Here is a 50,733-nt window from a genome sequence, read left to right on the forward strand (position 1 = left end):
ATCCCGGCAAGGTGGCCTTCATAACCCGTCAGCGCATTCTTATCGTCGATCAAGCTGGCTCCGAAGTTGAACTGCACGGAGAAGACGTTATCCCAGAAACTCTTGTCGATCGACATGAGCGCATCGGCATAGAGATTACTGTGGCGCGAAGTGTGGTTGAGGTAGTTACCGTATTCCGATGCGAACAGCCTATTGGACGATGCGGAGATCTTGCGCGTGTAGTTCATGACCATGTTGTCCGAACGCACGCGGCCCGTGAGACTCAGCCAGTCGGTAACGTCCCATTTCAGGGTCGCATTGAACGTGTAGCGGTGCGAAGTATTTTCGAAAATCTCGCGGTTGGTGATCCAGTAGGGATTCTCAACGCCGTTGATGAATTCGAGCCCCCAGAACTGCTCGCTGTAACCCAAGCTGGGATTGTAGCGTTCGTAAACCTGGTATTTGGAGATATCGTCACCGCGCGGAAACAGGTACGCGCCGATCAGCGGGTTGTGGTAAATACCCTGAATCAGCGGATTGCGGCTGTACTGCTTCATGTAGGAGGCTCCCAAATCGAGCGTCAGTTTATCCTCGATCAGCGCGGTCGTGTTGCGCACCGAGAAATTATAGCGGTTGTAGACGTTATTGGGAATAATACCCCGCGTATTGACCGATGAGGCCGAAAAATAGGTCTGATTACGTTTCGTGCCGGCCGTGACGCCGATGGCGTTGGTTTCGTCGAAGCCGGTCTGGAAGAAATCCTTCGGATCATACGACGAAGGTTTGGCCAGTTTCTCGCCCCAACTCATCGACGGAGAATTGAGGTCTGTGCCGTAGGTATTTTGGAATTCGGGCATCACGAACGGCGACGAGAAAGTAGTGCTGTTGGAATAGTTCACTCGGACCCGCCCCTCTTCGCCTCTCCGGGTCGTGATGAGGATCACACCGTTGGCACCCTGCGAACCGTAGAGCGCCGCGGCCGTAGCGCCCGTCAGTACCGACATCGATTCGATGTCCTCCGGGTTAATATTGGCGATACCCTCGTAATCGCCGCCGTCGGGCGTTTCATAGATGCCCTCGGTCTGTCTCGAACGCAAGCTCGGCAGCGGAATACCGTCAACCACATAGAGGGCATTGTTGTCGCCATTGAGCGACTTGACGCCGCGCATCACCACGCGGGTCGAACCGCCTGCTCCCGAAGCACTGGCATTAATCTGCAGACCGGCGACCTTACCCGAGAGCGAGTTCATGAAATTAGCATCCTTGACCGAGTTGACGATGTCACCGGCAACCTCCTGCACGTTGTAGGTCAGAGCCTTCTCCTTCTTCTTGATACCGAGGGCAGTTACGACCACCGCGTCAAGCACTTCGTTGTCTTCGCGCATGACGATTTGCAGCGGAGCGGTCCCTTTCACGGGAATCTCCTGTTTGGTATAGCCGATCAGCGAAACTTCAAGCACATCGCCCGGCTTGGCCTGCGGCAGCAGGAAATTGCCATCAAGGTCGACGGCGGTTCCGACCGTCGTTCCCTTGATAAGTACCGTAGCGCCGACCAGGGCCATGCCCTTGTCATCCTTTACGGTTCCGCCGATACCGCTGCGGACACTGTGGGGGGGGGAATTCGGGGCTTTTTTAGAGAGTACAATGTGTTTCTCCCGAAGGGTATAGGAAATATCTAACCCCGCAAAAAGTTTGTCCAATACGGTTCCCAGCGATTCATCCTGCACCGCAATAGTCATTTTGTGACTGGTGTCGATATCGGACGTATTATAGACGAACGAATAGCCAGTCTGCTGCTGAATGGACTGAAAAACCGTGATGATCGCGGCATTCCGGACATCGAGGCTCACACGCGGAGCAACTTGCGGCGTCTGTGTCGCGGCGCTGGCGCCGAAATACCCCGATAGCAGCATCGGGATGATGAGCAGGCAGCGAAAACATGTCGAGACAACACGCCCTCCCTTGCCCGCAACAAGGTAATTTTTTTTCATAGATCAGAATAGGTTAGTTTAAAAACAAGTTGTCAAAATCGCCGCGGTTATACCACGGGTCCGAAGAGAAGGAGTCTTATGCTTTCATAGGCCGGCAAATGAAATTTTCAGGTTAGGTATTCGGTTAAGGTTTAGGATTGGCATGGATTTCAATATCTTTTCCGACGATCGTATAGTTGAATTTATAGGTCAACTGCAGCATGGACATGATGTGGTAAATGCCGTCTTCGACCCGGAAATCGCCGGAAAACCGCATCTGGCGGAGTTTTTCGTCCATGAAGCGGATGTTAACGTTGTAATAGCGATTCAGTTCGGTGACGATCTCTTCGAACGTATTGTGTTCGAAACAGAAACGGCCGTCAATCCAATTGATCGACCGTTCGGCGGACGAAACATCCGTCAACTGCATAGTTTTCGTTTTTGTGTCGAATATCAGTTGCTGGGAGGGATGCAGGCGTACGGAAGCGTCTTCCTGCTCCCAAGCATAGGCCTTGACCGCACCTTCGAGCAAGACGGTGGTGACCCGGTGTTTGTCTTCATCGTTACGGACGTTGAAACGCGTGCCGAGCACCTTAATGTCGAGTCCGTTGGTCGAGACCACGAAAGGAGCCCGCTTGTCGTGCGAGACTTCGAAATAGACTTCGCCGTTTATCTTCACACTGCGCCTGCGGGAAAAGAGTGAGGCGGCATATTCCACGCTGCTCGACGAGTTGAGCCACACCTTCGTGCCGTCGGGCAGGACCGCCTGCGAGCGTTCGCCCAACTGGGTATATATCGTTACGGGGCGTGTCAGGCGCTTCGAGACCGACACGGTCGTCAATCCACCGGCCAGCAGAATCACGGCTATTGCAGCCGCAGCAGCGATACGCAGGAGATTGCGACGCAGAGTCGTGCGACGCCCTTTGTGCATACGGCGCTTGAACTGACGGAGTGCATGTTCCACATCGATAGCGGCCGTATCGTTGATCCGATCATTGACATACAATATATAATAGATTTCGCCGAGCAGTTTGCGGTTCGAACCCGAGGCATCATACCATGCCTCCACGGCAGCGGCCTCCGCTGCATTCAATCCGCCGCTCAGATAGGCGGTCAATACCTCTTCGTTAATCTGAAAATCTGCCATTTCGGTTTGCTTATCTATATAGTAATACAATCCGTCAGCACAGGATGCTAACGGAAAATCTATTTTTTCGGAAAATTTTCAAGAAAAGTCCGGCCAGAGGAGCAGGACGATCAACGGCCAGTAGTCTTTCAACTCCTCACGCAGCAGGCGCACGGTCTGCCCGATGCGGTAGTTGACCGTCTGGGGAGAGACGTTCAGTGTCGCGGCTATCTCCTTATGGGTCATGCCCTCCAGCCGATGCATGCGGAATGTCTGCTGGAACTCCGGCGGCATCTTCCGCAGCGCGGCTGTCAGCCGCTGCACCAATTCACCTTCGAGGTAGAAATCGGGATCGTCGAACTGATCCTCATAAGATTCGGCCAACTGGCGAATCACGCGAGTTTTGATCGAATCATGCGAAGCACTGTTGATCGACTTGTTTTTCACAATCGTGAACAGCAGCGATTTGAGCGGCATTTCGGGGAGCAGCGACATGCGGTTCTCCCAAACCCACATGAGGGTATCCTGAACCAGTTCCTCGGCCCGGACAGGGGTTACAAAGCGTGTAGCGTATGTACAGAGGGGTTTGTAATAGCGCCGGAAGAGCGCGTCGAAACACTTTTCATCGCCCGCGCGGAGCAGCCCGACAACCGTGCGGTTATCCTGCATGCTGACAGTATGTATGTCTTCTGCTGCGGTTCCCATTTATCATGTTCCCGGCCTTTGCCAAAAAGCCCCGGGTAAAACAAAAGTACAATTTTATATCATATCTGCAAAAAATAACACGCCGCAGAAATCATTACGCTCCATAAATCCGGTCAGACGATCCCGTCTTAAAACATTACATTTCGGTTAAATATCGCACGGGGAACATGCAACATCGGCAATGTTACGTAAATTTGTCACGGATTCAAACCCGCATTTATGGCAAAACACAAAATCCTGGTAGTCGACGACGAAGAGTCGCTGTGTGAAATCCTGCAGTTCAACCTCGAAGTCGAAGGTTATGAGGCCGACGTGGCGTACAGCGCCGAACAGGCCCTGCGGATGCACCCCGAACGTTATTCGCTGATCCTGCTGGATGTCATGATGGGCGAAATGAGCGGTTTTCGGATGGCGCAGATACTGAAAGCCGACCCTGAAACGGCCAAGGTCCCCGTGATCTTCTGCACGGCGAAGGACACAGAGGACGACACGGTGGCAGGGCTGAACATCGGCGCCGACGACTACATTACGAAGCCCTTTTCAGTCCGCGAAGTGCTGGCCCGCGTACGCAGCGTACTGCGCCGCACGGCCGTTACACAGGTCGAATCGGAAAACATCCGCTTCGAAGGGTTGGAGATGGACCTCCGGCGCAAAGTCTGCACGCTCGACGGGCAGGAACTCCAGCTCACCAAAAAGGAGTTCGAAATCCTCGCCCTGCTGCTCTCGAACCGGGGTGTGATCTTTTCACGCGAGGAGATGCTGCGCCGCATCTGGAGCGACGAGGTAATTGTCCTCGACCGCACCATCGACGTCAACATCACGCGCCTGCGCCGCAAAGTCGGCCCCTACGGGGAACACATCGTAACGCGTCTGGGCTATGGTTACGGCTTCGAAGAGTAGGCTCTCCTACCACCGGCGGCTGTTCCTGCTGCTCATCGTCTTTTCGTGGACGCTGGTGGGATGTTTCATCCTCTTCCAGTACGGCCGCGAAAAGCACTTCAAGGCCGAACAGCTCGACGCGCAACTGCAACTCTTCAACCTGCGGCTGCTCGACGCCGCAGGCGAAGGCACACCGCCCGACGCTTTCATCGCCCGTCACGGCAACCCGTACAAAGACCTGCGCGTGACGCTGATCGACCGCGCCGGACGTGTCATCTTCGACAATTCGCTCGACACACTGCCGGACGCCAACCACCTCGACCGCCCCGAGGTCGCCGAAGCATTGGCCCACGGCAAAGGTTACACCATCCGCCGCCATTCCGAGAGTACCGACCGCAACTATTTCTATTCGGCGATGCAGGGCGACAGCTGCATCGTCCGTTCGGCCGTGCCCTACTCCGTACCGCTGGGCGAAATCCTAGCCGCCGACCGCGAATTCCTCTGGGTCATGCTGGGCATAACACTGCTGATGAGCGTTGCGGGCTACTTCGCGACACGCCGCCTGGGACAGAACATCACGCGGCTGAACGAATTCGCCCAACGGGCAGAGCGGGGCGAGCCGATCGACAATCTCCAGGCATTCCCCCACGACGAACTGGGCGAAATATCGAGCCACATCATCCGCCTCTACGCCCGCCTGCAGAAGACCACCGCCGACCGCAACCGCGAGCACGCCCTCGCGCTGCATGAACAGCAGGAGAAAATCCGCATCAAGAAACAGCTTACCAACAACATCAACCACGAGCTGAAAACCCCCGTCGCGGCGATCCAGGGCTACCTGGAAACCCTGCTGGCCAACCCCTCGCTCGATGTGCAGAAACGCACGGATTTCCTGGAAAAAAGCGCAGCGCAAACCGAACGGCTGCGCCGCCTGCTGGCCGACATCTCGACCATCACACGCATGGACGAAGCGAGCCAGCTGATCCAGAAGGAGCGCGTCGTACTGAACGACCTGGTGGACGAAATCGCCGCCGATATGCTCCTGAAACCCGCCGACGAACGGCTGCGGGTGAATATCGACTTCCCGGAACAGGTCGAGATCGTCGGCAGCCCGTCGCTGCTGGCGTCGATATTCCGCAACCTCGCGGACAACGCCACGGCCTATTCCGGCGGACGCGACATCTTCATCCGGCTGGTTTCCAATACCCCCGAAGCGTGCACGATATGTTTTTCGGACAATGGTATCGGCATCGGCGAGGAACACCTGCCGCACATCTTCGAACGCTTTTACCGCATCGACAAAGGCCGTTCGCGCAAGCAGGGCGGGACGGGGCTGGGGCTGGCTATCGTCAAAAACGCCGTCGTGATCCACGGAGGTATGATCACGGCCCGAGACCGCGAGCGCGGCGGACTGGAATTCGAATTTACGCTGAAAAAACACAGTTAGCCATCCCCCGTACGGCAACCCGGCTTATCGCCCGTGGCCGGACTTCAACCCTTTTACAGCCGTCTCCGGAAGTTTCACCGCTCCGCAACTGCGCCTTAACAGCTTTGTAACATCCGTTTCTGACCTTTGTACCGGAAAAAACCGATACGAATTATGTCCCCACTTTTCACCGCAATCGTTGTCATCCTGGCTCTGCTGGCCGTGATGGGCATCGTCGTGGGCGTCGCGAACGACGCCGTCAACTTCCTCAACTCGGCCCTGGGCTCGAAAGTCGCACCCCGCCGCGTGATCCTCTGGGTTGCGGCGGCAGGCATCCTGATCGGCACGCTCACGTCGAGCGGCATGATGGAAGTTGCCCGCAGCGGCGTTTTCTACCCCGGGCAATTCTCTTTCCGGGAGATCATGATGCTCTTCCTGGGCATGATGCTGGGCAACGTATTGTTGCTGGATATCTACAACACACTGGGGCTGCCCACCTCGACTACCGTGTCGATGGTCTTCGGCCTGCTCGGAGCCGCCGTCGCCGCCGCACTTTTCCGCATCGCCGGCGACCCGGGGACTTCGCTGCAGGACCTCTCGCAATTCATCAATACGGGCAAAGCCATGGTCATCATCGCGGCAATCCTTTTGTCGGTGGCGCTGGCCTTCGCGGCGGGAACGCTTTTCATGTACATTTCGCGCCTGATCTTTTCGTTCCGCTACGCTGCGGTCTTCCGCCGCTGGGGAGCCGTCTGGTGCGGCATTTCGCTGGCCGGAATCCTCTATTTCGCATTGTTCAAGGGACTGAACAACTCGGGGCTGATTCCGACCCATATCTCGGAGTACGTCGGCGGACACGTCGTGCTGACGCTCCTCGCATTCTGGTCTGCGGCATCGCTCCTCCTCTACCTCTTCCAGCGCATGCGTTTCAACATCATGCGCATCACGATCCTTTCGGGAACCTTCGCGCTGGCGCTGGCCTTCGCGGGCAACGACCTGGTAAACTTCATCGGCGTGCCGCTGGCAGGTTACGACGCCTGGCAGATCGCCCGCGAAGCAGGCAGCGAAACGATGATGATGGGAGCGCTCGAAGGTCCCGCACGCGCAAACTTCCTCCTGCTGGGCATCTCGGGCATCGTCATGGTGCTGACGCTCTTCTTTTCGAAAAAATCGCAGCATGTCACCGAAACCGAACTGTCGCTCGCCTCGCAGCACGAAGGCGACGAACGCTTCGGCTCGACGCTCGTTTCGCGCAGCCTCGTGCGCGCGACACTGGTGATGAACACGATGTGGACCGGGCTGATTCCGGCACGGATGCAGAAAGCCATCAACCGGAGGTTCGAACCGCTGCCCGTCGAAGAGCGTTCGTCGGCCCCCTACGACATGGTGCGCGCCGTGGTGAACCTTACCGCCGCGTCGATCCTCATCGCCATTGCCACTTCGTACAAACTCCCGCTCTCGACGACCTACGTGGTCTTCATGGTAGCCATGGGCTCGTCGCTCGCCGACCGTTCGTGGGGCCGCGAAAGCGCCGTCTACCGCATCACGGGCGTAATGGCCGTGATCTCGGGCTGGTTTATCACGGCGCTCGGCGGATTCCTCATCGCGCTGGCCGTCACGGCTCTGCTGCTGTGGGGCGGCTGGATCGCCGTGGTTGCACTCACGGCAATCTGCGCCTGGCTGCTCATCCGCAGCCACCGCAAAACGCCCGAATTGAAAGCGGCGGACGAGAAAATCCAGCTGCCGCTCGAAACCGCCGAAACCCCGGACGAAGTCCTGTGCGCCTGCATCGGCGAAGTTTGCAGCACGATGCAGGAGGTCACGCGCATCTACAACCGCACGCTGGTCGCCGTTTTCAAGGAGAACCGCAAGGTGCTGAAGGAGATGGTACGCGATTCGAACAAGCTCTTCGAGGATGCCCGCATCCGCAAATACAACATCATGCCCACGCTGCGGCGCCTGCAGCAGTGCGACATCGACACGGGGCATTTTTACGTACAAGTTACGGATTACCTCTCGGAAGTGACCAAGGCGCTGATCCACATTACGCGACCGTCGCTGGAGCACATCGACAACAACCACGAGGGCATGTCGAAGGAGCAGATCGTCGACCTGATGCGGGTCAACGACCAGGTGGAAACGATCTTCGACAAGATCAACGACATGCTCGCCTCGAAAGACTTCTCGGACCTCGACCTGGTACTCGAAATGCGCGACAAACTTTTCGACACGATAGTCGGGGCGATCAAGAGCCAGCTAAGGCGTATCAACGGCAACCCTTCGGGCAGCACCCGCGCCAGCGTACTCTACCTCACGATTCTCAACGAGACCAAGACGATGATGCTCCAGTCGCGCAACCTGCTGAAATCGCAGCACTATTTCCTGGAAGCCCAAAATAATGCCGATACCCCATCATGCAGACAATCCACCCAAACCCTCCTTTGAAAAAGAGGGTTTCAAAAAGCACCGCGTAACGAAAACGTAACAGGGCCGTCATTTCGCTGAAACGACGGCCCCGTATCTTTGCAATGTGAAAACCGGAGAACCGGATTCACAAGTTGGTTTTAGGTTACATAAGTAGGTTAGTGGGAGATGCAGTGACGGGATGTCGCGGCATCTTCGTTTTTCAGGAGTATGCCTGAAAAACGAAGATGCCGCAGGCAACATACAGACAATCCCTCTAAATCTCCCTTTGAAAAGGGAGACTTTTATTTCTCCATGTCCTTCAAGTGAATTTCGAGCGCCCGGACCGAAATCTGTATTTCCCAGAGCGAAACGCCCAGCGAGGCAATCAGCAGCAACAGCGCAGCGCCGAAAACATAGGCCGAAAGCAGGACCAGCCCTACATAAAGCAAGAACATCGTCACCACACACAGGAACAGGCTCGACACGCCCAGCGCCTGCATCGTACGCGTGAGGTGGAGCCGCCGGCGCAGGTTGTCGATCTGTGCACGCGTCACCTTCGAGGGGTGCTGCAAATGCTGCTCCTTGAGCGTGCGCACCAACTGGGCATAAGAGAGGAACCGGTTCGTATAAGCCAACAGGATCAACGATACGGCCGAGAACAGGAGAGCGGGTGTTGTCAAAGTCAATTCTTCCATCATGCGCGGATTTTATACGGCAAAGGTAGGCAAATATCCCGGTCTTCGCCTCCCGGAATCCGGTTTTCACAGAAAACGCGGGCCGCAGCGGCAGATTAAGCCCCTGTTTACTGCCTTTGCAACCAAACAAATACCGACCAAGCTTACAACCTATCCCGGCGAACGCCCGACAACCTGCAGAAACTGGCCGAACCGACGGCCCGCAATACTCCGGCTGATCCAGGGATTCGGTTATAAGATCGAAAAGGAATAATCCGAAAAAAGCGGCGGGACCCGAGGGCCGGATGCGCAACTCAAACCCCCGGGCCGTAATCCGTCGCATCAATCGTCAATGGTCGGTTTCGACCAGCCGGAACTTGCGGTTGAATTTCAGTTCCAGGCCATTGCCGAGGGTGACCTCATGGGTGCGGCTGTCGCGTTCGATACCGCGGACATGCTGTCCCGGGTAGTTCGCAGCCACGAATTTCTGGATCGGCTGCGGTATCAGCCCGTCAGGAACCGCACCGCCGGGCCGTTCGATATCGGTCCATTCGCCGCGGGCATCGAAGTCCAGCTTCGTGCCGTCGGCCAGCTTCACTTCGTAACTCGGGGCAACCCCCTTCTCCATTAGGGCCGAAACCACTTCGACATCGCCGAAATACTTTTTCACCAGCGTCCGCGCCGCATCGGGCAGTTCGTGCATCTTAACGGGAACTTCATCGCCCTCGGCAAATACCGCCGTCGCAAAAAGGCCCGCTCCCAGCAGGGCCAACAGAATTTTTTTCATCGTTTATCGTGTTTCTCTACACCACCTGCCTGCAAAAGCAGGGCCACAAACGTCACAATGCCGTCTTGTAACTATTCCATCGCCCCGACAGCCCTGTCAATACCTGATCGTAGGTATTTTTTAAATTTTTATAAAAATTTGTAAGCGCTCCTTGGTTAGTGTGAAAAAAATAACGTATCTTTGCGGGCCGAAATAGGACAATTATAATCGCAAAACGAACAATATCATCATTTATGGAACTGAACAAAACCTTCTTCATCGACGGGCTTTGGAGCAAAGAGATCAACGTGACGAGCTTCGTACAGACCAACATCACCCCTTACCTAGGCGACGCATCGTTCCTCGCAGGACCGACCGAACGTACGAAACACATCTGGAACCTCTGCCTGAAGGCCCTCGAAGAGGAGCGTCAGAATAACGGCGTCCGTTCGCTGGACAACAAGACCGTTTCGACCATTACCTCGCACAAAGCCGGTTACATCGACCGTGAAAACGAACTGATCGTGGGCCTGCAGACCGACGAACTGCTCAAGCGCGCCATCAAGCCCTTCGGCGGCATCAACGTCGTATCGCGCGCCTGCAAGGAGAACGGCGTGGAGGTCGACGAAAAGGTAAAGGATATCTTCACCCACTACCGCAAGACGCATAACGACGGCGTGTTCGACGTTTACACCGAGGAGATCCGCTCGTTCCGCTCGCTGGGCTTCCTGACGGGTCTTCCGGACAACTACGCCCGCGGCCGCATCATCGGCGACTACCGCCGCCTGGCCCTCTACGGAACCGACCGCCTGATCGAGGCCAAGACCGAAGACCTGCGCAACCTCACCGGCCCGATGACCGACGACCGCATCCGCCTGCGCGAAGAGGTCGCCGAGCAGATCAAGGCCCTGAAGGACATCCGCACGATGGGCGAATACTACGGCCTGGACCTCAGCCGCCCGGCGCATTCGGCGCAGGAGGCCGTGCAGTGGGTCTATATGGCTTACCTGGCCGCTGTCAAGGAGCAGGACGGAGCCGCCATGTCGCTGGGTAACGTATCGTCGTTCCTCGACATCTTCATCGAATACGATCTCTCGCACGGGGTGATCGACGAAACCTTCGCCCAGGAGCTGATCGACCAGTTCGTCATCAAACTGCGTATGGTGCGCCACCTCAGGATGCAGTCCTACAACGACATCTTCGCCGGCGACCCGACGTGGGTGACCGAAGCCCTCGGAGGACGTTTCAACGACGGCCGCACGAAGGTTACGAAGACCTCGTTCCGTTTCCTGCAGACGCTCTATAACCTCGGCCCTTCGCCCGAGCCGAACCTCACGGTACTCTGGAGCCCCGAACTGCCCGAGGGATTCAAGGACTTCTGCGCCAAGGTTTCCGCCGACACCAGTTCGATCCAGTATGAGAACGACGACCTGATGCGCGAAGTCCGCCACTCGGACGACTACGGCATCGCCTGCTGCGTATCCTACCAGGACATCGGCCGCCAAATTCAGTTCTTCGGCGCCCGGACCAACCTGGCCAAGGCCCTGCTGCTGGCTATCAACGGCGGCCGCTGCGAGAACACCGGCACGCTGATGGTCAAAGGCATTCCGGCCCTTTCGGAGGGTCCGCTGCGCTTCGAGGAGGTGATGCGCAACTACAAGATGGTGCTCACGGAGATCGCCCGCATCTACAACGAGGCGATGAACATCATCCACTACATGCACGACAAATACTATTACGAGAAGGCCCAGATGGCATTCGTCGACACCGATCCCCGCATCAACCTCGCCTATGGCGTGGCCGGTCTTTCGATCGCCCTCGACTCGCTGTCGGCCATCAAATACGCCCGTGTGACCGCCCGTCGCAACGCCGAAGGACTCACCGAAGGATTCGACATCGACGGTGAATTCCCCTGCTACGGCAACAACGACGACCGCGTCGACCACCTGGGCGTCGACCTCGTCTACTACTTCAGCGAGGAACTCAAGAAACTGCCCGTCTACAAAGGCGCCCGCCCGACGCTGTCGCTGCTCACGATCACTTCGAACGTGATGTACGGCAAGAAGACCGGCGCAACGCCCGACGGACGCCTCAAGGGCGTGGCCTTCGCCCCGGGAGCCAACCCGATGCACGGACGCGACAAGAGCGGCGCCATCGCTTCGCTCGCCTCGGTGGCCAAGATGCGCTACCGCGACGCGCAGGACGGCGTTTCGAACACCTTCTCGATCGTGCCCAAATCGCTCGGCCCGACGGCTGAAGACCGTGTCGAGAACCTCGTGACGATGCTCGACGGTTACTTCACCAAAGGCGCCCACCACCTGAACGTCAACGTACTCAACCGCGAGATGCTGGAGGACGCCATGGTGCACCCCGAGAACTATCCGCAGTTGACGATCCGCGTGTCGGGCTACGCTGTAAACTTCACGAAGCTGAGCCGCGAGCACCAGTTGGAAGTCATCAGCCGCAGTTTCCACGAACGCATGTAACGGTTTAAGGAGCCGCTTTTAGGGGCGGGGCCGGATTCGCATACCGGAATCCTGTTTGCGCCCGAAACCCCTTATTCAAAAACAAGGAACAATCATGATTCGCGTGCATTCTTACGAATCCATGGGAACATTCGACGGGCCGGGACTCCGGCTCGTCGTTTTCCTGCAAGGCTGCAATTTCCGCTGCCTCTACTGCGCCAATCCCGACACGATCGAGGCCGGGGAAGGCAAGTTGACCGACCCCGCCGAAATCCTGCGCATGGCCGTCGACCAGAAGCCCTTCTTCGGAAGGCGCGGCGGCGTGACCTTCTCGGGCGGCGAGCCCACCTTCCAGGCCGCGGAACTCGTGCCGCTGGTCAAGGCGCTGAAAGAAGCGGGCATCCACGTCTGCATCGACACCAACGGCGGCGTGTGGAATCCGGCAGTCGAAGAACTGTTAGGGCTGGCCGACCTGGTACTGCTCGATATCAAGCAGGCCGACCCGGAGCGCCACCGCGCCCTCACCGGACGGGAAAACGCCCAGACGCTCCGTACCGCCGAATGGCTCGAAACCCACGGGAAACCGTTCTGGCTGCGTTACGTACTGGTTCCGGGTTACAGCGACGCCGAAGCGGACATCCGCACGATGGGCGAACGCCTCGGCGGCTGCAAGTCGGTCGAACGGGTCGAACTGCTCCCCTACCACACCCTCGGGGTCCACAAATACGAGGCGATGGGACTCGAATACAAGCTCCGCGACGTACGGGAAAACACGCCCGAACAGCTCGACCGCGCGGCGGCCCTGCTGCGGGAATACTTCCCGACGGTGGTGGTCAACTGACCCCGCCCCGAAAACACGGAAACGCCCCGGATGTCGACATCCGGGGCGTTTCTCGTCTATATGCTTCGGGTCAGAACAGCACCGTCAGCAGGATCGGGTAGTGGTCGGAAACATACGTCACGCCGTAATTGTCGGTCAGCGTGCGGAACGACATGGCCATCTTCGTATTGCGGTAGAAGATGTGGTCGAGGTTCCGGGTCGCAGACGGTGTTCCCGAACCGAAGTTATTGAAACTGTAAGCATCTCCCGCAGGAGCGATATCGCGGCCCACTTTCATCCAGTCCCGATAAGGCTTCAGCGCCTTCTTGCCGTCGTCGTTGGCCTCCGCGCAGTTCATGTCGCCGACGATGAAACACATTCCCGAATCGCCCGCAAGTTTCTTCATCCGCTCGACATTGAGATTCGCACTGTTGACGCGCGCCTGGATGTACGGTTCGTTGGGATAGGTAGAGTTGGTCCGCACGGGCATGTGCGTCGAGAGAAACCAGAACTCCTTGCCGGTCTCCTTCTCTTTCAGGTGAACCCAGACTGAAGTCCGCCATTGCGTATCGCCCACGTCCCAGCAGTTGGAGGGTTTTTCGGGCGTCGGGCTGAGGAAGAAATAGCCGTTGTCCACCAGCGTGAAGCGGTCCTGACGATAGATCAGGCAAGTGTTGCCGCCCTTTCCGTCGCCCGTTCCCGGAACCTCCATGTAGGCATAGTTCGGAAGGTTGGTCTTCAGGTAGGTCCGCTGCGCCGTGCGCGGTTCCTGAAGGCCGACCACATCGGGCTGAACGGTGTTGATCATCTTCACGACGGCCGCCTTGCGCACATCCCAGTTCGTATCGCCCTCGTCGCCGGCACTGTTGTAACGGACATTGAACGACATCACTTTCAGCGTGTTCGACGCGCCTCCGCCGGGTCCTTCTCCCTCATCCTTATTCGACGAGCACGCCAGGGCGCACATTGTAATTCCACAAAGCAGATACTTCAGTGTTTTCATAGCTTTTTTTATAGTTGTTTAGGTTAGTCCTTGGTAATCACGATGTCGTCGAAAAAGTGACGGCCGGTACCTCCAAATGTGATCTTGGTGTCTTTAGTGGCTCCCGTGACTTTAACCGAGCAATCATACCAGCGGATATAGTCGGCACACATCTGATCCGAAGTCGCCTGATCAACCGTCGTAGCAGCCGTGCCTGTCAGCGATTCGGGGAAATAATTTTCCGAACCCACCGTACCAGCGCCTGAAGCCGTGATCTTGATCGTCATGTTGTCAGGTGCGAGACTTGTAGCACCCACCAACAGCACTGCAGCCTTGAAGCTGACCGTAATATTGGTCGGCGTATCGCCCAGCAACTCCAAAGCGGGGGTTGTCAAACTGCTGGCGGCATCCGTATTACCCGTTCCGATTCGGACATATCCGGGCATTTCGATAACTCCGCTTCCGGCAACTGTCCATCCCATAGGAGGCGTATATTTTACACGCCAACCGGCAAACATCTGCCACGAAGGAGCGAAATAGTCGGGACCCCAGAAACCATCATCGAAACCTTCGGTCAGCACTACGTTCTCACCCGACGGCAACTGCGAGTAATGATAAGCACGCCGCTCGTGAGTCTGAAGGTAGAAGCCGTTGATAAAGAGTTGTTCATGCTTAGGATCAATCGCCACACCGGCATTCTGGCATTCATTATCGGCCTGTACGATCTTCATATAGAGATAACCGCCTTCGGACACAGCGTTACTCTCCGGCAAATTGAAGTAAGCGGTACGATAGCCGAGCGTACCCGCACTCCCGGCATTCGGAAAGATCACCGTTCCCGGATCTTCATCAGGCCCGATGGGCGTTGTCACTCCGGTACCCGGAATACTGTATACCTTCACCCCATCATGCCACGTGGTTTCGTCGGTACTCCAAAGCAGCTTCCAGTTTTTCGGCAGGTTATCAGCCGCACGACCGAACCAGCCGAAGCCGAAGCGCAAATTACCTACAATACGTGACGTAGCCTTAATTTTGAATACCAAACCGTTCTCCTGCCAGTTATCTCCGCCCCAACCCGTCGTGTAAAGACGAGCGTCGTACATATTGGGTGCAGGGGCTTTATTAGTTCCGTAGCAGCCCCAGGTAAAGTCGGTCGAGGTGTCGCCGACCTTGTAGATCGAATGACCATCGGTATAGGTAACGGTCTTGGATGCCTGGTCAAAAGTCGCATTGCCGATGGTAAATTCCTTCGTTTTGCCGAGCGGATAAAGGTGTCCGTCGATCGGCGTGATGGCATAGACCGCCTGTCCGAAGCGGGTTCCGGTCATGGCTGCAAGGTCCCCGACGGAGGTCGGCAGCAGGAACGAAGCTCCGGCAAGGCCCTTCACCGCGCCGCGCTTCTGCGGAACGGCCGCCGAAGCGAACGACGCCGAAGCATAGGTCTTCATCGTATAGACGGTATGGTCTTCCAGTTCGAGCGAGACGCTCCCGCCCATGGTCTTCGCCAGGTCGGCATCGACCACCTGCGATTCGGGCAGCGCGACGAGCATCGCCTCACAGGCCCCGGCATTCAGCTCGGCCACCGAAACCGCTTTGTAAGCGGGGATTTCGGAAGGAGCAGCGGTCTTGGTCACCTTGTCGGCGGCCTTCGGAGTCACCACCAGCAATCCGTCGGCATCGGTTGCAAGCTGGGCGTCTTTCACGACCACCTCAACCTGGTCGCCTGCTGCGAAACCGTGGTTCGCCAGCTTGACGAAGATACCGGCATCGGCATCCTGCACGGCGAAACAGTCGGCCGGAACATTGTCCACAGCCACCACGCGGGCCTGTATATAATAGTTGTCGCTGATCGTCACCGTTCCGGCGCCCTTCATGGCGCGAACGACCGAAACATCGGTCTTCACGGGATCGTCGGCGCTCGGACGCTGCGGCTCGCCCTCGACCTCGAGCACGATATCGTCGAGGAAGAAGCGCACGTCATCCGTGCTGGAAGCCATGTCGGCGGAAGTGATGGTGATCTCCGTCTCGGGCGTCGCATTGCGAACATATACCGTGAAGGGCTTGAACTCGTTGTTGGCCACACCCTCGAGCGTGCCGCCTTCAACCGTCGCGCCGCTCACGACGTCGGCCTTCACGACCACACCGGGATCGGTCGGCACGCCATAGGCGTCGACCATCGCCGAAGCGAGGAACGTGAGTTTAAGATCGCTCTTCGAAATGCGCATCGTCTCGAAACGCGACGCCAGTTTGATCGTGTAGGCCCCCTGCGTATAACGGGTGACGAGCGCCTCGTCGCCGCGGCCCACCTGCAGGAAGCCGGGACGGGTCCAGCAGGAGACCACGTTCACGATACCGGACTGTTCACGCGGGAGCGCATAGGTTCCGTCGTTCCACGACGACATGAAGTCGAGCGGAATGTCGATATAGGCGGCTTTGGCGTCGATCACATCGTCGAAACCGGTCGAGAAGACCACGGTTTCGTCATTCATGTCCGGAACCGAGGTCGGTTCGGCCTTGGCCTTCGTGACGCAGAACGCACTCTGGTAAGCCACGGTCTTGTTTGTTGCCGAGGTGCTCGCCTTGGAGCCGTCGGTGCAGCGGTGGCGAATCCAAAGTTTGCCGCCGGCCGGAATTTTCTTGCCCGCCGGAATGGTGAAGTCGATCGTCTTCCAGGTGGCGTCCGAAGCTCCGCCGGAGCTGGCCCCGTCGAACGCCGTCCAGTTCTCACCGTCGGCGCTCCACTCGAAGGCCCACGCATGTCCGGCACTCTGGGTTCCGTCGCGGCGGCTGCCGTAGGAGTAACGCAGGTCGCCCGACAGTTCGTCCTTCACCGGAATTTCGAGTTGGAGGGCATCGCCTGTCTCCCACTCCCCGAGGACAACGCCCCGCTGGAAATACCAGTTCGTCGTAGGATTGGTGTGGGTCTTGGTGCTGAACTCCATCACGGTCGGAGTGCCCGTCCGGCGCAGGATCATGCCGTCGTCGAAGTAGCAGGCGGCTCCCTCGATAAAGGCATTGTCCAACGCGAGGTTGGCATCGATACTGAACGTCTGGGAAATCGGGAAGTCGTAGCCGTCGCCGCCGCCGATCGTGCCGGCGCCCTGCGACAGCAGGATCGAAGCCGCGGAGGACTCCGATTCGGTGATTACATTAACATAGGTAGTACGCCCGCTGGTCGAACGGTTGCGCGCGACTTTGAGCGTCACGGCGGTATTACCCATGCCGCTGGTCTCGCTGGCCGTGACCCAACGGATCGACTCGCCGGTCGCGGGATCGGTAAAGTTGATGCGCCAATAGGCGTTGCTGGTCACATTGAGGGTTACATCCTCGCCCGCTCCGTCAGCGGTCAGGTTCTCCTGCTGAATGCCCACCCGGCCGACGCTGTCGACTTCCGGGTCGTCGGAACAGGAAGTCCCGGCAGCCAGTAAAGCCGCTGCCGTGCATATCCATAACAAATACTTTTTCATAGCTGTGAGATAAAGGTTCATTTTGGGTTTCAACAATCCGGTCCGAAGTACGGGATCATTCCCGGCCCCGGCCCGGTGGTACATGTTACATTTTCATGATATTCAATGAAAAAATTCAAAAAAAATCCGCTTTTCTTTGGAATATCAAATATTACATCTATTTTTGTACCACACCAAACCACACTAATCCGTTCATCCTATCTGTTGTGTGGTGTGGTGTACTGCGCAAATATACTACTAATTCTAAAAAGATGAAAAAAAGTTACGATGAATTTCAAAGAAAGTGTGATTTTCGGATGATCATGGCTTTCTGTGCGCTTCTGGCAGCGATCGTTTTTTCGCCATCGTACGCTTCGGCCCAGAACTTCACCCTCCAGGGAAGCGTAAAGACCGAGAAAGGGGAGCCGGTTCCCGGCGCCACCGTTATCGTCTCGGGGACCCAACTGGGCGCGACAACCGACGCCCAGGGCAACTTCTCCCTGCGCATGGCTAAAAAGCCCGCCGCAGACGCATCGATCGTTATCTCCTACCTGGGCTATACATCCCAGACAATCCCTATCGGCAACCGAACCACCTTCGAGGTCGTGCTCCAGGAAGAGAGTACCGCAATGGATGAAGTGGTCGTCGTAGGATATGGTACAGTCCGGAAAAAAGACCTTACGGGCGCACTTTCGACGGTCGGCGGCGAAGCGATCCTCAACCGGCAGACCCCGACCATCTCGCAGGCCCTCCAGGGCGCGATGCCGGGCGTAACGGTCACCCGGACCAACTCCGCGCCGGGCGGCTCGGCCACGATCCGCATCCGCGGCATCACGTCGATGACCGAAGGCGCATCCGACCCCTACGTGCTGATCGACGGCGTTGCCGGTTCGATCGACGATGTCAACCCCAACGACATCGAGAACATCACGGTGCTGAAGGACGCGGCGTCGGCGTCGATCTACGGATCGCAGGCAGCGGCGGGCGTCATCCTCATCACCACCAAGCGTGCCGGCAAATCGGGCGCGAGCGTCACCTATAATTATTCGCTCGGCCTCGACTTTCAGTCCCAAAAGCCCAAGTACATGAACGCCAACGACTACATGACGGCGATCAACGAACTGCGCTACAACGACATGCCTTCCGGAGGCTGGTATCAGGAGTACTCCCGCGATTATATCGAGAACTACACGCTGCTCAACCGCGAGAATCCGGACATCTACGCCAATGTAAACTGGATGGACCTGATGCTCAAAGACGTGGGCGTGCGTCATTCGCACAGCCTGACAATCCAGTCGGGCGGCGACAAACGCAGCTCGGTGCTGAGTCTGGGTTTCGACGACGTCGACGGCCTGTTCCGCAAGAACCTCTCGTGGAAGCGTTACACAGCCCGTCTGAACAACGACATGCAGGTGTTCAAGTGGATGAAGGCTTCGGCCGACATCTCGCTGCGTTACACCGACCAGGTCAATCCCCACGCTTCGCCCTCGAGCATCATGCGCTACATTCCGCCCATCTACCAGGCTGTCTGGAGCGACGGACGCTACGCCCCGGGCAAGGACGGCGTCAACAAGTATGCAGCCCTGATGTCGGGCGGCGAGAAGGACACCGACAAGTACCTGGCCAATGCCAAGTTCCAGTTGGACATCACTCCTGTCAAGGGGCTGACCGTCACGGGTATCTTCTCGCCCCAGTTTTCCTACACCAAAATCAAGGATTTCCAGCGCCAGACCTCCTATTTCAGCTATCAGGAAGCGAGCGACACCAGTTCGAAATACATCAGCGACGCCCTGACCACGGAGATCGAAGAGAGCCGCGGCGACACGTTCGCCCACACCACGCAGTTCTACGCCAACTACCAGCACACCTTCGGACAGGACCACAACCTCAGCGCCATGATCGGCTACGAGAACTACTGGTATCAGGAGGGAACGATCCTGGCCGGGAATACGTCGTTCTCCCACTCGCTGATCCCCGACCTGGACGCCGGCAACTCCGACGGCACTACAGCCAAATCGAAGGATGTCAACGAGCTGGCACGCCGCTCTTATTTCGCCCGACTGATGTACAATTACAGGTCTAAATACTACATCCAGGGCAATATCCGCCGCGACGGCTCCTCGCGTTTCGCACCCGACTGCCGCTGGGGTACGTTCCTCTCGGCGTCGGCCGGCTGGGTCTTCACCGAGGAGAAATTCATGGAAGGCGCCCGCAAGGTCCTCGACCACGGTAAACTGCGCCTCTCCTACGGCGAACTGGGCAACGAGCGCATCAAGGGCTACTATCCCTACCAGGCCGTGCTGGCCAACAACAACGTGGTGGGTTACAACGGCTCGACGCTGACGGCCCTGTCGGGTTACGCGCAGGCCGCCGCCGTCGTTACCGACATCACGTGGGAGACCACCTCGACCATCGATATAGGCGTAGACCTCTCGATGCTCCGCAACCGCCTGTCGGTCACGGCCGACTGGTACTACAAGAAGACGCGCGACATGCTCCTGCAAGTCCCCATCGCCCCGATCATGGGACTTTCGGACCCCTATGACAACATCGGCGACATGAACACCAAAGGCTGGGAGATCACCCTCGGCTGGAGGGACCACATCGGCGACTTCAGCTACGGGCTCTCGTTCAACCTTTCGGACGACGTTTCGAAGATGGGCTACATCGGCAACAAGGAGGTTATCTCGGGCGGCAAGATCATCCGCGAAGGGGTCGAATACAATTCGTGGTACGGCTACGTCAACGAAGGACTGTACCAGAGTTCCGAAGAGGTGAGGAATTCGGCAACCTTGGGTGAATACGTCTCTCCGGGCGACATCCGTTACCGGAACTTCGGCGACGGCGACCCGGACAATCCGCTCATCACGACGAACTACGACCGCCGGGTGCTCGCCTCGTCCCTCCCGCACTTCAACTACGGCGGTTCGATCGACCTGGCCTGGCGCGGCATCGACTTCAACCTCACGTTCCAGGGCGTCGGCAAGCGCAACTCCTACCTGACGGACGAGATGGTCCAGCCGCTTCGCTCGCAGTGGTATAACTTTGCGACTTATATCGGGGGGGGGAACTCCTGGAGCCGTAAAAACACCATCGAACAGAACCAGCGCGCCAAATACCCGCGTTATTCGTGGAACAGCGCGAATAACAACTACGCCATCTCCGACTACTGGCTCTTCGACGGCTCGTACTTCCGCGTGAAGAACATCTCGCTGGGCTATACCCTGCCCCAGAAATGGATGAGCAAAATCCACGTCAAGAGCCTGCGCCTCTCCGCGACGCTCACCGACTTCTTCACCCACAGCCACTTTCCCGAAGGCTGGGACCCCGAGGTCGGCACTACCGGCTACCCCATCACCAAATCGGTGCTCTTCTCCGCACAGCTTAAATTCTAACGTCGTATCAAAGAACGAAAAGATATGAAAACCATTAAAATCGCATTATTCGCCCTGGCCGGAAGCCTTGTGGTTTCGTGCAGCGACCTGGACCTTTCGCCCAACGACAAGGCAGCCAGCGGCTCCTGGTATCAGACGGCCGAGCAGTTCGAGCTGAACCTCAACGCCCTGCTCCACCACACCTACTGGCCCATGGAGCGCAACGAATGGGGGACCAACGAACAGACCGAACTGGATATGCTGACGGACGACGGACAGAACCGCAGCGCCCCGGGCCGTTTCCTCATCGACGGCGTAAACTCCGACTTCCCGCTCTCGGTCCGCATGTGGGACATCACCTACACGGGTATCAACCGCTGCAACAAAATTCTCACCGAGATCAAGAAACTCGAAGGAGTGATGGACGAGGACCGCTACGAGCGTATCGTGGCCAACGCCCGCTTCTACCGCGCCTGCTTCTACGCCCGCATCATGATCCACTTCGGCGACCCCGTCATGGTTCCCGAAGATATGGACATGGATTCCGAACAGGGCCGCGAAAGCGCCTACCTGCTGGCCCGCACCGATATGTGGACCGTCCTGCCCGACATCCTCAAGGAGTTCGACGACGTTGCTCCCCTGCTGCCCGTATCCTACACGGGCGGTGAGATCGAGCGCGCCACGCGCGGCGCAGCCTACGGCATGAAAGCCCGCTTCGCCCTCTATTTCGCGTCGATCCGCAAATGGGACACACTCGAAAACAACGGGTTCGGCGACGCCGACGCCGCGGAGGCCGAGAAGCTCTTCAAGGAGGCCCGCGACGCCGCCTGGAACTGCATGGAACTGGGCGTTTACACCCTTCATTCGGATTTCGGGCAACTGTTCCGCATGTCGACGAAACATTCGCCCGAGGGCATCTTCAACATTCCCCGCTCGAAGGCCCTGTCGAACGAATCGAAATACCAGTACCTCTACGGCGGAGCCACAAGGGCCAAACTCCCCCGCCTGTCGGGCGCTCCGACCTGTACGACCTGCCTGCCTTCGTGGTATCTCCTCTGCGCATTCCTCGACGACCAGGGCAAGCCCATCGACGAATCGACGGTCTACGATCCCCACAAACCGTTCGAGCACCGCGACCCGCGCTGCACCTACACCATCGTCGAGTTCGGCACGCAGCACGTAGGCGTGATTTTCGATCCGCATTTCGATGTCACCGAGGTATACAACTCCCGCGAAGGGACCATGGTGACCAACAACGATTCACGTTCCTACCTGATATCGGGAAACTCGAACCAATACGCCTCCTACAACGGCCTCGTGCTGAAGAAACACGTCGACGACGACTGGCTGGCTCCGTTCGAAGCCGAGAACGACAAACTCATCCTGCGCTATGCCGACGTGCTGCTGATGTACGCCGAGGCGAAGATCGAACTGAACGAGATCGACGACACGGTGCTCGACGCCATGAACCGGGTCCGCGCCCGCGCCTACAAAGCAGCCGTGACGGCCACCTCCGACTACCCGGCCATCACCGAGCGGTCGCAGGACAAGCTCCGTTCGATCCTCCGCATCGAACGCCGCATGGAGTTCGCCTTCGAAAACCTGCGCCTGTACGACATCTGGCGCTGGCGCATCGCCGAAAAGGTGCTCAACCGCCCCTGGATCGGCCTGCCCAAGAAAGACAAAACCCTCCAGCGCGCCTATATCGACAACGGCATGTGGTTCCACGGAGCCGTGCCCCAGGTCGACGAAGACGGATGCGTCGATTTCATGGCTCCCGTGGCCAAAGGCGCCACCGACTTTTTCAACAGCAATATTTACGCGCAGGTCCTCGCAGAGTGTAAGTTCGTAGCCCCGAAGAGCTACCTGTGGCCCATCCCGACCACCACGATGCAGGTGATGAAGAACATCAAGGAAAACAACCCGGGTTATTAACCCGCAGGTACGGCCCGCCGGGCGTCCGAAAAAGGGCGTCCGGCGCGCGTGCCGCAATACAACGAAGAGACTATGAATAAAATGGTGAAATTTCTGCTCGCATGCACGGGCATCCTGCTGTTCCCGGCCGCCGGGGCAGCCCCGAAAGAGAACACGCTCCGCAACGACAAACTACAGGTCACGGTCGACGACAACGGCCGCCTGACCAGCATCAAAAACCTCCGAACCGGGCAGGACTACGCCGGGGGCGACTACCTCTGGCGCCTCTATTACGACACACAGAAAGCCAAAGAGATCGAGGTGCTGCCCGGCGAACAGACGCCCCGCATCACCCGCAAGGGCGACACGATCACGCTGACCTACGACCACCTGAAGGCCAACGACTTCAGCATCGACAAAGAGGTCGACCTCGACATGCGCCTCACGCTCGGCATCACGCTCGAAGGCGACCAGGTGCGTTTCTCGTCGACGATCGAAAACAACGAACCCCACACGATCGTCCGCGAACTGCACTACCCGCTCGTGGGCAGCATGCCGCTTCCCGGGGACCACAAACTGCTGCTCACCCACACCGGGGGCCAGCTTTACGACGATCCCAAAGCGATGATCTTCCGCCACAGCAACACTGCGCCCTACAAGACCCCGGCGCAGAAGTTCCGCCAGATGGACGCCAAATACCCCATGCGCACCGTTACGGCCGGTTCGGGCGGCTGCATGGCCTCCAACTGCTTCGCCTACGTCGGCGAAAAGGAGGGTCTCTACTTCGGCAGCCACGACACCACGTTCCAGGACACGAACCACGGGCTTCGCCTCTACCCCGACGCCGAAGGCAATTTCACACGGCTGGAATCGGGTTTCTACAAGTTCCCGCAGTGCTTCGCCGGTGAGACGTGGACGTGCGACGCCAACGTGATAGCCCCTTACTCGGGCACGTGGCACGAAACGTCGAAACTTTACCGCCGCTGGGCCGACACGTGGTGGGACCACCGCGACGCGCCGATGTGGGTCAAACACATGCGCAGTTGGCAGCGGATCATCTTCCGCCACCAATACGGCGAACTGCTTTTCAAATACACCGACCTGCCGGGCCGCATCAAGAGCGTCGGCGAGAGCGTCGGAGCCGATGCCGTCTTCACGTTCGGATGGTGGGAAACGGGCATGGACCACGGAAATCCCCACTACAACGCCGATCCCGCCCAGGGCGGCGACGCGGGCTGGAAGAAGGCCATCGCCGACTACAAGAAAGACGGCGGCAAGGTCCTGCTCTACTTCAACGGCAAACTGATCGACCGCGAGAGCGAGTTCTACAAAAACGGCCCGGGCAAGGAAATCTGCTACCGCGACAATACGGGCGCCGAGCTTTTCGAGCAGTATAAATTCACGGGACAGGGCACGTTCCTGGGCGACTACAACGCCCGCACGTTCGTCGTGGCCGACACGCGCGCGCCGATCTGGCGCAAGATGTTGCTCGACTGGGCCGACCGTGCCCGCGAATACGGCGCCAACAGCGTCTTCTACGACCAGTTAGGATACGGCGAACGCGCCACCAACTGGGACCTGAGCCGGGAATTTCCCGTGCCCAACATGCACGTTATCGCCGACAAGGCCGAAGTGCTGAAGCTGGTCCGCGACCGCAACGTCAGCTTCGACCCCGAGTTCGCACTCGGCACGGAGTGGCTGACCGACGTTACGGCGCAGTACTGCGACTACATCCACATCTACCAGACCACCGCCGGACCGAACAGCTTTATCGACTGGTTCCGCTACACATTCCCCGAGATCATCATCTCCGACCGCGAAGTGCGCGACGACACCGACATCGAACGCCGTGTGAACAACACGCTGCTGAAGGGCCTGCGCAACGACATCGAAATCTACCGCTGCCGCGATTTGATCGACAAGACGCCGCACTACCAGGCTTATCTGGCCAAAGCGAACGCTATCAAGGGCCGCTACGCCGACCTGCTACTGGCCGGAACCTACCGCGACACGGAGGGATTCGCCCTGTCGAACCCCGGCATCGAGGCCCGCGCCTACGTCAACGGTGACGGCATGGCCATCGTGGCCACGCGGACACAGCAGGGCGAAGCCGCAAAGGGCGCGATCGAGGTTCCGGGCTACCGGTTCGTGGAGTCTTCGACGCTGGGCGACGCCCGGGTGTCGGCCGACGGCCGCGAGGTAACGCTGGGGCAGTATGACCTTGCCGTATTGGTTTACGAAAAAACAAAATAACATGCGTGCGCTGCAAACAGGCGCACCGATCGGAAATTCCGGCGCCCGGGCGTCGGAATTTCCCGTCCTGCGCATCACCAACCGCCATGTTTCGGCCCAGATCTGCCTGCCCGACACCGAATGCGGCTACTACCGGGGCACACGCTTCGACTGGAGCGGCATCGTGCGCGACCTGCGCAGCCGGGGACACCGCTACGTCTCCGAATGGCAGTCCCGGCACGATCCCCTGCGGCACGACGGACTCACGGGCCCGGCCGACGAGTTCACCCAGATCGGCTACGAGCAGGCGCGCCCCGGAGAGGAGTTCCTCAAAATCGGGGTCGGCACGCTCCGCAAGCCCTACGACCAGCCCTACGACCGGTTCCGGCTCTACGAAATCGTCGATCCCGGCATCCGCGACCTGATCGCGGGCCGCGACCGCGTCGAGTTCCGCCACCGGATGCTTAACGACTACTATGGCTACGACTACCGCAAAACCCTGGTACTGACCGACGCCCCGGGCCTGCGGCTCGAATACACGCTCAAGAACCTCGGTCCCGCACCGCTCACGGGTTACGTCTACAACCATAATTTCTTCACGCTCGACCGCATGGCCACGGGTCCCGACACGTCGATCCACTTCCCGTTCGAGCCCGAAGGCACGTGGCGCGAGGCGTACGACAGCGTGGCGCTGACGCCCGACGGAGTCGTCTTCAGGCGCAACCTGCGTACGGGCGAGTCGGTCTTCATGGGTGACCTCCACAGCCAGGACCCCGCGACCCGGGAGTATGGATTCAGCCTCCGCAACCTCGCGACGGGAGCAGGCATCCAGGCCTCGGGCAGCGGGCAACTGTCGCACATGGTCCTCTGGGCCTGCCCGACAGTTGCGTGCCTCGAACCCTACACCCCGTTCCGGGTCTTTCCCGGCGAGACGGGCGTGTGGCACATCGACTACGAACTGCTGGGATAAGAAAACCCCGGTCTTCCGACCGGGGTTTTCTTATCGTTTCGCCACTGTACAGGCGTCCACCAGGTAGACGATCGAGACATAAGGCACGCCGGCATGGGCCGTGAGCCCGATTTCACACGTGCGGCTGTTTGAATACCCGACACGGACGCCTGCGCGTTCGACGACGGGCCGCAGTTTGCGCAGAGCATAGGCGTTCACCTCGGGGTGCGTGAATCCGCGGTCGCCGGCAAATCCGCAACACCCCACCTCCTCGGGAATAACCACCTCGCGGGCGCACAACTGCGCCAACGAGACGATCACCCCGGCCAGCCCCATGCGCCGCATCGAGCAGGTAACGTGTACGGCGACAGGCCCGGGCTGGGGCCGGAACTCCAGCCGCTCCCGCAGAAAAGTCCAGATAAACTCCGCCGGCTCGTACAATTTCATGCGCCCGATCTTCTCGCGCATGCGGTGCAGACAGGGGCTCTGGTCGCACAATACGGGCCAGCGGCCTCCTTCGCTCGCACGCCACAGCGCCTCCTCCAACTCCGCCGTCTTGCGGTCGGCAATGTCGGCCATGCCTTTGCTCTCCCAGATCGTTCCGCAGCAAAGACGCTCCATATTTTCCGGGAAAATCACCTCATAGCCCGCTTTCCGGAGCAGGGCGGCCATTTTTTCAGCCAGCGGCTCCGCAACCGGCGTCTCGCGGGGCAGGCCCATCGTCTGGTTAATGCAACTCGGGAAATAGACGACCTTATCGGACTCCTGCACCGGAGCGGTTTTCAACACACCGGTAATGCGGTACGCCCGCGGCATCGAGGCGAGCCATCGGGGTATCCCCAGCGCATGCAACCCCTTCGCCACGGCCGTCATCGCCGGCGTTCCGAGCACCCGGTGCGTCGCATCGGCCATCGTCAGCACAGGGCGCAGGGTGTCTTTCAATCCCGCGAAATGGCGGGCTGCAAATTCCCCTGCGGCATGGCCGGCACTGCCGGGCGGCATCCGGAGCGCGCGCAGCGCATGTGTCAGTTCCCCTGTATTGATCCCCACCGGACAACTCGTCGAGCAAAGCCCGTCCCCGGCACAGGTCTGCTCGCCGGGGTAACGGTAGCCGCGTTCGAGTTCCTTCAGCCGGCGCGGGTTCTCGCCGGAGGCTTTCAGCCGGGCGATCTCCCGGCGCACGACAATGCGCTGGCGCGACGAGAGCGTCAGCCCGCACGTCAGGCAGTTTACTTCGCAGAAACCGCACTCGATACAGCGGTCGACCAGCGGATCGGTCAGCGGCAGGGGTTTGAAGTGGGAGAGGTGGCAACGGGGATCGTCGTTGAAAATCACCCCGGGGTTCAGCACTCCCGCCGGGTCGAACAGTTCCTTGACAGCCCGCATCACAGCAAACGCATCGTCACCCCACTCCCGGCGCACGAAAGGCGCCATGTTGCGGCCCGTGCCGTGCTCGGCCTTGAGCGAGCCGTCGTATTTGCCGACGACCAGTTCCACCACGTCGTCCATCAGCGCTTCGTAGCGCGCCGCCTCGGCCGGATCCGAAAACGACTGGTTGATAATGAAATGGTAGTTGCCTTCGAGCGCATGCCCGTAGATACAGGCGTCGTCGTAACCGTGGCGGGCGATCAGCGCCTGCAGTTCGGCGGTGGCCCGGGGCAGGTCTTCGATGTGGAACGCCACATCCTCGATCAGGCAGGTAGTCCCGGGGCGGCGGCCGCCGCCCACCGCGGGAAAAATACCCGACCGAACGGCCCAGTACTTCGCCTGCTCGGCGGGATCGCCGGTAAACCGCGCGGGAACATAAAGTGCAAACCGCCCCAGCAACGCTTCGATCCGGGCCACGTTGGCGGCCAGCTCATCCGCCGTGTGCGCCTTGGTCTCGGTCAGCACGGCCGTAAGACCCTCCCCCGTCGTGTCGCCGACCGAAGCCAGCGATTTGCGGTCGAGCATCTCGGCGCTATGCACGATCCGCTCCCCGGCGGCGTCCTGCAATTTGTTCATCTCCACGACGGCGCGGCTCGCCTCGCCGATGTCGCTGAAATAGACCATTGCGCTGGCCTTGTGTTCGTATTCGCGCTCGGTGCGCATCGTGACCCCGGCCAGAAACGCCAGCGTTCCCTCGGAGCCGACCAGAAGATGGGCGATGATGTCGAACGGATCGTCGAAACGCACCAGCGGCAGCAGGTTGAGCCCCATGACGTTCTTGATCGAATATTTATGCAGGATGCGCTCCGTCAGGGACTTGTTGCCGCGAACCCGGCCGCGCAGCGCTTCGACGGCGCGGAGGAATCCGCCGTGGCTCTGCGAAAAGGCCCGGCGGCTCGCATCGTCGCCCGTGTCGAGCAGCGTGCCGTCGGCCAGCACCAGACGCGCCGAGAGCAGCACCCTGTCGCTGTTGGCATGGGTTCCGCAGTTCATACCCGAGGCGTTGTTCATCACGATACCGCCCACCATCGCGCTTTTGATCGAAGCGGGGTCGGGCGAAAAGCGATACCCGTAGGGTTTGAGCACCTCGTTGACCCGTGCACCCACGACGCCGGGCTGGAGCCGCACGGCACGGCCGCCGTCGAGGACCTCGCAACCCTCCCAGTGTTTACCCGCCACAACGAGCACCGAATCGCTGACGGCCTGCCCCGAAAGGCTCGTTCCCGCGGCGCGGAACGTCAGCGGCACGCCCGACTCACCCGCCGCCTGCATAAGGCGGACGACCTCCCGCTCGTCGGCAACGCGCACGACGATCTGCGGGACAAGACGGTAAAACCCGGCGTCGGTTCCCCACGCCAGGCGGCGCAGGTAGTCCGTATAAACCCGCTCACGGGGTATGAAAGCGCGCACGGCGCGCAGGAATCTGCGATGTTTGTCGGTCATATGTTTTTGCATTCAAAAACAGGAGAGGCTACGCCTCTCCTGACAAATATACGAAATCGGTCGGTTCGACGCAAACTTTACCGGTCGGCATCGAGTTGTGCCAGCAGCCCGTAGAACGCCGCATGCCCGATATGCGCCGCAGGAGCAATCGTCCGAAGGCTCCCGACTCCCTGCAACCCCTCGCGGAGCGCAGGTTCCAGCAGGGCGAACGAACGCGAAATCTGGCCGCCCATCAACAGGCATTCGATCTTCTGTTCTTCGAGCAGGCCGCGGATGCCTCCGGCGAGGATACGGCCCGCTTCGGCGAAGGTCGCTTTCGCCGCAGGGTCCCCTTCGGAGGCCATGCGGCCCAGGTCGGCCACCGTCAGCGCCGGGTCCGCAGAACCTGCGAGTTCGGCGTAGATGCGCAGGAAACCCCGCTTCGAGACATAGTCTTCGAGGATGCCGTCGCGGTAGGGACAGTTGTAAATCGCCAGCCGCGGCGACCCCGTGGGTGAATACTGCACTTCGCGCCCGAGGCAGCAGGCAAAGCCGAGTCCGGTCCCGAGCGTCACGAGCGCGGCGTTTGCCGCATCCCGGGCACTGCCCCAGGTCATCTCGCCCAGCATCGCCGCATTGACATCGTGCATAAAGCGGACCGGCATGCCGGGTCCCGTCTCCGGAAGCCCGTGCAGCAAATCGGCAAGCGAAAGCCCGTAAATACTCCGAAACTTATGCTCCATGCGGGGGATGCCGTTGGCATAGTCGAACGGCCCGGGAAAGGCGATGCCGATGCCCGCCAGCACGAGCCCGTTGCGCGCGGCGAAGGCGGCTCCCCGGGCCACCGAAGCGGCCAGAGCTCCCGTAATCGCTTCGCGCGTGCCGTCCGAAGGCATCGGGCAGGAGAACTCCGACCCGGGGATCAGTCCCCCGGCGGAATCCGCTGCGACAGCTTTGAGGAACGTTCCCCCGACATCGAACAGCAGCCGGCAGCTATTCGTTTTCAAATCCATCCTTAAGCATCGTCTTGTGGACACAGATCGGCTCCGTGCGCAGGTTCTCGATCACGTAACGCCCCATGTCCGCGGGAACCACGACCATATCCATATACTCGGCGTCGAAGAAGCGTTCGGGCTCATCGACGGAGCGGATGCGCACGCGCTCGCCGTCGACCAGCACCAACACGTGGAACTTGCCGTTGGTATTGTCCTCAATCGACTTCTCGAACTCCAGGCGGCGCAGTGAGAAGTAGAGCATATCGCACTCGCCCACGATCTTCTCGGCCCAGCCTTCGCCCTGGCGCACGACGCGGGGCTGCTGAACGATATTGCCCCGCAGCCAGCTCGTACGGCAGTCGTAGTTGAGCGTGCGCTCGCCGTGCCACGTGTGGATGGGACGGGGTTTGCCGTCGAGGTCGGCGCGCAGGTAGTCGTAGAGTTTGTAGGTGTACGACCCGATCGTGAGGCTGCCGATCTCCAGGATCACCTGGTTGCGGCCCGAAGAGTGGATCGTACCGGCGGGAAGCATCACCTGGAGGCCGGGTTTCGACTCCTCGTAGTGGACGTATTTCAGGTAGTCGACAGGCTTATGCTCCGTATCGGCCAGCTTGATGTCCCGGATAAACTGGTCCGTATCGGCATCGTCGCGGAACCCGACGAAGGTCTTGGCGTCGTGAGCCGCCACAATGACGTAGTAGCTCTCATCCTGACGCCCCAGCTCTCCGAAATTCTCTTCGTTGTACTTGGCTCCCGAATGCACCTGGATCGACATGTTGCCGTTGCTGTGGTAGGTGTCGTCGTAGTTGAAACGGACAGGGAAGTAACCGCCGAACTTCTCGACGCACTTGTCGCCCATGATGGCATGGCCCTCCTTCTGTACGAACGAGAAGTAGGGGAAGTCGATCTTTTCGCCGCCCACCTCCACGACGATCGACACCTCCATCGGAATCAGGTCGAATACCCAGGCGCAGTTGCGCATCGAGTCGGGCAGGTTGCGGAGCTTCTTGACGTAGGTTCCGCCCCAGACGCCTTCCAGGTAGACCGGCTTGCACCGGAACGGATAGGACGCCAGCGACCTGAATATCTCGGTCAGCGCAGCCATCGGGATCATCTGGATGTTTTCGGGCTTGTCCGACGCCATGTAGTAATCAATCAGCGCGCCGCGCAGCAACTCGCCGCGGTGGTGAACGCCGATTTCGAAGTCGGCATAGTAGCAGCGGCGGATCACCTGATTGGCCGGGCGTGCGACCTTGTCGCCCATATTGGCATACTGTCCGCGGCGGATACGCAGGATCGACTCCTTGGGGGTTACGTCGAAGTAGCACTTCACATCGTACAGGCCGAGCAGTTCCTTGGTCAGGCATCCGTTTCCGAAGACGATCAGCACGCGGCCTTTCGCCGCGGGCGCTTTCAGCTCCTCGAGCCGGGACTTGAACGCGGCAAACTTCCGGGTATCGAAGAAATCTTCGAAACTGCGCTTAATCAGCCGGCCGAACAGCAGCGAAGGGTCTTTGCGGGTGTCCCACTCCAGATTGGGATTGATCATATCGGCAATTTCCTGCTCCGATTTGAGCACCTCGGCAAACGGGAAAGCCTCGACTTCGACGCCTTTTCCGATGAGTTGCTGCGAAAGCAGGTTGACCATGCGCGTCCAGTCGGCGGTAGCATAGCCGTCGAATGCCACGACGACATTCTTTCCGGGTGCGGCGCCGAGCCGCCCCATGACATCGGCAGCCAATGCCGAAGCGGCTTTCGGGGTTCCCGCGACGACCGCCTCGACGGCTTTTTTCGGAAGTTGCGGACGGTTGACGGCACGCGGGTCGTCATACGGGAAGGGGTTGTACATGAAACTCATGACAAATACATTTTTATAGGGTTAATTAGCTTATTTCGTGATATTCGAAGTCCATGATCTCGGACAACATGCCCAGTTCGCGCAGGTAGTCGCCGTCGACGATGGCGAAGTGCTGCGTGGTCCCGATCTTCAGTATCTCCTCGAAGAGCCGCTCGACGGGAACCACCGGACGGAAGATGCTGTGCGAATAGGTAGCCAGGATATGGTCGCCTTCGAGCGAATCGACCAGCGTGGCGACCAGTTTATAGCGGCCGTCGCACTCGACCAACTGGGCCATGGTCTTGCGGCCCGGAGAGATGCGGTACCAGGCGAACGGCGCCCCGGCATACTTGTACGAAGTCTTGGCGAAACGTACGTCGCGGGCGATGACGACGTTTTGCTGCCAGGCGGGGTCGTTGTGGTCGTTGGGACCTGCATGGCCGCCCGCGAAAGTGCCGTAGTCGGACTCGATATGGAAAGGTTCGAGGAAGTTGACGTTCTTACCCGAAATCAGTTTCAGCAGGTAGGTGACGAGGCCCGCGCCGATGTCGGCTTCGGGAACCAGCACCGAGCAGTTGTCGTTGAACCACGGGTGGTAGAATCCGGCGCGCAGGCCTACCAGTTCGAACATGGCCCGGTCGATGTCGTTGAATACCATCACGTCGATGTCCGAAGATTGGGCCATCTTCTGGAGGCCGATCGAAGCGCGTACCGAGGCTTCGAACTTGTCGCGCGCCACGTCGTCCATCATCTTGTAGCGGGAAGTCAGTTCGTCGCAGTAGGCCTTCAGCTCCTTGTCGCTCACCGCGTCGATCACATCGCCGTAGACCGAATAGGGCAGGAAACGGATTTCGGGGCCCAGTTTGGTGAACAGGTCGTAGGGGTCGATGTAGGTGGACCACATGGCCTCGTTGTAGTTGGCCAAAAGGCCCACGTTCGACTGGCGGAGGATGGCGCGGGCACGGGCCGCCGAAGCGAAGAGGCGAACCTGTTCGGTGACCTCCTCACGCGAACCCATCACGACCTTCACGTGTTTGCGCCCGGTACGGGGAACCGACCCCGAGGCTTCGAGCGAACCGACGAGCGTGCCGGCGCAGAGGTAGTCGATAAAGTCATCTTCGTCGAGCGTATCCTTGAACGAAACGTGGTCTTTGGCGACGTTGACAAAGAGGATCGGCACATCGGGCATGTCCCGCAGGAAACGAATCCACGCAAAATCCTCGGACCAGGAGAGGAACTCGGCGATCACGAAATCGACCTTCTCCATGTAAAAATGGTCCATGGCGTCCATGGCCTCCTGCTTGTCGTAGACGATTCCGGGGAATACGACATCGAGGAAATCCATCGTCCCGAGTATTTTTTTCACATCGGCATCCTTGCGCTCGGCGTAAGTGCCTCGTTTCAATCCTTCGCCCAGCATCTTGAAGCGCGGCGACGCGATCAGCAGCAAACCTGCCTTCGCTTTTCTGGTTTTCAGGTTACTATTCATGTCTGATTTTGTTATAGTCCTTCATGTAGAAATATTTGGCGCCCAGCAGCATGATCACGCCGCACACGAGCCACACGACAGCCAGCATCGAGATGCCGAACGACAGTCCGGCGGCCTGCTTCACCATACCCAGCACCAGGGGAGCGAGCGCTCCGATGGCGAAGCCGGTCATGATCATCACGCCCGAAGCTGAAGAGTGGTAACGGGGCGGAATAACGTCGTAGAGTACCGTGTAGGTGTTGGCGTCGAAGAATGCGCGGGCGAACCCGAAGCCGGCGAACCCGATATAGATCATCCACAGCGCGGCGGAATTGCCCATCAGGACGATGAACGGCACGGCGGCCAGCAAGCCGAAGCCCTGCATGGCCATGCGCCACGCGGGATGCAGGCTGCCCAGTTTGTCCGAGAGGCGTCCGGCCAGCAGCACGCCGATAAAGGCGAACAGGTGGGTGTAGAACATCGAGTGGAATCCGGCGCCTGCGAGGTCCATGCCGAAGTTTTCGTAGAGGTAGGTCGGCATCCACGTGAGGTAGCCCGTCAGCACGAAGATCAGTCCCGCGAAACAGACCGTGAGGATCAGGGCCGTCGGCGTGGTGAAGACCATGCGGAACCCCTCCATGATGCGCGGTTTGGGCTCGGCGGCCTCCGCGGCTGCGACGGCGGCCGGCTCCTTCTTGTCCTTCAGGCGCACGGCCATGACGATGCCGTGCACGACGCCGATGGCGCCGAAGATGTAGAAGGCGCTGCGCCAGCCCCACAACTGTCCGATATATCCCGCGGCGTAACCGCTGATGATGATGCCGATGTAGTAGGCCGTCTGGTGGACCGACATGGCGAAAGCCCGCGTCTTATCGTGGTACTGGGCTAGGAGCGAATAGTTGGCCGGGCCGAAGAACGCCTCGCCGCCGCCCGTGGCGACGCTGCGCATCAGCACGAGCATCACGAAACCGTTGCAGAGCCCCGTGAACATCGTGGCCACGCTCCAGAACAGGATACTCCCCGTAACGATCCATTTGCGGCTGAAACGGTCGCCGACCAGTCCGCCGATGGGAACCAGCAGGGCATAGAAAAGGTTGAAAACCGTAGCGATGGAGCCGATGGCCACGTCGCTCAGGCCCAGGTCCTCGCGGATGAGCGGAAGCACCACGTTGAAGACCTGCCTGTCAGCCTGGTTCAGCAGGTAGGCGACCCACAGCAGGGCCAGCACCTCCCACTTGTATTTCGGGTTCTTCTTCCCGACGGTTGCAGTTGTCATTGGTTAGGGGTTAGGTTAATACAACATGTCATTGGTCGTTCCGGCGGCCTGTTTCCCGACAGCCGGAGTACGGAACGGAACGGCGCTGCGCTCCATAACGAGCATCGGGCTGTCCCAGACGGGGAGTCCCGTCAGTTTCAGTTGTCCGCCGATACTGTGGCCGTGCGGCAGCGAAAGCGCATAGATGCGGCCCGTAATCGGCTCGACGAGCACCGGATCGGAGAGCGAGAGTCCCTTGACGGCCAGTTCGACCTCGTCCCACGCCAGTTCGTCGGCCGGAATACGGTCGGAATACCAGTACATGGCCCCGACGAGTTTCCCCTCGGCCCCGGCAATCCCCACGACAGCGATCTCCCGCGACGTATTGGCCCGGTATTCCAGCCGCCCGGCCGGCTTCATGCCGCGGTGCAGCAGGTTGACCATGTGCTGTACGCCATGGTAGGAAGGACGTTTGTAAACCACCTCTTTGAGCAGATTCGTGCGCAGCAGTCCGAACGATTGCTGCATGTTGGGATATTGCAGGTCGACGAGGGTGAAAATCGACGAACGGAGGCCCAGCGCAAAGTCGTTGGCCATGCGGCGCATGTCCCATTTGGCCTGGCTGTATTCGCTCCACTCGTGGTAGCGCAGCGCATGGCCCCATTCGAGCACCGAAGGACAGCCGCTCTCGCCCTGGAACAGGCGGATGCGCGGATCGTACGAAGCGACGAGTCCGGCCAGCGCCTCGATGCCGGGCGTAGCGTCGTCGGGATTTTCATAATAGGGGTGGAAACTGACGTAGTCGATCAGTCCCAGCTTGCCCCGCTCGCGGAGCATATCCAGTACGCGCCTTGTGAAGTCAATCGGCATGCGCGAAAGCCCGAATCCGATGATCACCGCTTCGGGGTCGACCTTGCGCACGGCTTCGGCAGTCCGGACCAGCAGTTCGGCATAAGCGTCGGGATGCTTGGCGTTGCTGCCCAGGTTGGGCTCGTTCCACACTTCCCACTCGGCCACGCGCCCTTTGTAGCGGCGGACGACGGCCGTAACATACTTTTCCCACGCACGCATGGTCTCCTCGTCGGTGAAAATCCGCGAGCCGAGGCCCTTGGCGGCTCCGTAGAGGGGATTGCCGTAGGAAAGGCACATCCACGGCTTCACGCCCTGTTCGACGAGGCCGTCGACGGCCTCGTCGAGCCAGGCGAATTCGTATTTGCCCTTCTGTTTTTCGCAACGCGCCCAACCGCTCTGGAGGCGCGCAGCCCCCACGCCCAGCTCGCCCACATAGGGCTTGTAGGCTGCAAATTCGGCATACTCCCGGTCGAGGGTTTCACACCCTACCGACCAAGCCGGGTTGGCAAGTTCACGCGAAGCAGCGGTCGTTACCGATCCGATCTGTTCGAGCCGGGGCGAGACCATCTGCATTTTTTTCCAGGTCAGCGACCAGTGTTGTGCGGGTGCAGACGATGCAAACAAAAGGCCCAATAAGCTGAGAAAGACTGTTTTTTTCATTTTTAAAAAGCGGTTAGCAGTTTTTTTCATATCTTTGTAATTCCACAACATAAAAGGTGTGGGGTGTGGTGCTTATTTCTGATTGGTGTTGTGTAGTGTGGTGCAAATATAAGCAAAAAAACAAACAAACCAATATTTATTTCATTTTTTTAAGCGACAGACATGCCTGAAAAAATTAAAATCGATCCGGATAGTCAGATTCCGGTTTATAAACAGATCGTCGAACAGGTAGAACAACTGGTACGAAACGGCGACTATCCCGAGGGGCATTTGCTGCCTTCGATGAACGAATTGTCGGCGCTGCTCGACATCTCGAAGGAAACCGTAAAGAAAGCCTATTCCATCCTCCGGAACAAAGGATATATCGACGCCAGGCAAGGCAAAGGTTTCTACGTGGCGGCCACGGGCGCGGCGGACAAACTCCACATACTCGTGCTGTTCGACAAACTGAGCAACTACAAGCAGGTCCTTTTCAACTCGTTCGCCGAGGAGATCGGCGACGCGGCCGAAATCACCATACGCCTCCATAACCAGAACGTCGAACTGCTCGAATACTACATCGACGAAAACCTCGACCTGTTCGACTACTACGTCATCACGCCCCATTTCCCGCTCGACGCCGCGTCGCAGAAGCGCGTCATGAAGATACTCGCGCGCATTCCCAACCGCAAACTGATTATGGTCGACCACTGGATGGAAGCCCACCCGGGCAACTACGGCGCCGTCTACCAGGATTTTGCCAACGACGCCTACGAAGGGCTGGGATACGGGCTCAAGAAACTCAAGACCTACTCGAAACTCAACGTCGTGACGCTTCCGTCGAGCCTCTATTATACGTCGGTAAGCAAGGCCGTCGAGCAGTTCTGCCGCGACAACGACATCGCCGTGGAATTCCACACGAAGATCACCCCGGAGATCATCCGCGAGAAGGAGGTCTATCTGATCCTCAACAGCCAGTACGACCTCGGGCTGATCGAACTGGTACGCCGCGCCCGCGAACTCAACTACCGCGTGGGCCGCGACATCAGCATCATCTCCTACAACGAATCGCCGATCAACGAGATCATCCTCAACGGCCTGACGACCATCTCGACCGATTTCCGGCAGATGGGCGTACTGGTGGCCCGGATGATCCTCGACAAGACACCCGCCAAGATCAAGTGCGACTTCCAGATGATTCGCCGCAACACCTTTTAGGCACGACCGGCAAATGGAAAGCGGGAGATCCGGTGAGGATTTCCCGCTTTTTAAATACCCGGCATCCCCGAAGAGCGGCAAACAGGCGCAGCAGTCCGGGATTTTTTTATTATCTTCGCCGGAAATCCATACCCGACGACAATGAAGAACCGACTTCCCGACCTCAACGTCCCGGCCCGCGAACGCATCGGCTGGGTGGACCTGCTGCGCGTGATCGCCTGCTTTCTGGTGGTCTTTTCCCACAGTTGCGACGCCTTCGTCGCCGTATTCGACAGCGACCGCGCGACCTTCCTGCAAGGAGCACTGGCCGGCAGCCTCGTCCGAGCCTGCGTACCGCTCTTCGTGATGATGTCGGGCGTGCTGCTGCTGCCCGTGCGGACCGACGCCGGGAGTTTCTACCGCCGACGCATCGGCCGTATCCTCGTGGCGCTGGTCTTCTGGTCGCTGGCGCTGCCCGTTCTCTATTTCCTCTACATGCGCTACGTCGGCTCGGCCAGTCCGGCGATCGACCCCGCGCTGTTCACCGGTGAAGCCACGCTCCGCAAGATGTGGACCTTCGTCTTCAATTTCACCTACGACACTACGCCGCTTTGGTATCTCTACATGCTCCTCGGCCTCTATTTCATCCTGCCCATCATGAGCGCATGGCTCGAACGGGCCTCGCAGCGCGATCTGCGGATCGTGCTGGGCATCTGGGGCCTGACGCTGCTGCTGCCCTACCTGAAAATGCTGGCTCCGGCGCTGGGCTATGCCGGCAATTACGGCAACATGGGCCTTTACGGCGTCTGCGACTGGAACGAATTCGGCACGTTCTACTACGTCTCGGGTTTCGCGGGCTACCTCGTGCTGGCCTTCTACCTCGTGAAATTCCCGCCCGCGTGGAGCTGGCGCAAGACGCTGGGTATCTGCATCCCGGCGTTCCTCATCGGCTACCTGATCACGGGACTGGGCTATGTGATGATGCAGAAAGAGTTCCCGGGCAACTACGCCTACCTCGAAATCGTGTGGTATTTCGCCGGCATCAACGTCTTCCTGATGACCGCCCCGGTCTTTATCCTCGTGCAGAAAGCCGCTGCGAAACCCCGCGCATGGCTCTCGCGGCTGGCCGGCGCAACGTTCGGCATCTACCTCTGCCACTTCATCTTCGTGCAGGCCGGTTACGACCTCGTGCAGCAGATTCCGGGTCTTCCCGCACTGGTGCGCATCCCGCTGATCGCCTGCGGGGCCTTCGCCGTAAGCTGGCTCGTGGTATGGCTCATGCAGCGCTGGCGCCTGACGCGAAAATTCGTGGAGTAACCCACTGAACGGCGTAGATCCCGTCCGAATCCCGAACCCATTTTTTCAGTAAACCTATCCGATTTTCCGGGGCGTATCCATTCGTTACGCCCCGGAATCGGCATACGCTATTTCCGGATGACACACGTCGCCGCGCCGATCCGGAAGAAACGGCCTGTTCGTGATGAAAAACCGCCGGTTCATTGAAAACCGAAACCGAAACGCTGTTTTTCGGGGAAGAGTTGATACCTTTGACCGATTTTTTTACCCAATGTATAACCTCCCCGCCGGGTGTATCCGGTTTATAAAAGTTCCGGCAAACAAACCGCGGCGGGTTCACCCCTGAAAATTTTAAATATGACATTTTTGACCTCCCGTCTGCATCGCATCCTGTGCCTGGCAATCGTAACGAGCACCGGGCTCATCTCGTGCGAAAAAGTAGCACAACTGAGCGACTCGGCCCGGGTGGAGGAGATCTCCATCCTCACGGCCGATCCCGACCGCGTAATTTTCGACCAGCCCGTCATCAAGGGCGAAGTCATCGAACTGCCGATTATTTACGGCAAATACCTCTTCCCGATCACCATCTCGCTGGATATCAAGACCGAATCGGGATGTAAGCAGATACTCGGATTCGACGGGGGGGGGGAACGAATTCACCTTCGACAACCAGAACCACGTCCGTGAGCTCTACACGGTAGCTTCCAGCGGCGCCACTACGCGCTGGAAACTGCAGATCGTCGACGCCCAGTCGAACGAGTCGGCCGAGATCGCACGGGTCGGCGTCACGGCCGGAGAGGGATCGGAGATGCTGGCCGCACCGTATGCCCGCATCGACAAGGTTAACTCCGAGATCGTCTTCCAGGCACTGGGCTCCGCCGCTTATCCGCTGTCGTTCGTACCGGAATTTACCTTATCCGACGGAGCCGACTGGGCCGACGGAGCGGAAATCCCTGCGGAGACACTCACCTTCGAGGAGAAGACGAGCACGATGAAATACACGGTCGAAGCCGCCAGCGGCCTCACGAAAACCTGGACCTTCCGTTCGGAAATCGTGGCCCAGACCGACAACGGGAGCACGGCTTCGCTGACCGAGGACCAGGTGGAACGCCTGATGCCCGAGACCTCGAAAATCAAGTTCCAGGCGGGAACGGCCCAGCTCACAGGAGCCACCACGGAATTCAACGTGTCGAAAATCGGAGGACGCATCAACCTGATGATCCGTCCGGTGGCCCGTGCGATGGAATTCCCCGTCAAGGCTACGGTCGAAGTGCCCGTCCATGCCAACTCAGCGCTCTTCGGGGCTCCCGCCGACAACAGCTACACCTTCGAGTCTTACACCGACACCAAGCAGTTCTGGATCGTGGACAAAATATCGGGACTGGCCAAAAGCTGGACGATCGCCCTCGCTCCGGAGCTGAACACCGACATTCTCGGCCTCACCATCTCGGCCTACACCAGCACCCCGGGCAACGAGGTCATCGGCGTGGATACCGACCAGGTGGAGATCGACCACGAGAACAGCCGCATCACCGTCCCGGTCGGAAGGATCGACGGCGCGGCCATCGACCCGAAAGAGAAGATCAACCTGAAACTCACCTTCGCGCTGGAACTTCCCGAAGGATCGACCAGCACCGTGAAATCGTCGAACCACACCTACGTCACGAATACGGCGACGATCACGGTCAAGACCAGTAACGGCCAGCAAAGCCGCAATTGGACGCTCTACCTCAAGGATAAGAACGCCGCAGCATCTTCGGACACCGGCATATCGAACTTTTCGTATGCGTATACCTCGAAAGACAACCGGATGAAGTTGTACTCGACATCGGTCGTCGCGGACAACAACAGCCATCGTATCACGCTGAAGATCACGGCCGGGCCCAAAGCCTTCCCGCTCACGCTGACCAACAAGATCATGAAGCTGAGCAGTTCCGGGGCAACGGTCGTCGAACAGCAGATCGCCGACTACGACACGCCGCTCACGTTCGAGTCGCTGACCTCGACCAAGACCTTCACGGTGCGCGCCGAAGACGGGACCGAACAGCAGTGGACCATCGACCTCGAGTCGCAGGCAACGGGCCATAAGGCCGAAATCACCAGCTTCCTGGTCGGCAAAATCACAGGCGGCTCGCTCACGGCGGTGAAAATCGAACCGGAGACCAGCCGTATCCGGATGGAGATCGAAGGAGTTCCGCCGTTCTATGCGACTGTCTCCATCGAAACCTCGGAGAGCGCCACCGTCACCGGACTGGAAAACGGCATCCTGGCAATCAACAACTACAACCACGAGATTCCGCTGACCGTCACGTCGCAGGACGAGGAGGTGACGAAAACCTGGACGGTCTACGTCGACAAACCCGTGGAGGTCCAGATCGACAACAGCGATTTCGAACTCTGGGGCGAGTTCAAGAACATCAACAGCGGGACCTACACCATCGACCCGACGCCCGGCGCCGGTTACGGATGGGGTACGGCCAACCTGACTCTGTTCAACATCGGCGTAACGGGAACCATGCCCGTCGAACGTGCCGACGGAACGCTGGCGGCCGAAATGACGACCTCGAACCAGAACACCATGCTCTACGGCTACGTCGTGGCGTCCGGAACGCTCTACACGGGTCTGTTCAACTTCAACCTCAGCTACATCACCCAGCCGCGTAAGATGACCAAGTTCGGCATCCCCTACACGGCACGGCCCACCTCGTTCTCGATGGAGGTGAAGTATGTTCCGGGCCCCCAGATGAAAGAGGCCACGAAAGAAAACAATAAATATGTGATCCACGACATCGCCGGCGTGGACAAGGGCCATATCTGGGTGGAGTTGCTGCGCTGGAGCGGCAACGGAGCCATCGACTACGACGGAAATTCCGAGGGGTCGGAGGACATCACCGTCCTGGGACGCGCCGAACTGGTGATCGACGGCGCGAACAACCCCTACAAGGAGTGGTCGAAAATAACGCTTCCGATGGTATACGACCCGCAGTACGCCGACATTACGCCGACGCATATCGCTGTGGTGATGTCGTCGAGCAAGGACGGCGACAAATTCATCGGCGCATTCGACAGCAAACTATCGGTAGACCACTTCGTGATTAATTACTAAAATACAGCCAGCAAGTTATGAGACTCAAACATATCGCAATACTCTCCTGCACGTTCGCCCTGCTCTCGGGCCCGGCCGCAAAAGCGGAAAACCCGTCGGCAAAAACGGCGAAAACGAGCACCCGGACCGAAGAACTGAAACCCGCGCGCCAGAAACTGATCTCGTCGGACCGCAATATTTTCCGCGCAGGCGTACTGATCGGGACCGACATCGGCGGCGCCATTCCCGTGCCGTTCAAGTATATCCCCAGCACGTTCAACCCCTACCCGCAGTTGAACCTCGACATGGGCGTCTTCGCCGAATTCCGCCTCCAAGACCGCTGGAGCCTCGGGGCCAACTTCATCTACAAGACCGTGGGAATGAAGGCCGACGCCCGCGTCTCGAACCAGAAATACGAAGACCAGGAGGCCGGACTGCTCCAATATTACACGGGTACGGCCAAAATGGACATGTCGTTCACGATGTTCGAAGTACCGTTCTACGCCAAATACACCTTCAACAACCACGTATCGCGCCTGCTTTTCGGGGGCTACTTCTCCTATAACCTGAAAGCGGAGTTCGAGACGCTGGCCACGAAGGGTTATTCGGGCGGCGAACCGGACAAGGTGGAGGTCATTATCGAAAAGGGCGGCGAACCGATCAACATGTCGTTCACCTCTTCGCTGCGCGACTTCGACGCCGGCGTAATGGTGGGTTACGAGCACACGCTCTACAACCGCCTGAATATCGGCATCCGCGTCAGCATGGGTTTCCTGGACATTTTCCAGAAAGACACCAAATATTTCGACTACAAGATGCTGCACATGCGCGGGTCGATCATCGTCGGCTACCGGCTTTTCCACTAGACGCAGCCCGCATCGGGCAGCAGGCTACCAGCACTCGATTTTATTTTTCAATTCAGGAATCCGGTCTTTTGTAAAGACCGGATTTTTGATGCCCTGCCGCTTCTGGGAAGTGTAGTCGGCCAGCAGCAGGAAAGCCTGACGGCCCAGCAGCACGATCGCCGCAAGGTTGCACAATGTCATCAGCGCCATCGTCACATCGGCCAGGCTCCACGCCAGGTCGAGCGTCGCCAAAGCCCCGAACAGCACCATCGCCCCCACCAACAGGCGGTAGAGCGTCAGCACCCACGGACGCGGAGTGATAAAACGAATGTTGGCTTCGCCGTAGTAGTAGTTGCCGATGATCGATGAAAAGGCGAACAGGAAGATCGCCACGGCGACAAATATGCCTCCCGCAGGGCCGATTTCGCTCACCAGAGCCGCCTGCGTCAACTGAATGCCGTTGAGCGAAGCATCGGGAATGCCGCCGAACAGAATGATGAAAGCCGTACAGGTGCAGATGACCAGCGTATCGGTAAAGACCCCGAGGGTCTGGATCAGGCCCTGCTTCACGGGATGCGAAACGTGGGCCGTTGCGGCGACGTTCGGGGCCGAGCCCATACCCGCCTCGTTGCTGAAAAGTCCCCGCTTGATGCCCTGCATCAGCGCAGCGCCGACCGCGCCGCCCAGCGCCGGGCCCCATCCGAAAGCGTCGGCGACGATCAGCTCCAGCACTTCGGGTAGCCGCCCGAGGTTGAACAGCACGACACCCAGCGCCAGCACGATGTAACCCAGCGCCATAACGGGGACGACCACGCTGCTGACACGCGCAATGCGGTGGATTCCTCCGAAGATAATCAGTAGCGTCAGCACCGCAAGCACGACGCCGACCCACACGTGGTCGATCCCGAAAGCCCCCTCCCACGCCGCACAGATCGTATTGCTTTGCACCGAGTTGAAAGCGAATCCGAACGTTACGGAGATCAGCACGGCAAACAACACACCCATCCACCGCCGCCCGAGGCCGCGCTCCATGTAGTAAGCCGGACCACCGACATAGGAATCGCGCCCGCGGCGTTTGTAAAGCTGCGCGAGGGTCGATTCGACGAAGGCGCTCGCGGCCCCCACGAGGGCGATCACCCACATCCAGAAGACCGCACCGGGACCTCCGACCACAATGGCCGTGGCCACGCCCGCGAGGTTCCCCGTACCGACGCGGCTGGCCAGCGACACGGCAAAGGCCTGGAACGACGAGACGTGCCGTTCGCCCTTCGGGCCGCTTCCGGCCGACTCGCCCAATACGCGCATCATTTCGCCCAGCAGGCGGAACTGTACGCCCCGCGTACGCAGGGTAAACCACACAGCACATCCCAGCAGCGCCGCAACCAGCACATAGGTCCACAGCACGTCGTTCACGCTGCCGATCCAATCGGAAAGTGTCTCCATCTGCATCTGTTTTGGAACAAAGATAGCAAAGTTGGTGCTACATTCGGTTCCCAACGCGGCAAACCGCCCTGCCGTAGCTGCGAAAACGCCGACTTCCCGATCGGTTCCGAAGCAACCGAATCAGGGACTCCGAACCCACAGACCGTTTTCCCGGCCCATGCGCGTAATCTCCTGATTCCATTATAGTTCAAACAACACCCCAAAAGTCGGATACGAGACTTTTGGGGTGTTCTTCGTCGGGACGGCCCGCGTTCCGGAGTGCCCGGGCCCCGGGCCGGACCGCTAAATATAGTCGATCCGGACCTCGTCGGGCAAGGCCAGAATCTTGTTTTGCAGGATCGCCTCGTCGCCCAGCAGGCAGAAAATCGACGCATAGTAAGCCTCTTCGAGGACGTTGGGCGGCTGCGTGTTGGTAAGGATGCTGTGGCAGAAGGACTGGAGCATTTCGAGCGAACCGTCGCTCCCGACTGCTTCCGGCATAATGGCAATGCCCGGATCGGCCGAAGCGGCCTCCGCCGACCAACTCGTGCCTGCAAAAACCGAGTTGCTGAAAATACCCTGCTCGATCTCCCCGACCAGTTGGCGGATGCCGCTCCTTTTACGGGGACTCTCGGCATAGAGGCGACCGTTGGCCAGGTCGACGGTTCCCTCCTTGCAGAGAATCTGCTCGCCCATGCCGAAATGCTTGTTGGCGATCACCGATTCGAAGGTCATGTTGACCCCGTTGGGGAATGTGTAGATGGTGCTGACGCTGTCGAACACCTCGCGGCCGTCCTTCCAGTAGACGATGTTACCCGTACCCATGACCTGGGTAGGGAGCATTCCCATGGCCCACGTTCCGTTCTGCAACTGGTGGCAGGCCAACTCGGTCATCAGCCCGCGGGAGTATTCGCGGTAGAGGCGCCAGTTGATGTGCCGTTCCAGTTCGGGCGAAGGAACCTTCCGCCGCCAGTCGTTGTTGCGATACCAGTAGTTGCGGACATTCACCACGGGACCGAGTTCGCCCTTGCGCACCGACTCCATGATCCTAATATACTTGGGATCGAACAACCGCTGCTGTCCCACGAAAAAGATCTTCCCCGACGCCCGGCCCTGCCGGTACATGTCGAGACACTCCTCCATGGTGTAGGCCATGGCCTTCTCGCAAAGCACGTGCTTTCCAGCCCCGAAGGCGTCGAGCGCCACCCGGTGATGCAGGTGCAGCGGCACGGCGATGATGACGGCATCGACCTCCGGATCCTCCAACAGGCGGCGGTGGTCGTCGTAGCGCTTCGCCCCGGGAGCGATCCCCGACGCCTGGTCGAGGTTGTGCGCATAGTTGTCGCAAAGGGCCGTGATCTCGGCATTGACGACCGACAGCAGGTTGCGCATGTGGTACTGCCCGCGTGAACCGGTTCCGATGATGCCGAAGCGCACACGGCCGCCCTTGATCTCGTCCTGCCCGGCCGCAGTACACCCCTTCAGCCAGGGAACGGCCGACAGCGCAATCCCGGCGGCGCCCAGCGTGCCGATTCGTTTCATAAATTCTCTTCTATCCATGATTCCGTATCTTGCTTTATTTCCGTGTAGCTATACCCTTCGAATTCCGCGACGATCCCCTGCCTCGCCCCACGGGGTGCGGCGTAAAGCGCCGTGGATACTATTTCGCAGACAAAGGCCGAGCGGCCCTCGACCGCAATGACGCCGCCTTCGGACACCATCCGGCGGTTCGTCGGGTCGACGATGTGCGCCTGCCCGTCGGGCCGCAGCCCCGAAAACGAGAGCGAAGCCTCCCTGAGGCGGAACGTTCCCCCGCCGGCCGTCGCCGCGACCTGCCAGCAATCCCCGAAAGGATGCGAACCGACGGCTGTCACGGAGCTGTCCCCGAAATTGACGAGGGCACTCCCGACGCCGGCGTCGGTCAGCAGTTTCTTCACCCGGTCGAGCGCATAACCTTTGCCAAAGCCGCCCGCGTCGAGCACGACGCCGTCTCCGGCCAACGTGACGCTCCGCGTAACGGGATCGAGCCGGTAGGCCGGAGTGTTTCCGCGCTCCGAAAGGGCTGCGATGTCGAAATAACCGCCCGTGCTCTTGCGGAACACCTCGCAGAGTTGCAGGATGACGAAGGTCTCCTCGTCGAGTGCAACCGCTTCCCGCCCCTGCGAAGCATTGATCTTCGCAAAAACGCTCCCGTCGTCGTGCCGGTTCAGCTTCGCGTCGAGCGTTTCCACGAGCCGCTCTATTTCCCCGGACAGCCGCCGGGCCTCGGGTTCGCCGACTCCCGCCAGCACCGCCTCCAGGACAGTATGCATCGCCTCAAACGTAGCATAAGCCACCGGGGCCTGCGGATTTTTGGCGCTGTAAACAAATTCCATGGTCTACTTCCTGCGCCAAAACAACCGCACGACCAGCCGGACCAGCCACACGAGCAGGTAGAACACTGCGGCGACGCACACGACATATCCGATCTGCGAGAACAGTTCGGACCAATGCGTGCCGTAGCGGACGATGGCGAAGACGTTGACCAGGCAGGCGGCCACGAAACAGCCGAGGATCAAGCCGAGTTCCAGCCGTTTCGCCCGCGCCGTTATTACGGTATCTTTCATTGATTGCATGATTTAAACCGAACGCCATCCGGCCGCCAAAGCAGCCGGATGGCGCAACCGGTTACAGTTTGTAGAACTCCTCCCAGCCGCGGCGGGGAACAGCGCCCCAGAGCAGTTGGTTGGCCAGCGGATTGTTGGTGATCTGCTTCGTTTCGCGGTCGAAGAGAATCTTTTCGCCGGTCCACTGGCTCACGACACCCAGGCAGAAGACCTGGCTCAGCGGCCCCGAAACCGAGAAAGGCGAGCGGGTATGCTCCTTGCCCATGACCGACAACAGGAAGTTGGCATAGTGGTTCGACGTGGTTTTGGGAACCTCGGGAAGCCTTCCGGCCATCTCCTTCGCCCGCTCTTCGGGGATGATCGAGAGCGTGCTCGCATGCGAACCGCCCTTGAAGGTCAGCGTCTCGGAATAAATTTCCTTGCCCGGATTGAGTTTCGCAGGCTGGATCTTGCCGCCGGCGACCGTCGGGATGTTCGGATCGAGCTCCGACACGCCGTAGCCGTCGGGCACGGAGGGAATATTGTCCAGACCGTCGTACCACGTAATGTCCAGGGCAGGCATCTGCCGGCGCTCGGGGAAGCGGAAGACCAGCGTGGACGACATGGGATAGAAGAAGGGATTGTGTCCCTTGAGGTAGGTGGGATTGACCTCCGTGGGAAGGCCCAGTTCGAGGAACTCGTGCACCGTGTCGAGAATATGCGCGCCCCAGTCGCCCAGCACTCCCATGCCGAAATCGTACCAGCAGCGCCACTGCCCCTTGTGGTAGTCGTGGTTGTAAGCGTGTTCGTGCGCCGCGCAGAGCCATGTCTCCCAATCCAGTGTCCCCGGAACGGGTTCGGCCTGCGGGTAGCTCGTCATCTTGGGGTCCCAGCCGTGCCAGCGGCGCGGGTTGTTCATGTGGGCCGTAACGGCCGTAACGTCCTTGATGATCCCGGCGTCCTTCCACGCCTTGAACTGGAAATAGTTGGCTTCGGAGTGCCCCTGATTGCCCATCTGGGTCACAACGCCGTATTTCTTCTCGGCTTCCATCAGCAGTTCGCACTCGTAGAACGTGCGGGCCAGCGGTTTCTCCACATAAACATGGATGCCCTCGCGCATGGCCGCCATGCAGATGGGGAAATGGCTGTGGTCGGGCGTCGCCACCATGACGGCGTCGATCCTGCCGGACATCTCGTCGAACAGTTTGCGGAAATCGCGGTATTTCGGCACACCGGGGAACATGGCCTCGACCTCCTGCGTATGTTTGGCGCCCATGTCCACATCGCAGAGGGCCACGACGCTGCAAAGACCCGTCTTATGAAGTTCTTTCGCCACCTCGGCGCCGCGGTTGCCGATTCCGATCAACGCGATGCCGACCTTTTCGTTAGCCCCTACCACCTTCGGCGAGGCCATTTTTTTGGTTCCGTTCCCGGCATTGCCGCCCATGAGCAGCGAGGGAATCATCGCGGCCCCTCCGATGAGGGCCGTGTTTTGCAGGAAGCTCCTGCGCGACATCTTCTTGTCTGCCATCGTGCTCAGCTTTTAGTCCAACTCCTTGATCTTGATATTCTTGTAATAGACTTCGTCGCCGTGGTCCTGCAGCAGGATATGGCCGCTCTCGAAGTTGCCGAAGTTCACCCAGTCCTTATACTTGCTGTAATCGACCAGCGCGTCCCACATCGCATTGTTGCGCTCGTATTCGATAATCTTGACATCGTTGAGCCAGTGCTCGACGTGGTTGCCTCGAACGACAATGGTCGCCTTGTTGAAAAATCCCTTGCGGAAAGGCTTGTCCGCGGGAGCGGGAATGAGGTCGTAGAGCGAACCCAGCTTGCGGTTGCCGTTCACGCCCAGCTTGGCGTCGGGATGCTTCGCGTCGTCGAGCACCTGGTATTCGCAGCCGATGGCCGAACCGCCCTTGGCGCTGTTGATGTCGGGATTCACGAAGTACTTGATGCCGCTGTTGGCGCCTTCGGTAATCTTGAAGTCGACCGTCAGGATGAAATTCCGGTATTTTGCGGTCGTGATGATGTCGCCGCCGTTGCCCGATTCGGCGCCGTCGGCCTTTTCGACCGTCAGGATGCCGTCCTTGACGTGCCAGCCCTTGCCGGGGAACTGCGGGCCCTTGTGGCTGCGCCAGCCGTCGGTCGTCTTACCGTCCCACAGCAGTTTCCAGCCTTCGGCCTTCTCACGCTCCGAGATCGTATTGGGAATGCAGTTATGCTGCGCAATGCCCGTTTCGGGCGACAGTTCGTACTCCAGTCCGGAGGTCAGGATGCGGATATCCTTCCAGCAGACCTTCTTGCCGGCCAGTTCGGGCTTGCCGATGGCATGCACCTGCAGGGCGATGAAACCCGAAGCATCCTGCGCGTCGAGCACGTCCGCTGCCGGAACGCCGTTGATCCAGGTCCGGATGCGATTGCCGACCGCCTCCACGCGGACTTTGTTCCAGTCGCCGTGGCGGAAAGCGCGCTGCGCCGCGGGATTGGTCGTCAGCGGATAAAGCCACCCGAGGCGCGCCTCGTCGTAGATGCCGCCCGACCATGCACGCGCCGACGGATCAATCTCGTACTGGTAGCCCCGCACACGGCCGTCGGTCAGGTGGCTGCGCAGTTGAATGCCCGAATTCAATCCTTCGTCGACCCGGAACAGCATCTCCAGGATGAAATCGCCATACTCCTTGTCCGTGCGGAGAAAGGTGTTCGGCGTACCCGTCTTGCTGATGCCTTCGATAGCACCGTCGACGATCCGGTATTCGGCCGTACCAGCGACCGTCTTCCAGCCGTTCAGGTTTTTGCCGTTGAAAAGTGTTTGCCATTGAGCCTGTGCTCCGACAACGGTACAGGTCCCCAAGAGTAGAAGAAGTATTTTTTTCATTATTTTTTGGGTAGTTTTGATTTTACGAAGATAACTCATTTTTTTCCATTTTCAGCCCGTATCGTCTCAAAATAGGCGACAGTTTGGTCAAGTTTTACCGCTTCCGAACCCCTACGCCCCTATTCCAACCCCTGCGTCCTTACTCCAGGGGCATAAAGCCCCCATGCCTCGGGTTTTGCCGCATATCTAAGGCGCATGCTCCGCCGCGCCGAAAGTATCCCTGACCGGCATTCCTTTGGCCTGACACCCGTAGGACTGCATCATGAAACCAGTCGTTTCCCGATCGGGTATGATGAAGCCGTCCAAGGAGACACCGACCGCGAACCCCGAACCGAATGCGCCTTTCGTGCCCGGCAACGAAGACTGCAACTTATTCGTCAGATTCTCAACCCCAAAAACAGCAATTCAAAATAAGCCGCTCCTTTCTTTTCGCCGCAAAACGAATACTTAATCACATAGACCTTAAATCAAACCGATGTCGTTCAGCGCATTATCACCATTCGCGTGGTACATTTCCTCGGCTCATACCCATGTACCACGTTTAAGCACTTTGGTGACCAGCTTTCATGTGCCCGCCTTTGCTATGGCCGGAGAACGAAATAATCCCGCATATCATTGATATACAGGATCATTTACTTCTATTTACGTCGCTTTGCGCAACAAAAAAAGAGGTCATCTTGACCTCTTTGGAGCGGAAAACGGAAACCGAACCTTGGGTTTCTTTCCGTTATGTATCAATATGTTACGGCGTTCTTTGGTTTTTTAGGTCACCGATAAGTAGCTCACCTTTTGCGCCTTGCTGCATTTCTATGCGTCAATACAAAGATACACAATCTTTTAGACAAAAACAAATCTTTTATTCTATCTATTTTGGCGGAGTATTTTATCGTACCCGTCGAAATCCATCAGGTCGAACGATTCCACCCGCTCCCCCGCTTCCCGCCGGGCGGCTATCATCTCCAACAGTTGCCGGAATTGCCGGAACCGCCTTATCGCGTCGGCCCCCGACGGGGTTTCCCGACCTCCCGCCCACATATCATGCCTTACGGCATAGGCGTATGCGAACACCTTGAGCGAAAGATGATCGTGGCGCGGCGTTTCCCGCAGGCGGAATATTAGGTCCGTATCGTCTGGGGTCGTCAGGTAATGATACCACCCCGGCGGCGGCTCGGACTGCCATTTACGCACAAAGACCGTCGGCAGATGGTCCGCCCGGATCACGAAATTGTTGCGCCGCAGGTAGGCAACGCTTTGCCGAATCTCCTGATAGGGATCGTAATAAGGGCCTCCGTATATTCGGTACTGCTTCCGGTCGGCCGGATAATGCAGGCTCGCATAGCCGGGATGGAGCAGTTCGTATTGCACGGGCAGCGGCACGGCCATATCCGTCAGCAGTTCGCGCAGCAGTCCGACCAT

34 protein-coding genes and 1 pseudogene (1 of these 35 only partly in view) are annotated in these 50,733 nt (G+C 59.0%); 14 read left to right on the top strand and 21 right to left on the bottom strand.

Going from position 1 to position 50,733, the window contains the following annotated elements; genetic code table 11:
- The 3 genes from I2E69_RS12795 to I2E69_RS12805 form a co-directional block, all read right to left on the bottom strand.
- On the bottom strand, positions 1-1,970 hold the 5' portion of the coding sequence (locus I2E69_RS12795; RefSeq protein ID WP_195461620.1) for a SusC/RagA family TonB-linked outer membrane protein. 1,390 nt of this gene lie to the left of the window's left edge; the window shows 1,970 of its 3,360 coding nt (coding positions 1-1,970); the start codon lies at positions 1,968-1,970; its stop codon lies beyond the left edge, outside the window.
- 124 nt (positions 1,971-2,094) lie between these two features.
- The gene (locus tag I2E69_RS12800) at positions 2,095-3,096 is read right to left on the bottom strand and encodes a FecR family protein (RefSeq protein ID WP_195461621.1); all 1,002 of its coding nucleotides are present in this window, start codon (positions 3,094-3,096) and stop codon (positions 2,095-2,097) included.
- Positions 3,097-3,174: 78 nt separating this feature from the next.
- The gene (locus I2E69_RS12805) at positions 3,175-3,780 is read right to left on the bottom strand and encodes an RNA polymerase sigma-70 factor (protein ID WP_229095511.1); all 606 of its coding nucleotides are present in this window, start codon (positions 3,778-3,780) and stop codon (positions 3,175-3,177) included.
- 219 nt (positions 3,781-3,999) lie between these two features.
- Here I2E69_RS12805 and I2E69_RS12810 point away from each other — a divergent pair, with 219 nt between their 5' ends.
- From I2E69_RS12810 to I2E69_RS12820, 3 genes are all read left to right on the top strand, one after another.
- Positions 4,000-4,680: a response regulator transcription factor gene (locus I2E69_RS12810; protein WP_195461622.1), complete on the top strand. Its 681-nt coding sequence runs from the start codon at positions 4,000-4,002 to the stop codon at positions 4,678-4,680.
- The gene (locus I2E69_RS12815) at positions 4,658-6,106 is read left to right on the top strand and encodes a sensor histidine kinase (protein ID WP_195461623.1); all 1,449 of its coding nucleotides are present in this window, start codon (positions 4,658-4,660) and stop codon (positions 6,104-6,106) included. The genes I2E69_RS12810 and I2E69_RS12815 overlap by 23 nt, the downstream gene beginning before the upstream one ends.
- A gap of 153 nt (positions 6,107-6,259) precedes the next feature.
- The gene (locus I2E69_RS12820; protein WP_195461624.1) at positions 6,260-8,530 is read left to right on the top strand and encodes an inorganic phosphate transporter; all 2,271 of its coding nucleotides are present in this window, start codon (positions 6,260-6,262) and stop codon (positions 8,528-8,530) included.
- A 263-nt stretch (positions 8,531-8,793) separates the two neighbouring features.
- On the opposite strand, the gene I2E69_RS12825 is transcribed toward I2E69_RS12820, so the two are convergent.
- Entirely contained in the window at positions 8,794-9,186 is a 393-nt protein-coding gene (locus tag I2E69_RS12825; RefSeq protein ID WP_195461651.1) for a DUF2721 domain-containing protein, read from the bottom strand.
- A gap of 328 nt (positions 9,187-9,514) precedes the next feature.
- Positions 9,515-9,952 (bottom strand): PepSY-like domain-containing protein, encoded by a 438-nt coding sequence (locus tag I2E69_RS12830; protein ID WP_195461625.1) that lies wholly within the window; start codon positions 9,950-9,952, stop codon positions 9,515-9,517.
- A 233-nt stretch (positions 9,953-10,185) separates the two neighbouring features.
- Here I2E69_RS12830 and pflB point away from each other — a divergent pair, with 233 nt between their 5' ends.
- A complete protein-coding gene (pflB, locus tag I2E69_RS12835) occupies positions 10,186-12,417 on the top strand; it encodes a formate C-acetyltransferase (protein ID WP_195461626.1) in 2,232 nt (743 codons plus the stop codon).
- A gap of 94 nt (positions 12,418-12,511) precedes the next feature.
- On the top strand, positions 12,512-13,237 hold the full coding sequence (gene pflA, locus I2E69_RS12840) for a pyruvate formate-lyase-activating protein (RefSeq protein WP_195461627.1): 726 nt from the start codon (positions 12,512-12,514) through the stop codon (positions 13,235-13,237).
- A gap of 70 nt (positions 13,238-13,307) precedes the next feature.
- On the opposite strand, the gene I2E69_RS12845 is transcribed toward pflA, so the two are convergent.
- Positions 13,308-14,219 carry an endonuclease/exonuclease/phosphatase family protein gene (locus I2E69_RS12845; RefSeq protein WP_229095512.1) on the bottom strand — a complete coding sequence of 304 codons (912 nt, stop codon included), beginning with the start codon at positions 14,217-14,219 and terminating at the stop codon, positions 13,308-13,310.
- Between the two features lie 23 nt (positions 14,220-14,242).
- Positions 14,243-17,665, bottom strand: a complete 3,423-nt coding sequence (locus I2E69_RS12850; protein ID WP_195461628.1) for a BACON domain-containing protein — start codon at positions 17,663-17,665, stop codon at positions 14,243-14,245.
- Positions 17,666-17,916: 251 nt separating this feature from the next.
- Here I2E69_RS12850 and I2E69_RS12855 point away from each other — a divergent pair, with 251 nt between their 5' ends.
- The 4 genes from I2E69_RS12855 (at position 17,917) to I2E69_RS12870 (ending at position 26,134) form a co-directional block, all read left to right on the top strand.
- Entirely contained in the window at positions 17,917-21,039 is a 3,123-nt protein-coding gene (locus I2E69_RS12855; protein ID WP_229095513.1) for a SusC/RagA family TonB-linked outer membrane protein, read from the top strand.
- Between the two features lie 24 nt (positions 21,040-21,063).
- Positions 21,064-22,953 carry a RagB/SusD family nutrient uptake outer membrane protein gene (locus I2E69_RS12860; protein WP_195461629.1) on the top strand — a complete coding sequence of 630 codons (1,890 nt, stop codon included), beginning with the start codon at positions 21,064-21,066 and terminating at the stop codon, positions 22,951-22,953.
- A gap of 81 nt (positions 22,954-23,034) precedes the next feature.
- Entirely contained in the window at positions 23,035-25,185 is a 2,151-nt protein-coding gene (locus I2E69_RS12865) for a DUF6259 domain-containing protein (protein WP_229095514.1), read from the top strand.
- Position 25,186: 1 nt separating this feature from the next.
- Positions 25,187-26,134: a hypothetical protein gene (locus tag I2E69_RS12870; RefSeq protein WP_195461631.1), complete on the top strand. Its 948-nt coding sequence runs from the start codon at positions 25,187-25,189 to the stop codon at positions 26,132-26,134.
- Between the two features lie 30 nt (positions 26,135-26,164).
- Here I2E69_RS12870 and I2E69_RS12875 read toward each other — a convergent pair whose 3' ends face one another.
- The 6 genes from I2E69_RS12875 to I2E69_RS12900 form a co-directional block, all read right to left on the bottom strand.
- Positions 26,165-28,996 (bottom strand): FAD-binding and (Fe-S)-binding domain-containing protein, encoded by a 2,832-nt coding sequence (locus I2E69_RS12875; protein WP_195461632.1) that lies wholly within the window; start codon positions 28,994-28,996, stop codon positions 26,165-26,167.
- Between the two features lie 65 nt (positions 28,997-29,061).
- Complete coding sequence (locus tag I2E69_RS12880; protein WP_195461633.1) at positions 29,062-29,976, bottom strand: ROK family protein; 915 nt, start codon at positions 29,974-29,976, stop codon at positions 29,062-29,064.
- Positions 29,957-31,816, bottom strand: coding sequence for a class I mannose-6-phosphate isomerase (locus I2E69_RS12885; protein ID WP_229095516.1), 1,860 nt, complete (start codon positions 31,814-31,816; stop codon positions 29,957-29,959). Before I2E69_RS12885 ends, I2E69_RS12880 begins: the two co-directional genes overlap by 20 nt.
- 25 nt (positions 31,817-31,841) lie before the next feature.
- A complete protein-coding gene (locus I2E69_RS12890; RefSeq protein ID WP_195461634.1) occupies positions 31,842-33,284 on the bottom strand; it encodes a hypothetical protein in 1,443 nt (480 codons plus the stop codon).
- Positions 33,277-34,539 carry an MFS transporter gene (locus I2E69_RS12895; RefSeq protein ID WP_195461635.1) on the bottom strand — a complete coding sequence of 421 codons (1,263 nt, stop codon included), beginning with the start codon at positions 34,537-34,539 and terminating at the stop codon, positions 33,277-33,279. The genes I2E69_RS12890 and I2E69_RS12895 overlap by 8 nt, the downstream gene beginning before the upstream one ends.
- A gap of 15 nt (positions 34,540-34,554) precedes the next feature.
- Positions 34,555-36,030, bottom strand: a complete 1,476-nt coding sequence (locus I2E69_RS12900; RefSeq protein WP_195461636.1) for a GH39 family glycosyl hydrolase — start codon at positions 36,028-36,030, stop codon at positions 34,555-34,557.
- Positions 36,031-36,192: 162 nt separating this feature from the next.
- Between I2E69_RS12900 and I2E69_RS12905 the strand changes: the two genes are divergently transcribed.
- The 3 genes from I2E69_RS12905 to I2E69_RS15280 all read left to right on the top strand — a co-directional run bounded on the left by I2E69_RS12905 (position 36,193) and on the right by I2E69_RS15280 (position 39,189).
- On the top strand, positions 36,193-37,227 hold the full coding sequence (locus tag I2E69_RS12905; protein ID WP_195461637.1) for a GntR family transcriptional regulator: 1,035 nt from the start codon (positions 36,193-36,195) through the stop codon (positions 37,225-37,227).
- Positions 37,228-37,368: 141 nt separating this feature from the next.
- Positions 37,369-38,523: an acyltransferase gene (locus tag I2E69_RS12910; protein WP_195461638.1), complete on the top strand. Its 1,155-nt coding sequence runs from the start codon at positions 37,369-37,371 to the stop codon at positions 38,521-38,523.
- A gap of 336 nt (positions 38,524-38,859) precedes the next feature.
- The gene (locus tag I2E69_RS15280) at positions 38,860-39,189 is read left to right on the top strand and encodes a hypothetical protein (RefSeq protein ID WP_229095517.1); all 330 of its coding nucleotides are present in this window, start codon (positions 38,860-38,862) and stop codon (positions 39,187-39,189) included.
- A 3-nt stretch (positions 39,190-39,192) separates the two neighbouring features.
- Here the strand turns inward: I2E69_RS15280 and I2E69_RS15285 are convergent, their stop codons facing one another.
- Positions 39,193-39,336 carry a hypothetical protein gene (locus tag I2E69_RS15285; RefSeq protein ID WP_229095518.1) on the bottom strand — a complete coding sequence of 48 codons (144 nt, stop codon included), beginning with the start codon at positions 39,334-39,336 and terminating at the stop codon, positions 39,193-39,195.
- Here I2E69_RS15285 and I2E69_RS12915 point away from each other — a divergent pair.
- Together I2E69_RS12915 and I2E69_RS12920 are read left to right on the top strand one after the other, a co-directional pair.
- Positions 39,311-41,608, top strand: a complete 2,298-nt coding sequence (locus I2E69_RS12915; RefSeq protein WP_229095519.1) for a PCMD domain-containing protein — start codon at positions 39,311-39,313, stop codon at positions 41,606-41,608. The two genes, I2E69_RS15285 and I2E69_RS12915, sit on opposite strands and share 26 nt — an antisense overlap.
- A 17-nt stretch (positions 41,609-41,625) precedes the next feature.
- Positions 41,626-42,453 carry a porin family protein gene (locus I2E69_RS12920; RefSeq protein ID WP_195461639.1) on the top strand — a complete coding sequence of 276 codons (828 nt, stop codon included), beginning with the start codon at positions 41,626-41,628 and terminating at the stop codon, positions 42,451-42,453.
- A 24-nt stretch (positions 42,454-42,477) separates the two neighbouring features.
- Here the strand turns inward: I2E69_RS12920 and I2E69_RS12925 are convergent, their stop codons facing one another.
- From I2E69_RS12925 to I2E69_RS12955, 7 genes and pseudogenes are all read right to left on the bottom strand, one after another.
- Positions 42,478-43,875, bottom strand: coding sequence for an alanine/glycine:cation symporter family protein (locus tag I2E69_RS12925; RefSeq protein ID WP_195461640.1), 1,398 nt, complete (start codon positions 43,873-43,875; stop codon positions 42,478-42,480).
- A gap of 282 nt (positions 43,876-44,157) precedes the next feature.
- Positions 44,158-45,396: a Gfo/Idh/MocA family protein gene (locus I2E69_RS12930; RefSeq protein ID WP_229095520.1), complete on the bottom strand. Its 1,239-nt coding sequence runs from the start codon at positions 45,394-45,396 to the stop codon at positions 44,158-44,160.
- Positions 45,393-46,229, bottom strand: coding sequence for an FAD:protein FMN transferase (locus I2E69_RS12935; protein WP_195461642.1), 837 nt, complete (start codon positions 46,227-46,229; stop codon positions 45,393-45,395). The genes I2E69_RS12930 and I2E69_RS12935 overlap by 4 nt, the downstream gene beginning before the upstream one ends.
- Before the next feature lie 3 nt (positions 46,230-46,232).
- A complete protein-coding gene (locus I2E69_RS12940; RefSeq protein ID WP_195461643.1) occupies positions 46,233-46,460 on the bottom strand; it encodes a hypothetical protein in 228 nt (75 codons plus the stop codon).
- 61 nt (positions 46,461-46,521) lie between these two features.
- Entirely contained in the window at positions 46,522-47,886 is a 1,365-nt protein-coding gene (locus I2E69_RS12945) for a Gfo/Idh/MocA family oxidoreductase (protein WP_410489116.1), read from the bottom strand.
- Positions 47,887-47,982: 96 nt separating this feature from the next.
- Entirely contained in the window at positions 47,983-49,320 is a 1,338-nt protein-coding gene (locus I2E69_RS12950) for a DUF1080 domain-containing protein (protein ID WP_394369673.1), read from the bottom strand.
- Positions 49,321-50,178: 858 nt separating this feature from the next.
- A pseudogene (locus tag I2E69_RS12955) lies at positions 50,179-50,733 on the bottom strand (hypothetical protein); the annotation flags it as partial.

The sequence above is a fragment of the Alistipes sp. D31t1_170403_E11 genome (genome assembly GCF_015553985.1).
In the GTDB taxonomy this organism is placed as follows: domain Bacteria; phylum Bacteroidota; class Bacteroidia; order Bacteroidales; family Rikenellaceae; genus Alistipes; species Alistipes montrealensis.

Bases quoted from the DNA above. Each gene is read 5' to 3' on its own strand.
- I2E69_RS12935 (WP_195461642.1), bottom strand. From the start codon at position 46,229: ATGGAATTTGTTTACAGCGCCAAAAATCCGCAGGCCCCGGTGGCTTAT.
- I2E69_RS12925 (WP_195461640.1), bottom strand. From the start codon at position 43,875: ATGGAGACACTTTCCGATTGGATCGGCAGCGTGAACGACGTGCTGTGG.
- I2E69_RS12915 (WP_229095519.1), top strand. From the start codon at position 39,311: ATGCTGGCCGCACCGTATGCCCGCATCGACAAGGTTAACTCCGAGATC.
- pflA (WP_195461627.1), top strand. From the start codon at position 12,512: ATGATTCGCGTGCATTCTTACGAATCCATGGGAACATTCGACGGGCCG.
- I2E69_RS12875 (WP_195461632.1), bottom strand. From the start codon at position 28,996: ATGCAAAAACATATGACCGACAAACATCGCAGATTCCTGCGCGCCGTG.
- I2E69_RS15285 (WP_229095518.1), bottom strand. From the start codon at position 39,336: ATGCGGGCATACGGTGCGGCCAGCATCTCCGATCCCTCTCCGGCCGTG.
- I2E69_RS12910 (WP_195461638.1), top strand. From the start codon at position 37,369: ATGAAGAACCGACTTCCCGACCTCAACGTCCCGGCCCGCGAACGCATC.
- I2E69_RS12880 (WP_195461633.1), bottom strand. From the start codon at position 29,976: ATGGATTTGAAAACGAATAGCTGCCGGCTGCTGTTCGATGTCGGGGGA.
- I2E69_RS12830 (WP_195461625.1), bottom strand. From the start codon at position 9,952: ATGAAAAAAATTCTGTTGGCCCTGCTGGGAGCGGGCCTTTTTGCGACG.
- I2E69_RS12805 (WP_229095511.1), bottom strand. From the start codon at position 3,780: ATGGGAACCGCAGCAGAAGACATACATACTGTCAGCATGCAGGATAAC.
- I2E69_RS12900 (WP_195461636.1), bottom strand. From the start codon at position 36,030: ATGAAAAAAACAGTCTTTCTCAGCTTATTGGGCCTTTTGTTTGCATCG.
- I2E69_RS12945 (WP_410489116.1), bottom strand. From the start codon at position 47,886: ATGGGCGGCAATGCCGGGAACGGAACCAAAAAAATGGCCTCGCCGAAG.
- I2E69_RS12825 (WP_195461651.1), bottom strand. From the start codon at position 9,186: ATGGAAGAATTGACTTTGACAACACCCGCTCTCCTGTTCTCGGCCGTA.
- I2E69_RS12870 (WP_195461631.1), top strand. From the start codon at position 25,187: ATGCGTGCGCTGCAAACAGGCGCACCGATCGGAAATTCCGGCGCCCGG.
- I2E69_RS12930 (WP_229095520.1), bottom strand. From the start codon at position 45,396: ATGAAACGAATCGGCACGCTGGGCGCCGCCGGGATTGCGCTGTCGGCC.
- I2E69_RS12905 (WP_195461637.1), top strand. From the start codon at position 36,193: ATGCCTGAAAAAATTAAAATCGATCCGGATAGTCAGATTCCGGTTTAT.
- I2E69_RS15280 (WP_229095517.1), top strand. From the start codon at position 38,860: ATGACATTTTTGACCTCCCGTCTGCATCGCATCCTGTGCCTGGCAATC.
- I2E69_RS12820 (WP_195461624.1), top strand. From the start codon at position 6,260: ATGTCCCCACTTTTCACCGCAATCGTTGTCATCCTGGCTCTGCTGGCC.
- I2E69_RS12920 (WP_195461639.1), top strand. From the start codon at position 41,626: ATGAGACTCAAACATATCGCAATACTCTCCTGCACGTTCGCCCTGCTC.
- I2E69_RS12860 (WP_195461629.1), top strand. From the start codon at position 21,064: ATGAAAACCATTAAAATCGCATTATTCGCCCTGGCCGGAAGCCTTGTG.
- I2E69_RS12800 (WP_195461621.1), bottom strand. From the start codon at position 3,096: ATGGCAGATTTTCAGATTAACGAAGAGGTATTGACCGCCTATCTGAGC.
- I2E69_RS12815 (WP_195461623.1), top strand. From the start codon at position 4,658: ATGGTTACGGCTTCGAAGAGTAGGCTCTCCTACCACCGGCGGCTGTTC.
- I2E69_RS12865 (WP_229095514.1), top strand. From the start codon at position 23,035: ATGGTGAAATTTCTGCTCGCATGCACGGGCATCCTGCTGTTCCCGGCC.
- I2E69_RS12845 (WP_229095512.1), bottom strand. From the start codon at position 14,219: ATGAAAACACTGAAGTATCTGCTTTGTGGAATTACAATGTGCGCCCTG.
- pflB (WP_195461626.1), top strand. From the start codon at position 10,186: ATGGAACTGAACAAAACCTTCTTCATCGACGGGCTTTGGAGCAAAGAG.
- I2E69_RS12895 (WP_195461635.1), bottom strand. From the start codon at position 34,539: ATGACAACTGCAACCGTCGGGAAGAAGAACCCGAAATACAAGTGGGAG.
- I2E69_RS12890 (WP_195461634.1), bottom strand. From the start codon at position 33,284: ATGAATAGTAACCTGAAAACCAGAAAAGCGAAGGCAGGTTTGCTGCTG.
- I2E69_RS12940 (WP_195461643.1), bottom strand. From the start codon at position 46,460: ATGAAAGATACCGTAATAACGGCGCGGGCGAAACGGCTGGAACTCGGC.
- I2E69_RS12810 (WP_195461622.1), top strand. From the start codon at position 4,000: ATGGCAAAACACAAAATCCTGGTAGTCGACGACGAAGAGTCGCTGTGT.
- I2E69_RS12885 (WP_229095516.1), bottom strand. From the start codon at position 31,816: ATGAGTTTCATGTACAACCCCTTCCCGTATGACGACCCGCGTGCCGTC.
- I2E69_RS12855 (WP_229095513.1), top strand. From the start codon at position 17,917: ATGAAAAAAAGTTACGATGAATTTCAAAGAAAGTGTGATTTTCGGATG.
- I2E69_RS12850 (WP_195461628.1), bottom strand. From the start codon at position 17,665: ATGAAAAAGTATTTGTTATGGATATGCACGGCAGCGGCTTTACTGGCT.